Source organism: Klebsiella sp. C283 (assembly GCF_048822555.1).
Taxonomy (GTDB): domain Bacteria; phylum Pseudomonadota; class Gammaproteobacteria; order Enterobacterales; family Enterobacteriaceae; genus Klebsiella; species Klebsiella quasipneumoniae.
The window spans coordinates 335,737-391,203 of sequence record NZ_JBMEZS010000005.1; the positions used below are offsets into that span (position 1 = coordinate 335,737).

The following is a 55,467-nucleotide window of genomic DNA, read 5'->3' on the forward strand; positions in this document are numbered from 1 at the left end:
CCGATGCTCCCCGGGGCCACCGATGCCGGACTGTTCTTCAAGCCTGCGCAAATGCTGTCGATTGGCAAATCGACGAAAAACCCGCAGGCGGCGGCGAAAGTGATTAACTTCCTGCTGAACAGTAAAGAAGGGGTGGATATTCTCGGACTGGAGCGCGGCGTGCCGCTGAGTAAAGCGGCGGTTACCTACCTGACCGAAGACGGGATCATCAAAGCCGACGATCCGGCGGTGTCCGGTCTGAAGCTGGCGCAATCCCTGCCCACCACTCTGCCGGTCTCGCCGTACTTCGACGACCCGCAGATCGTCGCCCAGTTCGGCACCACCCTGCAGTACATCGACTACGGTAAAAAGTCGGTGGAAGAAGCGGCCGAGGACTTCCAGCGCCAGACCGACCGCATTCTGCGCCGCGCGATGCGCTAACCTGCCCGTCGGAAACCTCCCGCGGCGTCCGCCGCGGGAGAGCCTGCCTGAGTATCCTGTCAGAAGAAATATTTAAAGCGCACCCGGGCGCCGTAGCGTTCATCGGGATTCCCACTCTTCGCTGCCGTGGAATCGAGCCACGAGGCGTAGGCGCCAAGGTAAATATTGAAGTTCGGCATCGCCATACTATTCGGCAACTGCCAGGAAGTATGCACGGTGTGGATGTCATAGCGCCCCGGCGCGAGGATTGCGCAGTCGTCATCGCACTCGCTGCTCACCCCGGCCATGTTGAACTGGTCGATTTTGTTATGCGCGTAGATATAGCCCAGCTCCACGCGATGCCACAGGGCGTTGATCCCGGCGCTGAAGTCGGTTTCGTCCGCCGCGTCCAGCAGGGCGGTACTCAGATTGACCACCGCCCCGTCCTGCGGATCGCTTTTCAGGGTGTTCCAGCTCATGGTCATCCCGTAGCCGGTACGGTTTGACTGGTCGACCCAGCGCCCGCCCTGGTTCTGATAGCCGTAGGCGTTGTTGACGAGGTTGCTCTCTATCGCCGCCGCCGCCGACCACGCGCCGGACTGCCACACCGCCACCGGCCGCACGTACACCACGTTTTTGCGGTTTTCCAGCGCATTACCGTGATAGTTCTGATCGACAAACAGCGAACTGCCATCCTCCACCAGGGTGTTCACCTCGAAATACCAGTTATCCACCGTTTTGCTGAACAGGAGGTTGCCGCCGCTGCTGCTGCGCCCGCGCCCCTCTTTCATCATGTAAATATAGCCATAGCCGTCGGAATAGAGATCGTTGGCGGTATTTCCTGAATATTCAATAAAGGTATCCTGATTCAGGGGGAACATATCCCAGGCTTCAAAGCGGCCTATTTTTATTTTCCAGTCATCCTGCTGACCAAAGAAAAATACCGCATCATCGAGATTCATTTTGCCATCCATATCCGCCAGGGGCTGCACACTGAATCCGGCATATTTCCCGTCGGCGCCATTACGTCGGCCATCGAAACCCAGCAGAATACGGCCATTAATATCCCAACGCTCTTTATCACCGGGCGCCCAGCTTTTATTCGCGCTGGTTTTGACCGACGTCAGGCTACCGGTGCGGCTGGCGCCATCAAGATTAAATTCGACATCGCCATAAAATTTTAATTCGCCATTGTCGTTTAGCTGCAGGCGCGGCGTAGCCGGCGCCGCGCGGGCGACCGTCGTGGCCTGCTGCTGGCCTTTCAGCGTCTTAATCTCCGCCTCTGCGCTGGCGGCGCGCGCCTCCGTCGCCTTCAGCCGCTGCTCCATTTGCGCCAGCCGATCCTCCAGCGATAACGGCGCCTGCGCCATCGCCTGTGGCAGAGAGAGAGACGTGAGAAAACACCCGACCCAGATTTTATTCATCGGTAAACCCTTTTATTATGGAATGAACTCAATTTGTTATTAATGGGTAATGCACGACGATGCAGGCAATAATAACCCGCCCATCGTCAAAGACGGGTTATTAACGACAACAGCCTTATTATTATTCGAGCTGCCAGGCTCCGGCTTCAGTTAATGCCGCTGAGCCGCTCCAGGCAAATAACGCTAATTCACGGCGGGGAGCCTGCGGATAGATACGGCTGCTCAGGCAGGCTTCGCCGTCATTGACAAACACCTCCACCGAAGAGCTATCGAAAAATATCCGCAGATTGAGATCCGCCCCGGCGGTCAACGGCACGCTGCGCGTCCCGCACAGGCCATGCTGCGGATAATGCCGCTCCAGCACCAGACGCTGCTGCTGGGCATCCACGTAGAGGCGCAGGCCATCGCCAAAGCGCAGACCATACTGCTCGGCGCTGCTGCGTGCGCAGTTCCAGCGCAGGTTCACCTCCATCGCCTCGCAGTTGTCGACCATCGTGGTCTGCTGATTGTTCAGGGTGCTTACCGGCCACGGGAACCAGGCGCCGCGCAGACTCTCCACTTCTTTCGCCGGGCGCATCTGCAGGCGGTTATCCGCGCTCAGGCTCAGCTCGCGCGGCAGGGAGAGCATGCCCGCCCAGCCGTCCTGCTGCTCCGGCAGCGGTGATTCCCACATATCCAGCCAGCCAATCACGATCCGCCGGCCATCGGGGGTGGCGAAGCTTTGCGGCGCATAGAAATCGTGGCCGTGATCCATCTCTCTGAACTCGCCGTGGCGGACGAATCGCTGCCCCGGCTGCCACTCGCCGATCAGATAGCCGCTCTGGAACAGGTTGCGGTTGCGGAACCCCTCGGCCTGCATCCCCTGCGGGGAAAACATCAGAACGCGTTTGCCGTTGAGGGTGAAGAAGTCCGGGCACTCCCACATATAGCCCATGGCGCTTTCCGCTTCATCCAGCACCCCTACATCCTGCCACTGGCGCAGATCGGCTGAACGGTACAGCCGCACCTGGCCGGTATCGCCTTCGCGCGCGCCGACGATCATGTACCAGCTGTCTCCTTCCCGCCAGACCTTCGGGTCGCGGAAGTGGTGCATACCCGGCGGGGTGTCGACCACCATCCCCTGGCGCTCGAAGTGGATCCCGTCCCGGCTGGTGGCCAGACACTGAACCTGATACAGATTGGCTTCGTCGCCCGGATCGCCGTGGAATTTATGCCCGGTGTAAATCAGCGCCAGGGTATCGCCATCGACCACCGCCGAGCCGGAGAAGCAGCCGTCTTTATCCTCCGGCCCCTCCGGCGCCAGGGCCACCGGCAGATGCTCCCAGTGCACCAGATCCTTACTCCGCGCGTGCCCCCAGTGCATCGGCCCCCACTGAGTGGAGTACGGGTGATGTTGATAAAAGGCATGGTACCAGCCGTCGAACCACACCAGACCGTTTGGGTCGTTGATCCACCCGGCGCGGGCCGCCAGGTGATAGTGCGGATACCAGCGCAGATTGAGCGCCTGGCGTTGTGTCTGGAGTACCTGTTCAGCCCTGGAGATTGTGTAAGTCATCATTTTCACTCTTTTTGATTCAGACAGCGGTAGGTTGCGACACCAGCGGATCGGCGGAGGATTTGCCGGAGCGCAACAAGAAGATGGAAATAAAGGTGGTGCAGAACACCAGCAGGCCCATGATCAGATAGGACTGAGCGAAGCCATATTTTTCATAGCTGTAGCCCGCCAGCGGCGACAAAACGCTGGCGATAATCGAGCTGGTGCAAGCGAAACCCACCAGATAGAGGGTGGAGGAGAGGCGTTTATCGAAGTTGATGCTGTTGTACTTAAAGATAGCCACCAGCAGTATCGGCAGCTCCACCGCGTGCAGCAGTTTAGTGATGGAGATCAGCAGCGGCCCCTCCACCAGGCCGGAGGCCACCATGCGCATCGCCATCACCATGCCGGCGAAAATCAGACCATTTTTGGCGCCGATGCGGTTCACCAGCCACGGCGCGCAGAACATGCCGGCCGCCTCGAGGAACACCTGGAAGGAGTTGAGGTAGCCATACATCTCATTGCCTTCCTGCAGGGTCGCGAACTGCGATGAGAAATAGACCGGGAACTGCTGGTCATAGACGCCGTAGATGCAGGTGCCGATGACGAAGAAGACCAGCGCCCAGAAGCGCGGCAGCGTCAGCAGGCGCAGCGCATCTTCCAGGGTCACCTTGCCGCCCGAAACCGCCTCCTGCATCGCATGCGGCGCCGAGGAGACGCGCAGCCGCGCCAGCAGGATAAAAAACACCAGTCCGGAACAGCTGGCGACGAGGAAGTTAAGCTGCGGATTGATGTTAAACAGCAGACCGGCGAAGAAGGTGGCCACCGCCCAGCCCAGCGAGCCCCACATCCGCGCCCTGCCGAATTCAAACTGGCTCTGGCGCGCCACGCGCTCGGTATAGGATTCCAGCACGCCAATGCCGCCGTTAAAGGTCAAGCCGATGTAGATCCCGCCGAAGATGCTGCCCAGCAGGACGTTAATTTTCAGCAGATGGCCGAACAGCAGATACGCCGGACCAGAGAGGATCAGCAGCGCGGTGATATACCAGAGCAGATGTTTGCGCAGCCCCAGCTTATCCTGGATAAAGCCATAGCAAACTTGCGCAAACAGCGCGGAAACCGACAGAACGGCGTAGATGATACCGGTATCGCCGGCCTTCAGCCCGACCTCCTGGTGCAGCCAGATGGAAAGCAAGGAGCCGGATGACGACCAGGTCACGAAAAAGAAAAACAGTAAGGCACTGAGCAACGGGTAGCTGTGTGAGTGATGCGCTTTCATCATGACATTCTCGTGTTAGAGGAATGCAATTATGGTAACGTTAACAAAAAACAAAGCGCAGGGGGATTCGCTGCGATACATGATGTTAATCACAAAAGTTAACGTTAACATAATGAAGATGCGATCGCGATCAAATATTAACCGCGGCAGCGTGGAGGACGAGGCTAGCATAAAATCGTTTCACGCTTTTACATCAGCGACTTAGTTGTATAGCCTGTACTCTGCAGCTATGGCGGAGGAAAAAATGGCGTCCCTGAAAGATGTAGCAAAACTGGCGAATGTATCTCTGATGACCGTCTCTCGGGCGCTGAACACCCCGGAGCGGCTCAAGCCGGAGACGCTGGCCCGCGTGCAGGCCGCCATCGCCGAAACCAACTATGTCCCCGACCTGTCGGCGAAAAAGATCCGCGGGGCGCGGGCCACCCCCAGCACCATCGGCGTGCTGGCGCTGGATACCGTCACCACCCCCTTCTCGGTGGAGATCACCCTCTCGATCGAAGAGACCGCCCGCGCCCACGGCTGGAACAGCTTTGTGGTCAACATGTTTTCCGACGATCGGCCGGAAGCGGTGGTCGACCTGCTCCTCTCCCACCGTCCGGACGGCATTATCTTTACCACCATGGGCCTGCGCCAGGTGCCGCTGCCGGACAAACTGCTGACCCTACCCTGCGTGCTGGCCAACTGCGAAAGCCTCAGCCAGCCGGTGGCCAGCTATATCCCGGACGATGAACAGGGTCAGTACGACGCGGTAAAAGCCCTGCTTGCCGCGGGCTATCGTCGTCCGCTGTGCCTGCACTTACCCGCCAGCCAGCTGGCGACAATCCGCCGCCGTCAGGGGCTGGAGCGCGCCTGCCGGGAGGCGGGCATCGAACCGGACAGCCTGACCCACTCGTATATGGCCCAGGGCGATGAGCATTACCACGATATTCCGGGGGTGGTGATGGCGCATATCCGCGAGGGTAAACCCGGCTTTGACTCGGTGATTTGCGGCAACGATCGCATCGCCTTTATGGTCTATCAGACGCTGCTGGGCCAGGGGTTACGCATTCTACAGGACGTGGCGGTGGTGGGATACGACAATATGGTGGGCATTGGCGATCTGTTTCTGCCGCCCCTCTCCACGGTGCAGCTGCCGCACTACGACATCGGGCGCCTGAGCGCCCTGCATATCATTCACGGCGACAACCATCGGGAGACGCGCAAGGTCGCCAGCCCGTGGCTGCCGCGCGCCTCACATTAACGGTTACCGATGTTGCGCAGCTTCTCGCCCGCCATCAGGTTGCGCTCAATGTGCTCGAGGGTGACATTTTTGGTCTCCGGGATCAGCCAGAAGGTGACGCCGATAAAGGCCACGTTGAGCACCGTGTAGAGCCAGAAGGTCCCAGCGGCGCCGATCGCGTCAAGCAGCGTCAGGAAGGTGGCGCCGATGATCATGTTCGACACCCAGTTGGTGGTGGTGGAGCAGGTGATACCGAAGTCGCGGCATTTCAGCGGCTGGATCTCAGAGCAGAGGATCCACACCACCGGCGCCGCGCTCATCGCATACCCGGCAATACACATCATGGTCATGCCGACGGAAAGCCAGGAGAGGCCGCTGGAGGCGGTGCCATTGTCGAACTGCATCAGGCAGTAGCCGAGCACCAGGGTGCCCAGCGCCATCACGCTGAAACCGATTTTCAGCGCCGGCTTGCGGCCCGCTTTATCCACCGTGAACACCGCGATAAAGGTGGCAAACATAAAGGTCAGGCCCACCACCAGGGTGGCGATCATCTGCTGTTCGGTAGTGGTAAAGCCCGCCATTTTGAAAATACGCGGGGCGTAGTACATGATGATGTTCATGCCGGTGAACTGCTGCATCGCCTGCAGCAGCATGCCAAGGAACACCGCCCGGCGCACGTTACGATTGACCTTGAACAACGCCCAACCGCCCTGCTTCAGCTTCAGGCTTTCGCGGATCTCGTTAAGCTCATCGCGCGCCTTCTCCGAGGTATCGCGCAGCATCCGCAGCACCTCTTCCGCTTCGATATGGCGCCCTTTCTCCGCCAGCCAGCGAGGGCTGTTCGGCAGAAAGACGACCAGAACGATCAGGATCACCGCCGGCAGCGCCAGCACGCCCAGCATGGCGCGCCAGTTACCGCTGTAGCTAAAGGCGGTATCGGAAAGAAACGCCAGCACAATGCCGAGGGTCACCATCAGCTGATACATACTGATCATTTTTCCGCGCACGTTCTCGCTGGCCATTTCGGAGAGGTACAGCGGCGCGGTATAAGAGGCGATCCCAACGGCCACCCCCAACACCACGCGGGCCACCAGCAGCACTTCCACGCTGGCGGCAAAAGCGGAGCCGATAGAGCCGGCGACAAAAAGCACGGCCCCCGCCATCAGGCTGTATTTGCGGCCAAGGCGGAACGACAGCCAGCCGTTAAACAGCGCGCCTATCGCCGCCCCCAGCATCATGCTGCTGACCACCCACTCCTGAAGCTGGCTGGATAAGGTGAAGTGGTCGGTTATAAAGGGCAGCGCCCCGGATATCACGCCGATATCCAGGCCAAAGAGCAACCCCGCCACCGCCGCGGCGATAGAAACAAACCAGTTCATCCGCCGGGTGTCACGTTGCGCCCGCGGCGTTAATGCAGAGTCGTTACTGATTGAAGTCATTTTTATTCCTGCCACACAGAGAAAGACATAGGACGAAAGTACGTGACTGGCGGAGGAGTTTGTCAGGCTGGATACGCCAAAGATATGGACTATTTTGCTGGCAAGATGGGTTTTGTGATGGACATTAAACTTTCAAAGTAACAAAAAATTCGTTTCGCCTAGTTAATAACCCTGTCCATACAGGGCGGTAACATTCATTCTGCACTCTGGAATATGGACGATCCTCATTTTACGGTATGGACAATAATTGCTCAGACGGCCGGGGCGATGAGTGTCGCGCCGGCCGTCGCCGACGGTTAGCGCGCCAGCCAGCCGCCGTCCACCGCCACCGTGTAGCCATTGATGTAATCGGAGGCTGGGGAAGCGAGGAAGACCACCGGCCCCATCAGGTCGGACGGCAGTCCCCAGCGCCCGGCGGGAATGCGGTCGAGGATTTCGCTACTGCGCTGCTCGTCAGCGCGCAGCTGCTGGGTGTTATTGGTCGCCATATACCCCGGGGCGATGGCGTTGACATTGATATGGTGTTTAGCCCACTCGTTGGCCAGCAGGCGGGTGACGCCCATCACCGCGCTTTTGGACGCGGTATACGACGGCACACGGATCCCGCCCTGGAACGACAGCATCGAGGCGATGTTAATGATCTTCCCGCCGCTGCCCTGGGCGATAAAGTGCTTCGCCGCCGCCTGGGACATGAAAAATACGCTCTTGATGTTGAGGTTCATGACGTCGTCCCAGTCCTTTTCGCTGAACGCCAGCGCGTCCTCGCGGCGGATGAGGCCGGCATTGTTGACCAGAATATCAATATGGCCAAACTCCGCCACCGCCCGCTCCAGCAGCTGAGGGATACCGTCGATCTGGCGCAGGTCGGCGGTCAGGCTGAGAAAGCGGCGTCCCAGCGCCGTCACCCTCTCGATGGTTTCCACCGGCTCGACAATATTGATACCGACAATATCGCAGCCCGCTTCCGCCAGCCCGAGGGCCATCCCCTGACCTAAACCGGTATCGCATCCGCTCACGACGGCCACTTTTCCCTGCAGGGAGAATGCATCAAGAATCATAATGTGTTCCTTAGTCGTTCAGAGCCTGCAGTATGCAGGCAAGGTTCTCTCGGCCCGGCTCGCGCCGGCGGCGCGACTGAGCGTAGGGCGAACTCACGGGCATAGCCCATCATAAAAATAAAACAGAGTTCCGTTTTACTAATGGGTGCCATCTTAGCCCCACCCCCTGTCATTTTCAATGATATTTAAAACATCGTTTCATTTTTTATGACGCCGATTACAAAAAAAGAAAAAGCGAACGGATGCGGCAACGCGCGCCGAACAGGAAGCGATTTTAAAAGGATGGTGATTCAACCGGTTGTCTGGAGAGACGGTCGAAGTGAGGCCAGCAGGCCGTGGAAGATGCGAGAATTGCGCTGAACTGCGTGAGACATCACAAATAATGAAACATTGTTTTGATAAATTAACACCCATCTTTTAAAACAAATCACTCAGCGACACGCCTCTGGTTCAGCGGCATCGCAGGAAAGAAAGGAGCACTACATGGCTAAAGGCATGCGGGTCAAACTGAACTATCACGTCAGCCGCGATCCGGATACCGGGGCGGAAGTCACCCGCTTAACCCCCCCGGAGGTCACCTGTCATCGCAACTACTTCTATCAGAAGTGCTTTTTTAACGATGGCAGCCATTTACTGTTCGCCGGCGAGTTTGACGGCCACTGGAACTACTATCTGCTGAATATCGCCAGCGCCGAAGCCGTCCAGCTGACGGAAGGCGCCGGGGATAACACCTTCGGCGGCTTCCTCTCCCCGGACGATAAGTCGCTCTATTACGTGAAAAATGACCGTACCCTGCTGGAGGTGAACCTCACCACCCTCGCCGAGCGTGAAGTTTACCGCGTCAGCGAGGAGTGGGTCGGCTATGGCACCTGGGTGGCGAACAGCGATTGCAGCAAACTGGTAGGCATTGAGATTGCGAAAAGCGACTGGACGCCGCTCAACGACTGGCAGATTTTTCATGACTTCTTCCACAAAGGACCGCACTGCCGCCTGCTGCGCGTCGACCTGCGCAGCGGTGAGAGCCAGGTGATCCATGAGGAAAAAATCTGGCTGGGACATCCGATCTATCGTCCCTTCGACGACCATACCGTCGCCTTCTGCCATGAAGGGCCGCACGATCTGGTTGACGCCCGCATGTGGCTGGTCAATGAAGATGGCAGCAACGTGCGTAAAGTCAAAGCGCATGCCCCGGGCGAAAGCTGCACCCATGAATTCTGGGTACCGGACGGTTCAGCGCTGATCTACGTCTCCTATCTGAAAGGCCAGCAGGGGCGGACGATCTATCGCTTTGATCCGGAAAGCGGCGTCAACGAGGCCCTGATGACGATGCCCGCCTGCTCGCATCTGATGAGCAATTTCGACGGCACGCTGCTGGTGGGCGATGGATCGGGCACGCCGGTCGATGTCAAAGATACCGGCGGCTACTCCATTGATAACGATCCTTATCTCTACGTCTTTAACGTAGCGGAGAAGCGCTACTTCCGCGTCGCGCGCCATGATACCTCGTGGGCGACAGTGGCCAACAGCCGCCAGGTGACTCACCCGCACCCCTCGTTTACGCCGGATGACAGCGCCATTCTGTTCAGCTCCGATAAAGACGGCAAGCCGGCCATCTATATCGCGAAATTACCTGACCATCCGCCGATGCTGAGCGCCTGAGCCCGGCGAACGTTTTTCTGTAACTGGCCTTGCCCTCCTTCGCGGAGGGCTTTTTTTGTTCCCTCGCTTTGGCGCATAAAAAACCCCGGCTGACGGCGCCGGGGAAGAGAGACGATGAGGGTCTGGCGGAAATCAGAACGAGTAGGCCACCCCGACGCGGAAACGGGTCTGGCGATCGCTGCGGTCATTCACGCCGACGTTGCCGATTTCACCATACGGCGACCAGTTGTTATCCAGCTTATAGGCTACCTTCACGTTATATTCCTGTGAGTAGGGTTTGTTGTCGTTGCGGTTCACCCCTTCCGAACTGCGGGCATAGACATAGTTCAGCTCGGTGCGCCAGTCGCCGAGGGCAAACCCGGCCCACGCGTCGCCGCGATTCACCTTGTCATCATCTTTACCGGCATCGTTCGGATAGCGGGTGTACTCATAGCGATAGCGAGCGGCGACATAGAAGCCATTGTCGAAACTGTACTGTACGTGCAGATGCGGCTTGTAAATGGAGCGGCTGTCGTTGCTCTCTATGGTAAACCCGGGGGTGAGGAAAAGGTTCGACGTCGCTTTCCAGCGCCAGCTGATGGTGTCTTCATGGCCGTTGCCCACCACGTCCGAATAGGGTTGCGAACCGTTGTCGCCGCCTGAACGCCATTTGGCCTCCACGGTAAAGCCTAGCCCGTTGGCGAAGCGGTGGGATACCGAGACGCGGTCGGCATTGCTTTTATCGCTCTTGCCGCCATCAATAAATTCATGACGTAAATCTATCGTGACCGCAGTTGCCGCAAAAGACATACCGCAGAGGGCGGCCAGAACCAGAGATCGTTTTAACATAGGGTACCCCTTATAATAAATAAAATGACATTTCGTTTTTATGAAACGTTATTTTATTTTTTAAGCACCTCAGTTTTAGTGACCAGGATCGTAGTTATTTGTTTCAAAAAAGGTGGCACAACAAGACGTGACGGAGCTCAATAAATTGACGATGGGGAGAAGGGAAATACGGCAAAAAAGAGGAGGGTCGGCAAAGCGCGGCGCATAAAAAAGGCCTCCCGCAGGAGGCCATGGAAATCGACATTCAGCGCTACGCGCGCTCTACCGCCAGCGCCACGCCCTGACCGCCGCCGATGCACAGCGTCGCCAGCCCTTTACGCGCATCGCGCTTGATCATTTCATGCACCAGCGACACCAGAATCCGGCAGCCGGAGGCGCCGATCGGGTGGCCGAGGGCGATCGCGCCGCCGTTGACGTTGACCCGTCGCTCATCCCACTCCAGTACCCGGCCAACGGAGATAGCCTGAGCGGCAAAGGCCTCATTGGCTTCGATCAGATCGACGTCGTCCAGCCGCCAGCCGGCCCGTTCCAGACAGCGGCGGGTGGCGTGCACCGGGGCGATGCCCATCAGCGCCGGATCGACGCCGACGCTGGCGAAAGCGCGGATCCGCGCGAGGATCGGCAGCCCCAGCTCCTCGGCTTTCGCCTCGCTCATCATCATCACCGCCGCCGCGCCGTCATTGATGCTGGAAGCGTTGCCGGCGGTCACCGATCCGAGACGATCGAAGGCAGGCTGCAGGCTGGCCAACCCTTCCGCGCTGGCATCCACCCGCGGTTGTTCATCGGTATCTACGGTGCGCGGCGCGCCGTTATGCTCGGTAACGACCGGGACAATCTCATCGCGAAAGCGTCCGGAATCAATCGCCTTGCGCGCCTTATGCTGCGAGCTGAGCGCCCAGGCGTCCTGCAGTTCGCGGCTGATGCCGTATTCCCGGGCGAGGTTTTCCGCCGTGACGCCCATATGATAATCGTTGAAGGCGTCCCACAGGCCGTCATGGACCAGACTGTCAATCAGCTGGCTGTTGCCCAGCTGGGCGCCGGTGCGGCTGTCGGTGAGGACATGCGGAGCGCGGCTCATGTTCTCCTGGCCGCCGGCGATCACCACGTCCGCCTCCCCGCACTGGATGGCCTGGGTGGCGAGGTGCAGGGCTTTCAGGCCGGAACCGCAGACGTCGTTAATGGTGATAGCCGATACCGTGTTGGGCAACCCGCCGCGAATAGCGGACTGACGGGCCGGGTTTTGCCCGGTTCCCGCGGTCAGCACCTGGCCGAGGATCACCTCATCCACGCTCTGCGGATCGATTCCCGTCTTCTCCACCAGCGCCTTCACCACCACGCTACCCAGCTCAACGGCTGAATGGCGCGATAGCGCGCCCTGAAAGCAGCCAATCGGCGTTCGTAGCGCCCCGACGATCACGACATCCTTCATCCTCTACCCCTGCCCGTGCTTTTGCGCAAAGAAACAGCGATATACTAGATAATTGTTATCAAAAAACTTTGTAATTGTTTAAAAAAAGTGAGGCCAATCACAAAGAATTAGCCATTCGTTAACGTTCACGCCGCTGCAGATGCTGACGCAGCCAGCTGCCCGCCGCCCCGGGCGGCGCTTTCTTATTCCACAGCAGATCCACCGAAATCGCCCGCGGCCAGCCGGGGATATCGAGCGCCACCAGCCCGCCCTGCGGCGCAAACTCCGCCACCAGGGCGCAGGGCAGAATGCACCAGCCGAAGCCCTGCACCGCCATGCTGAGCAGCAGCAGGTAGTTTGGCGCCGACCAGACCTGCCCGGCGGCAGGCTCCGTGGCGCTGGCCAGAAAGGTGCTCAAACGCAGCTCGCGCCAGCTGCGCAGCTCATCCCAGACAACCTTGCCCTGCGCCGCCAGCGGATGGTCATGCGCCACGTAAATGCCCATCGCCGTCTGCAGCGGCAGGCGGGTGCTGCCGATATCGGTCGGGTAGCGCTCTCTCGCCTCAATCAATCCCACCTGGGCGCGGGATTTTTGCAGGAGATCGATCACGTCCTCATCTTCGCCAATCAAACACTCAAACTCGGTATGAGGGAAGCGGCGGTCAAACTGCACCAGCAGATCTTCCAGCACGTCCGGGTGCAGGGTGTCCGAGAGCACAAAGGTCAATCGCGGCTCCGTCTCGCCGGACAGCGACACCGCCAGCTCATCCAGCCGCTCGCTGGCGGCGAGGATCGCTTTGACATAGCTCAGCACCTGCTCCCCCTGCGGCGTCAGCGTCGGCTGCCGCGTTGCCCGATCGAAGAGGGTCACCCCGAGGTCAGCCTCCAGGTTGGCGATAGCGGTACTGATCGTCGACTGGCTTTTCCGCAGGCGACGGGCGGCGGCGGAGAACGACCCGCTGTCAACGGCCTCGACAAAGGCGGTTAACGCTTCCGGTGAATAACGCATGATGTATCTACTTTATCGATGGTTTCTATCTTTTGTTTATCATATTTTTCCATAAACTGCCGGGTAATTTCCTGTTCAGGCTAAAACTGGAGGTAGCTCGCCATGCAACAGACCCCGCATCAGCGCAAGACGCTCACCGAACGCGTTATCCACGCCATCACCTTCGAAGGACTGGCGACGCTGATCCTCGCCCCCACCGCCGCCTGGCTGATGCAGCGTTCGGTGGTGGAGATGGGCGGGCTGAGCATTCTGCTCGCCACCCTGGCGATGGTATGGAACATCATTTATAACGCGGCTTTCGATCGCCTGTGGCCGGTCTCCCGCGTCCCCCGCCGGCTGAAAGTGCGGGCGCTGCACGCGATCGGCTTCGAGACCGGCTTTGTTATCATCGGCGTCACCATGGTGGCTATCGTGCTGGGGGTATCGCTGCTGCAGGCGTTTATGCTGGAGATCGGCTTCATGCTCTTCTTCCTGCCCTACACCATGGCGTTTAACTGGGTCTGGGACACCCTGCGCGAGCGCGTGATCCGTCACCGCCGCCCGCGCCAGACGGCACGCGGCTAGCCCCGCGGCGGATCCTTCGCGATCCGCCGCGACTTTATCACCAAAAACTATCGCAACAGATGAACCATAAATATGGTAAATTGCACTCCTTTTTTTTGGTTTGACGGTTGATAAAGTCGCATAATGTCTAAAATTTGGTCTAAAGAAGAAACTCTATGGAGTTTTGCCTTATATGGCACTGCAGTAGGCGCTGGGACGCTATTTCTACCGATCCAGCTGGGTTCGGCTGGCGCCATCGTCCTTTTCATCACCGCGCTGGTCGCCTGGCCGCTCACCTACTGGCCTCACAAAGCGCTGAGCCAGTTTATTCTCTCGGCCAATATCGCGCCGGGAACCGGGATCACCGGCGCAGTCAATCACTACTATGGTAAGAAAATTGGCAACCTGATCACCGGCCTCTATTTCCTCGCCTTCTTTGTGGTCGTGCTGATCTACGCCGTGGCCATCACCAACTCGCTGGCCGAGCAGGTGGCGCATCACACGCCGATGACGCCTGCGCTACGCGCGCTGCTGAGTCTTGGCGTGGTGCTGGTCCTTAACCTGATCTTTCTCATGGGCCGGCAGATCACCATCAAGGTGATGGGCTTTCTGGTCTTCCCGCTCATCGCCTGCTTTCTGTTTCTCTCCCTCTATTTAATCCGCGACTGGCATCCGGAACATCTCACCAGCCAGATGCAGTTCAGCTCGCAGACGCTCCACCAGGTCTGGATCTCCATACCCGTGATGGTTTTCGCTTTTAGCCATACGCCGATCATCTCGACTTTTGCTATCGACCAGCAGGAGAAACACGGCGACCTGGCCATGGGTAAATGCAAAAAAATCATGAAGGTGGCCTACACCATCATCTGCGCCAGCGTGCTGTTTTTCGTCTTCAGCTGCCTGCTGGCTATCCCGGCGACCTATATTGAGACCGCCCGCGATCAGGGGGTGACTATCCTCTCCGCCCTGTCGATGGTGCCGGGCGCGCCGGGCTGGCTGGCGGTGACCGGCATTATCGTCGCCGTGGTCGCCATGTCGAAATCCTTTCTCGGCACCTACTTCGGGGTCATTGAAGGCGCCAGCGAAATCGTCAAAAGCTCGCTGGGCCTGATGGGCGTGCGCAAGAGCCGCGCCTTCAACCGCGCGATGTCGATCATGCTGGTCTCCGCCTTCACCTTTGCGGTGTGCTTTATCAACCCGAATGCGATCTCGATGATCTACGCCATCAGCGGACCGCTTATCGCCATGATCCTGTTTATCATGCCCACGCTGTCAACCTGGCTTATCCCGGCGCTGAAGCCGTATCGCTCGGTGGGGAACGCCATCACTCTGGTGGTCGGCCTGCTCTGCGTCTCCGTGATGTTCTTCGGCTAATCCGCCTCCGGCGACAGCGGCTTGCCTGAGCCGCTGTCGCACATTCTGACAACATTCTCGCCCTTCCCTTCCTTGTGAGCGCATTACACTTACGGCTTAGCCACCGTGAGGAGAGTTCCTATGTCCAGTGTCACCTTATCCGGTCGCGGCACGCTCGGCGATCGCCAGGTCTATCGGTTGGGTTACGGGGCCATGCAGCTGGCCGGCCCCGGCGTCTTCGGCCCGCCGAAAGATCCTGAAGAAGCGGTGCGCGTGCTGCAGGCCGCCGTCGAAGCTGGGGTAAACCATATCGATACTTCGGATTTCTATGGCCCCCATGTGACCAATCAGCTGATCCGCAAAGCGCTTCACCCCTACCCCGACGATCTGTGCATTGTCACCAAGGTCAGCGCCCGCCGTGACGAAAAAGGCAACTGGCTGCCGGCCATGTCGCCTGCTGAACTGACCCAGGCCGTCGAGGACAATTTGCGTCACCTGGGGCTCGACGTGCTGGAGGTGGTGAACCTGCGCAGTATGCTGAGCCCCCACGGCCCGGTGGAGGGGTCGCTGGAGGCGCCGCTCGCCACCCTGCTGGAGCTGAAGGAGCGAGGGTTGATCCGCCATATTGGCCTTAGCAACGTGACGGCAAAGCAGGTGGCGGATGCGCAGAAAATGACGCCTATCGTCTGCGTGCAAAACCTCTATAACATTGCCCATCGCGCCGACGACGCGCTGGTGGATGCGCTGGCCGCCCAGCACATCGCCTGGGTCCCCTTCTTCCCGCTGGGCGGTTTTACCCCGCTGCAGGCGCAGGAGCTGAACGAGGTCGCGGCCTCGCTTGAGGCGACGCCGATGCAGGTCGCCCTCGCCTGGCTACTCCAGCGCGCGCCCAATATTCTGCTGATCCCCGGCACCTCATCCCGCACGCACCTGGCGGAAAATATTGCCGCCGCCGGACTGGTTCTGCCAGCGGATGCGCTACGCATCCTGGATAATATCGCCAATCGCACGCATCCCTGACCCCTCAGGCCAAATGGAGGGAACGACTTCCCTCCTCAATATTTGCCTGGAAAAACCTCAATACTGCTGGCACTATAGATCCTACAAATGGGGCATGATCGACGATCGTTTTCTCATTATCCCCGTTAATTAAACTTAAGTTTTTTTCCTTCGACCGGTCTCCAGCTTGGAGGCCGTTGTCGTTTTTGTCATGACCAAAATTTGAAACTCTTGATTACAGGAAACACAATATCGAATTCCAAGTTTATACATATCAATCTGGCTGCAAAGATAGTCAATAACATCAAACGCTCATAAAAACATCTGATTAACCCAATCAGAATGTTGCTATTGCTATAAGAAAAATCAAACGCCTCACGACAACTATTTACAAGGGAAGCCTATGACAGAGGGAACGATAAAGACCAGTAAGTATGAAATTATTGCTATTTTCAGAGAGGAGTTGCGCAAACGTACTGAAATTGAAATATTTTTTAACAACACCAGTATCATAACCCAACTGACGCGCGTGGACTTTGCCGAGTTCCATATTCAGACCCATCGCAAAATCCCAACGGGTCATAAAATTCGTTTTCTACTGCATAGCGATTCAGGGAAAATAGAGTTTAATGCAGCCCTGACAAAACATGACAATAGCGGTGTCGATAAAGGTATCCGCTACGCCTTTTCCTTGCCTGAATGCCTGCAGGTCGTGCAGCGTCGCCGCGATCCCCGCTTTCGTTTACGCCACGAGCATGACTTTTATTGCCGCGGGCGCCATAAAAATGGCGAAAACTATCTTTTCGACATCAAAGACATTTCGGACGGCGGTTGCGCGCTGATGACCAAAACGCCGAACCTGAAATTTCTCAGTCATAACGCATTGCTGAAAAATGCCGTACTGATGCTGGCGGAATATGGCGAGATCACCATCGACCTGGTGGTAAAAAATGTCATTATTATCACCCTCGACAACCCCAATGAAGAGAACGAAAGCTACTATCAGATATCCTGCCAGTTTAAGTTCCGTCATCTCGACGACCAGCGCAGAATAGAGAAGATTCTGCTGGACCTGATCTTAGAAGCCAAGCGCAAAAAGAGAATCTGATACCCTTGGAAAGTATATTGCTGTACACCAATGATAATCTCATTGGTCACTCAATCTATCACTACCTTATTGATAGTCATGAAAATGCCACCCGTTTTGGCTATGACGATGTTATCCAGAGAAAACATCTGCCTGTGGCCCAAACGGTTATTTTCAATTTAATTAATAAGGATATTTCTGCCATCAGAATCCTTGATCTGCTGAATGCGCTCCGCCTTTCCCTGCAGCGCTGCCAGCAGCCGGTGCTGATGGTAAAAAGCGACATTGCCGGGCTATGCCGAGAGTTGATAACTGTCGATAATGCCATGATTATTAGCGAAAACTCACCGCTATCTATGTTTACTTCCATTATCCAGCGCGCGAAGGGCGCCAGCGAACCGCCGCCGCGACGATTGCGCAAACAGCTGTCGCCGCGGGAGTGCCAGATCCTCGAGCTGCTGATTGCCAACAATAATAATAAGCGTATTGCCGCCCTGCTCGGCATTGCCCATAAAACGGTCCACAGCCATCGTATCCATATCATGCAAAAGCTGGGCATTGATAATTCCCGCACGATGAACCAGCGTATTGCCGCCCTTCATCAATGTTAAATTTTACAGCGGTAAATCAATAGCGGATAAAGCGTACTTATTCGCTGTTGATTTACATTTCCTGCCATTCCCATTAACCATCAGGTAGCCTATAATTAGACTCTCCTCTGCTTATTGTCTGACTAACCTCGTGAAGAGGGATAATGAACACTAAAATATTCGAAGACAACATTTTATCTCGTAATGATATCGCTGTACGCTACGTCTTTCAGAAAATGTTTTCCCCACAAGGTACCTTAGTCGCAGTTGAATGCTTAAGCCGCTTCGATAATCTTCCCGTTTCGCCAGAATATTTTTTCCGCCATGCCACCGCGGCGGTTCGTGAACGTATTTTTCTCGAGCAACTGGCGTTGATTGAACAGCATAAAGCATGGTTTTTACGTAACCATATTTCCGCCACCATTAACGTCGATGACCATATCCTGAATCTGCTACGCCAGAAGGAAATAAAAGAGAAAATTGCCGCCCTGACCTGCGTCCATTTTGAAGTGACCGAAAACGCCGAGAAACTTCTGAATAATTCCCTCGCCGCCTGGCAAAGCCCGCAGGATACCTCGCTGTGGCTCGACGACTTCGGCTCTGGCTACGCGGGGATAAACGCCATCAGCGGTTATCATTTTGACTATGTCAAAATTGATAAAGATTTTTTCTGGCATCTGATGCGCAAAGAGTCCGGCCGTCAGCTGATGGATGCGCTGGTCACCTTTTTATCCCGCAATCATCACAACGTGATTATTGAAGGCGTGGAAAGCGAAGCCCATAAAAAATGGCTGCAGGGTATGGAGTGGTTTGCTATTCAGGGGCATTACTGGCAGGAAGTCAGCATTGAACAGCTGGTTGCCGACGATATTGTCATATAAAAAAGCCGGGCTTGCCCGGCTTTTTCGTCTCGCTTAATTATAAACTAATTCCCACGTTGCCCAGCTGGTAATTGGCCCGCTGGTGGCGCTTTTCGGCGTCGGCGAAACGTAGCCCACATAATAGGTGAACAGACCGCCGCTGACCGCGCTTTCCTGCAAATGCACCTGATTTTGCTGCGGGTCCGCAGGGACAATTTTATTACTCTTATCCAGCGTATTATTATCATTGGTCGACAGCGCCAGATAAATATTCTGCGCTCCGTCTGGCAAGGTATTGGCCAGATAGCCCGCGTTCTCATTGCCGACCGCCGTCAGTAAAAAACCGTCGACCCAGCGAACGCTGACCCGCCGCACCTCGTCCTGCGAGGCGGCGCCGCCGTCATGACGCAGCTGGCAGTTTGACAGCGCCAGGGTAAAAGGCTGCGGCTTCATAAACGCGCCGGCCCCGCGAACGTGCACTTCCGCCAGGCTGACCGGCGCCAGCCAGACGTTGCCGCTGCCGGCATGCTGGCCGCCATTGAGCGCGACGCTGCAGGAAATATCCGTCACCCGCCCGGCAAAATCGACCCGTCCGCGATCATAATTGGTCTCGAAACCCCACGCCGAGGGGGCGGCGAGGCTGCCGCAGAGCAGCAGCCACGCGATAGTATGTTTCGGCAATCCCTTCATTCCCCCTCCCGTATTAATCGTACGTCAGGTTAAAGATCATATGCGACTCCACCTCGCCGGTGCTGGTCGTCGGGCCATACTGATAAAAGCGCGCGTGCAGCGGGATGGTGATGTAGCGAGTCTCCTGATTATTCAAGCGGCCAACGGTATATTTCTTATTAAACTGCAGCGGGGATCCATCCTTCAGCACCTGGATGCCGACGCCTTTCGCCATCCCGCTGCCGGCCTTTTCATTCAGCAAGGCGCCCATGGTGGCGGTGGTGCTGGTCGCCAGGGTGCCGGAAAAAGAGGTGCTGATGTTGGCATATCCCGTTTCACTCAGGCCGCCGCTGCACTGCAGATCGATATTAAAATCCTTCCCGCCCGCGGTGGTGCCCACCCCTTTCAGGTCAGTGCGTCTGATGGCGCCCACATCAACATTCATATTTTTCCCGCTCAGTACCGAACAGGAGGGCGAGACCACGGTGATCGCATTGGCGCTCAGATAGGTTTCGAGGATCGGGTTGCCGCCGCTCTCCCAGTCATAGGAGGTGTATTTTCCCGCCGCGAGGGTGCCGCTGCCGGTGGTTGCCGCGGTTTTGATAATCTCCAGCGTAAAACGTGACCCTTCAAGGGAATAGTTGGTGGTGTTATACACCCGGGACGAATAGACGTCGGGATAGACGATATTCACCGTCGCGCCGCCGCGGCTGAAACGCATACCAATCCCCGGCACGTTGGTGGAATAAATTTTATTCCCAAGATCGGTGGCCCCTGGCGAGACGATCTTCGCCGCGAAGCGGTTGGTGCCGGAGGTACAGCGATAGCTCGCCCCGCCCGGGGCGCTCATCGTCCAGTCGCGGGTGAGGATCACCGAGCCCACCGGCAGATCCGGGGGCACCACCACCCTGCCCACCACCATGTCCAGCATCACCGTTGGCGAAGAGAGACGCGTACAGACGGCCCAGGACGAGGTGGTGCCCAGCGCCATTAAGACGATAAAAAGCGTCAGTAATTTCCTCAGCGACATACGCTATCCTTTGTTGTTTGCTGTCCCAGATCCACCGAACACTGCCCGCCGCTCCACTTCACAATCGCGCGTTTGGCGTTCGCATCGCTGATGAACATCATGCTGCCCTGACCGACGACGCCGATCTCCTTGCCGTCGGGGGAGAAAATACTCGCCGCGAACGGCAGAGGCTCATGGTTCGCCTGGCGCGCCTGCAGGGTGAGGTTGTTCTGCACCGTGGTGCCGAACGCCACCTTAACCACGCTGCCTTCCCACGGCACAACCTGCGCCACGGTGCGATCGAAGGCCACGTCGTCATGGCTGCCTTTCGGGTCGATCTCGACGGCGTTGATCCGGTACGGGCGCAGATACGGCAGGATGGCGTAACCGTTGCTGTCCACGCGGGTGCCCGGCGATCCCGGGAGCATGGCGCCGGCCGCGTCTTTGGCTTCAATCAGCGCCATCGTCGAGCCGCTTTCCGGCGAGAGCACCACGCCGCCGCTGTGGGCGATCATCGTCCCGCTGGCGCCAATGCCGCTCTGACGATACCCTTCGCCCTGGCTATAGCTGCCGTTGAGGGTGGTCCATGGCGTACGGTAGCTGCCGTTGAGCGCCACATCGTGCTGACCGCCGGTGGCGGTGGTGGTCGACACGCCGTAGTTAAGGTTGTTTTCACTGTCCAGCGAGCCATTGATACCAATCTGCGAGCTGGCAAAGCGCGAGTTGTTGAACGAGGTGTTCGACGTCAGGTTGGCGGTGCGGTTATCGCCAAACCACAGCGGGTAGCTGAAGTTGAGTGAAATGCGATCGTCGCGGCGATGGCCGGAGCTGTCCGGGGTATAGACGCGCTGGGCGCTGGCCGACCAGGAGAGACGACCAAACGAATTGTTGTAGCTGACCTGATACTGCTTCTCGGTCCCGGAGCGGTTCCAGTAATCGGAAATACGACCGCTGAGATAAAACCCGCCCCAGCCTTCCGGCAGGTTCTGGTTCACCGTGAAGGTCATGCCGTTTTTTTGCCGCCACAGCGTATAGTTGCTGCGGCTGTTTTTTTCCTGATCGACGGCGTACAGCGCATCGTTGAGGTTGTAATAACCTTTCGTCGAGTAGCGATACGCCGCCAGCACGATGCTGGTCTGGGTATCGGTGAACATGCGGTTAAAGGTGGCGCGATAGCTCTGCCCCGAGTCATCATGGGTATCGCTCTTCAGCCGCGAATGGGTGACGTCAAAAGAGAGCGCGCCGATCCCGGTGTTCATCCCGGTGCCCACCAGGAAGGCCTGATAGTCGTCAAAGCCGGTGACCCCGGTGTAGCCGGTCAGCAGGTTATTGATCCCGTGCTGCCAGGTCGCCTGATAGAGCATCGGCTTGTTGCGTAGCCCGCTGTCGTCCACTTTACCGGCGGAGAGCGCGTAGCGGGTCATACCCGGACGCAGCAGCTGAGCAACGGAGGCGTAAGGCACGCTGAACACTTCCACCGAGCCATCCGCCTCTTTTACCGAGACTTCAAGATCGCTGCCATAACCGGATGGATAGACATCCTGCAGGGTAAACGGCCCCGGCGGAACGGTGGTCTGATAGATAATGTTGCTGCCCTGACGCACGGTGACGAGGGCGTTGCTCTGCGCCACGCCGCGAATTTCCGGGGCATAGGAGCGCATGCCGTCCGGGAACATATTGTCATCAGTGGCGAGGTTGACCCCACGCAGACCGATGGTGTCGAAAAATTCGCCATTGGTAAAGATCTGCCCACCGCTGACGATGGAGTTGATCTGCGGGATCGGCCGCTGGAGATAGGTCTGGTTGCTGTTCCAGTGCGCTTTACCCTGCTGCTGCTGCCAGTTCAGGTTACCGATATGCTTCAGCAGCCAGCCGTCCCACGACAGACCGGCGTTGACGCCAAGGTAGGCGCTGCTGTTATCCGACCCGCCGACCGAAGAGGTGTGGCTGTTCCAGGCGTTGGCCATCCAGCCAAGATTAAGCGCGGTAATGCCTTTGTCCCAGAACTCCGGGCTGACATAGTTTTTCAGGCGTTGATCTTCATAGATCTGCGGCACTGAAATGTTCAACCGCAGGGAGGACTGGACCAGGTTGTCTTTGACGTTGTCTTCGTTGCGCCAGGATTTGAGGCTACCGCAATAGCCTTCCTGTTCGCTCAGCTGCGGATTGAGCTTTTCCGCCGCGATGCCGTACTGGGTCAGCATCGCTTTGGTGTAGCAGACCCCAAGGTTACCGTCTTTGTCGCGCGCGATGCGCAGATCGTAGCGCCCTTTCCATTCGTCGTTGGTGTAGACGTCAAGGGAGTAAGTGCCTTCGGTAATCGCGCTGGTCGAGAAGCGTGACAGGTCGACCTTTTCGCGACTGCCGACAATAAAGCCGTCGTTAAATTGATATACCGTTCCCGGGTTTTCCTGTCCGCTGGAAAATGGCGGAAAGCAGCACAGCGCGATGGCGATCGCGGTGCTTAATCTTCCCGGGCAGAATGACCTCTGCTTCATTAGCTTTTCCCTTATTTAACGGCCACTTTCACTGCGACATCGGCGCCATAGTCATTAATGTTGTTAACGGTCAGGGTTTCGCCGCGGTTGACGGCGGAGGAGAGCGCCACCGTCTGGCTGGACTGCGGCGCCAGCATCACGGTTTTGCTGTTCAGGGCTTTACCGCCGTCGCGGGAAATACGGCTGACGGTAATGTAGAACGGCGTCGGGTTGTTGATGGCGAGACTGCTGCCGCTGGCGGTCAGGGTCAGCTTCTCGGCCGCCGCATCGCGGTTGCCCAGCCCGGCAGGGCGGTAAATAAATTTAAAGCGGGAACGGATCGCCAGCTGCAGCACGTTCTGGCCTTCATTTTTCTGATCAGCCACCACCGGCGGAATTTCCAGCAGATTCAGCCACCACAGCGACTCTTTATCTTTCGCCAGACCGGCGCTGCTGCCGAGCTTAATACGCAGCGTCTGGCCGCTCTTGGCGTCAACGCGCGAAATCGGCGGGGTGATAATAAACGGGGTGGTAATGGTATCCGGTGTGGCATCGGCATCGCCGTTATCCAGCCAGGCCTGCGCCAGCGCCGGACGGTCGGCGTTATTTGAAAGCTGTACCGTTATTTCTTTTTCATTTCCTGGATAAATAAAGCGGGTACCGTTAACAATAATATTGTTGGCATGGGCCGCAAAACTAAAAATGAAACAGAAAAAAAGGGCAATACGCTTCATGCTGACCTCAGAATAAAAATACAAGCGGCGGACATTGCCGCTTTATTATTGTTATTAACTGCCCCATCGCGGGGCAGTTTTATTTTCTGACGGAATTACTGGTAAGTAATTTCGTAAGTCGCGTAGCTGTTTACCACACCGGTGGTCACAGTGGTCGGCGCGCTGGTGGCGTAGCCTACGTAGTAGGTGAAACGCGCGCCATCGGCTACAGCGGAAGCATCGCCTTTCGCTTTCGGCTGAGTGCTGTCACCCGGGATGATTTTGTTGGTCAGCGCGGTAGCGTTGTCAGTAGACAGCACCAGCTGGATGTTCTGAGCACCGGAAGCTTCGGTGTTCGCCAGGTAGCCCTGTTGTTTGCTGGTTGCGCCAGCCAGCAGGTTACCGCCGGTCCAGTTTACGCCCAGTTTGCTTACGTCATCCTGTTTGGTGCCGTCAGCCGCCTGGCAGTTAGAGACGTCAATGGTGAAAGATTTCGGTTTCAGGTAAGTATCCGCTGCTGCCGCTTTAACTTCAGTCAGGGTTACCGGAGACAGGTAAACGTTCGCATCGCTGCCCTGGCCGTTAACAGAAACAGTACAGGATACATCGGTAACTTTACCGAAGAAATTAACCTGGCCGCCGCCAACATTGGTATCAGCTGCATGGGCAGCAGTCATGCCAAAAAACGCGGTTGCCATTGCTGCAGAGAGAAGAACCTTTTTCATTGCCATTTCCTTGTCAGAGTGAATTACGAATCAATGAGCACACTGTGAATTCGCATAGAACCAGAAACATCAGGCGATGCTGATTTATGCCACTGCTAATAGAATCTTCGACTGACCGGGAGCCGCAATATTTAAGGCGTCAGGTAACGAACCAAAAAATATAAGTTCGCTGGTGCTATCGGCGTCAAAGAATGCTATTTATTCGCCGACAAATATACATTTGTTCACGTTTCATTAAGTTATATAACATATACCTAATGGCTATTAATAAATAATTATTGATAGGTGAAAACGGGGTGGTGGTTGTTTACAGCACGGAAAGCCTGACGCCAGGGCGCGAGAGAAAGGGCCGCCTCAGCATGCCGAAATGGCCGCCAGAGGGCTATTGCGAATCGTCCGAATCCGCCATGACGGCGGTTAAAAACCGCCCAAACAATTCACACAATGAATGGTAACCGCGTAAATGAGGCGCATTCCACACTCTGAGCACAGGCAGTCCGCGTGATATCCCCTGCAGAAATAAATCTATAATGCGTTGTTTTTAAATTAAAAAATAAAGAAAGGTTCATTTCCCCATCATCAAACCGCCATAAAAATGTGATCTAAATCGCACTTTTTGCCACGCGCGTTATAGTTAGCAGGCTTATTATAAGTCCATCGAAAGCAAACACGCTTTCCACCATAAAAGTTAAAAGGACAAACACCATGAAAAACGTAAAATTACTCGCCGCTGCCGGTATGCTCTCCCTGGTCTCTTTCGCTAGCTTCGCTCATCCGGTGAGCGTAACAGCAGATACCCTGGACAGCGCAGAAGCGAAAATCGCGACCATTGCGAAAGAACAAGGCGCTTCCTACCACATCACCGAAGCGTACACCGGCAACCAGGTCCATATGACCGCCGAGCTCTCTAAATAAGCGAATGGTTGCAGAGGGAGCTGCCGGACAGGCCGCCTGCGGGCGGCTGGTCTGGCTCCCGCCGCCTACCCCGCACACAGCAATGTCGAGCCCCGTTATGGGGCTTTTTTCGTTTTTGCCCCCGCCGCCTGGCGCGCCAGCGCGCGCTGAATAGACAATACGCTCGCCAGCACCACGATCAGCCCGACCAGCGCCATCCCCTGGATCGTTTGTCCAAGGAAAATCCACCCCAGCACCACGGCGGTCACCGGGCTCAGCAGGCTCATTGCCGATACCGCCACCGGCGAGAGGCGGCCAATCCCCCGGAACCACAGGCCATAGGCCAGCATGGCGCCCGCCACGCACAGCCACAGATAGCCGGCCGCCTGCAGCGCAGTCACCTGATGCAAAGGGGGGTCAACGATCAGCGCCACTGGCGCCAGCACCACCCCGCCGATCGCCAGCTGCCAGCCGGTTAACGCGACGATCGGCAGGGAGAGCGCCCAGCGGCGGGAGAGCCAGGTGCCCAGCGCCATACTGATCGCCCCGAGAAACGCCGCGCCGATGCCCAGCGGGTCGAGGACGGTGCGCGGCGACAGCAGCAGCATGGCCATACCGAGTATGCCGGCAAGGGCTGAGAATACCGCCAGCCAGGGCGAGCGCTGCCGGTCTACGCACCAGGCGAGAAGCATCACCAGCAGCGGCTGGATCGCGCCAATCACTGCCGCCAGCCCGCCGGGTAAGCGATAGGCGGCGATAAACAACAGCGCCTGAAACGCGCCAATATTTAAGATGCCGGTAACGATAAGCTTTAGCCATTCGCCGCGCTGCGGAAAGCGGCGGCTCCAGATCAGCAGGGCGATACCTGCCGGCAACACCCTCAGCAGTGCGGCAATAAACGGCCGGTCAGGGGGAAGAAACTGGGAGGTGACGATGTAGGTCGTCCCCCAGATAGCGGGCGCCAGCGCCGTGAGCAGCAGGTCGAGCATCAGACTACGCGAGAGAAAAGCCATGATTTTATCTTCACTTCAAGTTAAATTGGTGCCTCAAGTATGTACCCGCAATTATCTTGATATCAAGACAAGTGAGCACTCATGGACAAATCACTGCCGATCGACGCCGTTGATCGGATTCTCGCCCAGTGGCAACGGGAGCGACCGGACCTCGACTGCAGCCCAATGGGGCCGATTGGCCGTCTGAAACGGTGCGCCATGCTGCTGGAGCCGCAGGTGGAAGTGGCTTTTACGCGCCACGAACTGGTGCGCTGGGAGTTTGACATGCTGGCGACGCTGCGCCGCGCCGGGGCGCCGTTCATTCTTTCGCCGACCCAGCTCTTCTCCACGCTGATGATCACCTCCGGCACCATGACTCATCGCCTGAAGGCGCTGGAAAAACGCGGGTTTATTACCCGCCTGCCCAATCCGGAAGACGCCCGCAGTATGCTGGTCGCCCTGACGCCCGCCGGACGTGAGCGCATCGATGAGGCGGTGGAGACCCATGTCGATAATGAACGGCAGTTGCTGGCGGGGCTCAGCGATGGCGAGCGCCAGCAGCTGGATCAGGCGCTGCGGATATTGATGCGCCTTCTGGAAAGCCGTTAACAGCCCGCGGCGATAAAGTCGCCGTTAGCGCTGATCGGCACCACGGTGAAAAACAACCCGGCGGCAAAGAGGATCAGCGCCAGCCCGCCGAGGATCTTCACCAGCGGCACCAGCCAGGGCCGCGGACGTCTGGTCGCCGTCAGCCGGTTGACGGTACGGTGACGGGCATAGTGCACCGCCAGCGACAGACCGAGGATCGAGAGCGCGGTGCCCAGCGCCATGGTCATCACCGCGGCGATGCCCCAGCTGACGATCCCCAGCGCGTTGGCGAACAGCAGGATCATAATCGCCCCGCTGCAGGGCCGGGCGCCGATAGCCAGCACCACGCCCAGACGTGTCTTCCAGTCGGCGCCCTGCAGGTCCTGCCCCACGCCGTGGTGCCCGCAGCCGCACGCGGCATCATGCTGATGCGCCGGCCTCAGGGCGCGTATCCTTGTTTTACCCGGCCGCAGGCTTTGCAGCGCGCGACAGATAACGTAAACCCCAAAGGCGGCGATGGTCAGGGCGCTGATCTTCTCGACGTACCAGCGGCTGGCGCTGAGATCGCCGGCGGCCAGATTCAGCCCCACCGCGAGAATATAGACAAACAGGATGGCGCTCACGCCCTGCAGCAGGCTGCCGAGAAAAGGCACCACCCGCGCCGCGGTCAGGCTCTCCTGGTTGGTGCTCAGGTAAGTGGTGACGATAAACTTACCGTGGCCCGGTCCGATAGCGTGCAGCACGCCGTAAAGAAATGCGCCCACCAGCAGCCAGACGCCGCCGCTGTACTGATGGTTGTTCAGCAGCAAAAGGTACATCACCAGATAGCGATGCAGGGTAATTTGCGTGGCGAGGCACCACTGGAGAAAGTCGCTCCAGTGGCTGTGCAAGGTGACGCCGGCGGCCAGCAGAAGAAGGCCGCCGCTCCCGGCGACCAGCAGGCGCCAGTCGCGTTGCGCAATCGGAATCATCATCGTTATGCCATGGTGAAAAGAGATGAACCACCGGACGACAATCTCATACCCGGCGAACAATAGTGCCTGTTTTCAAGGATGGATGATTTGTCGGCGTTTTTCTCGTCAATGCTCTTGGTCACAAGGCTCCGCATTATCAGCATCAGCGGGCTCCTGTACCTACCCTCTGCCCTATCTTTGCACAAAGCACTTTACTCTCTTCAGCATACCACAGACGTTTGTTTTTAATGCTGGCACCCTGAATAACATATAAGAGCAGTCGTAACACGCCTAAAAACAGATAAAAATAAATCAGTTATCGCTATCCTGGCACTTTATGTACTTTATCATCCTGCGCATCAGGCACGAATATTTATTAACTGCTATTTATTTAATATATGCATTAACAGGACCACTCCGATGAAAAGAAACTTACTCGCCCTGGCGTGCGTCGCGCTGCTGACGCCCTCGCTTTCAGCGCAGGCGACCTGGCGCAGCGACCAGCGCCAGGACGCCCGCGATATCCGCCAGGATAGCCGCGAGCAGGGCCGTGAAACCAAGCAAGAGTGCGTCAGCAACAACAATCAAAGCAACGCCAGCTGCCGTCACGATAAGCGGGAAAACCGCCGCGAAGGTCGTCAGGAAGCCCGCGACGAAAAATGGTAAGTCAGCCTGCTCCGGCGAATGACAGATCGAGGTCTTCTGCCACCGGAGCCTTTCACTCCGCCTGTGACGCCGGACCGTCGCGTCCAGCCCTGCCTGCTCTTTATTCTTAGCTTGCTGCAGAATATTACCCGCAACCGGTCCGCAGTCCATGGCTACTAATACCCACAGCCTGATATCACCGCTACCGCCGATTACCGCCCGCTGCTACCCCTGCACTATTAAGATTAAGCTCAACCCTTTAAATAAGACGTAAAGTGCCCTTACAGAGACAATGGCTATTATCCCCAGGCTTTTTGCAGTATGGTTTAATCACTGTTGTAGTTTTGCAGTGAATGCTATCCAGACGGTTCAGGGTTGTATTCTGTCTGAGAAATTACTCATGCCATTCCCGTCGCTGAGATACGGGCGGCCGGCTGGCTGACGCCGTGCCGCCCCAACAGCCGGGAAATAAATCATGACGGCATTGATGGCCGCCTTGCCGTGGCCGGAAGCCAGTGCCTTCATCATCACGTGGGCATCATCAAGAGGATCAGGGATGTACAGGACGTGGAAACCTCCAGGAAAGATTCGCCAGTTCAACCAGCTAACCCTTTCTTTACCCTTCAGCATGCGGCGTCTTATCGCAGGGGATGACGATAGCCCATGATACTGCGTACACCCGTAGCAAATAAAAACGTTATCAGCACGCTGTTTAAAAATAAAAAGGCAGTCGCATTTAACAATGACCTGACGCAGGCCTGGAAAGCGTAATATTTGCCTGCCATAAAAGGGAACACTATGACGAATAACGCCGATATTAAAAAAAGGAACTTCCTGACTCAGAATGAAATCGAGTCGCTACTTAAAGCCGCCGATAGCGGTCCCTACGCCGCACGTAATTATTGCCTGACGCTGCTGTGCTTCATCCATGGTCTGCGCGCCAGCGAGATCTGTCGCCTGCGAATATCCGATATCGACCTTGCTTCCCGCTGCGTTTATATCCATCGGCTAAAAAAGGGGTTCTCGACCACCCACCCTTTGCTGAATAAAGAGATCCACGCCCTAAAGCGCTGGCTGGCCATTCGCAACACCTGGCCGCAGGCCGCCAGCGAGTGGCTGTTTCTCTCCCGCAAAGGCAATCCCCTTTCCCGCCAGCAGTTCTATCAGATTATCGCCTCTTCTGGCGACCAGGCGGGATTGCCGCTGGAGATCCACCCGCATATGCTGCGTCACTCGTGTGGCTTTGCGTTGGCCAATATGGGTATCGATACCCGCCTGATCCAGGACTATCTCGGACACCGCAATATTCGCCATACCGTCTGGTATACCGCCAGCAACGCGGGACGCTTCTATGGTATCTGGGACAATACGCGCGACAAACAGCGCCTGTCGCTGCTTCAGTAAGCCTGACGCCACGGATGGCGTTGTACCGCGTTGCGGGGAAATTAAATATCAATAAATTAACCCTCGGTTAATTATGATTACTGTTCCCGCAAGTTCTTATTTAATCCTGCGGTCACCTCGTTCAATTAACCCTGCATAAATTCCGGTTTTGCCGTGACTATTTATTGTTGGCTAAAATCCATCCCGCTATTTTTAAAATCTATCGTTTGAAAAAAACCTTTTATTTTATGCACATGCTATGAAACCCGAGCAGATCTATTGTGGCCTTGCTTAAAATCTCTAAAATTAAGAATTATCGCCAGGCGATATTTTGACTGGCTGTAAATATAATATGCTATCTATGCGTGGTTAATCGCCTTCACCTTGTACCGTTCTCGCATTACGGATCTTTTCCGTCATGGCGTATGGTTTCGCCATGACGACCCCTCACATCTTTTTCAGGAGCAACTATTGTGAACCGACGTCGTTTTCTTACCGCCAAAGAAGTTCAGGCTATGATGCAGGCCGCGCGTCAGGGCGTCACCGGCGAGCGGGACTACTGTCTCATCCTGCTCGCCTTTCGCCACGGGATGCGCATCAGCGAACTGCTGGATCTGCACTATCACGATCTGGATCTACGGGAAGGCCGGGTCAATGTGCGGCGGTTGAAGAACGGTTTTTCGACTATTCACCCGCTGCGCTTTGATGAACGTGAGGCCATTGAGCGCTGGAGTCAGGTCCGCGCCGGCTGGAAAGCGGCGGCCAAAACCGACGCGCTGTTTATCTCCCGTCGCGGTACCCCGCTCTCACGCCAGCAGGCATATCGTATTATTCGCGCCGCCGGGGAAAAGGCAGGTACCGTAACGCAGACCCACCCCCATATGCTGCGTCACGCCTGCGGCTACGAACTGGCGGAAAGAGGGACAGATACCCGTTTGATCCAGGATTATCTCGGTCATCGTAATATTCGACACACGGTACGCTACACCGCCAGCAATGCGGCGCGTTTTGCCGGAATATGGGAAAGAAATAATCTTATTGGAGAAAGCAATGCAGAAGCGGGAATTGATACAACCGATTGAATTTGATTAAAAAAATAAACCGTGAACAGGTCAATTGGGGCCAAACTGTTTATATCATAAAAATGTTTTGACATATTTTGCAACTCACCACGCCATATTTCTGCAAAAAAATTCATAATCATCTGATTTTAAATCATTTTTAAAACATCAATTACGCACTTTTCTCACCCTAACCTCCCGGGGCATCGACGCGCCTTCGCCAGCGGCATCGCTCTTCCTTTCGCACTCCGCCAACAACCACAGATTAAATATCCATATAAACAACATTTCTCAGAACTTAACACCATAAAACAAGCGTAATTAAACGAAAATCAGATCATTTATCTCAACGAGTCAAAATGGCCCCAATTGTCTCATCGGTTGGGCGAAAACTGTGCAGAGCCGGCAGCCGGACCACTCGGCTGAAATCTGAAATGCCTGGAAGGCACAACGGCTGCCAATCCGGTTCGTTATTTCGACATCGTTCAAAGGAAAACAGTATGAAAATCAAAACACTGGCAATGATTGTTGTGTCAGCCCTGTCTCTGAGCTCCGCAGCGGCCCTGGCCGATACCACCACGGTTAACGGCGGGACCGTCCATTTTAAAGGGGAAGTCGTTAACGCGGCCTGTGCGGTGGATGCCGGCTCTATCGATCAAACCGTCCAGTTGGGCCAGGTGCGTTCCGCGAAGCTGGCCACGGCGGGGAGCACCAGTTCGTCCGTCGGTTTCAACATTCAGCTGGATGATTGCGACACCACGGTAGCAACCAAAGCGTCCGTCGCCTTCGCCGGTACGGCTATCGACAGCAGCAATACCACCGTTCTGGCGCTGCAAAACTCTGCCGCCGGCAGCGCGACCAACGTCGGCGTGCAGATCCTCGACAACACCGGCACGCCGCTGGCGCTGGACGGCGCCACCTTCAGCGCAGCCACCACCCTGAATGACGGCACCAACATCATTCCGTTCCAGGCGCGTTACTACGCCACTGGCGCCGCGACCGCCGGTATCGCGAACGCGGACGCCACCTTCAAAGTGCAGTACGAGTAAGGCAACCATCAGGCAAGGAAGCCATCCGGGCCAGGAGGGCCCGCGCTTAATTTTGCAACCGGGGTGAAACGATGCAGGGAATGAAATCGGGTCTGCTACTGCTGCTGCCTCCGCTGGCGCTGGCCGGTAATCAGTGGAACGTCACGCTGCCGGGAGGGAGCATGCGCTTTCAGGGCCTGATCATGGCCAGTTCCTGCCGCGTTGAAGCCGGCGATCGGCAGATGACGGTCAATCTGGGACAGATCAGCAGTAACCGATTTCACGACGTGGGCGAAGACAGCAATCCGATCCCTTTCGCGATTCATTTACAGGATTGCAGTACGGCGGTCAGCCAGCATGTCGGGGTGGCATTTCACGGCGTGGCTGACGGCAAAAACCCCGATGTGCTGTCGGTGGGCGAAGGCCCGGGGATCGCCAGCGGGATCGGCATTGCGCTGTTCGACAGTCAGGGCCAGCAGCTGCCCCTCAACCGTCCGCCGGATCGCTGGGTGCCGCTCTACCGCGGACCGACGACGCTAAATTTCGTCGCCAAATATCGGGCGACCGGACGCCAGGTCATCGGCGGCGCGGCCAACGCCCAGGCCTGGTTCTCATTAACTTATCAGTAATCAACCCGCAGACCAGCAGGACAACACCGTGAGCAGACAAGGAGATAATGTGAGAAAAACAGCAACGACGATACGCGGCATACTGACGGGATGTGTGCTTTTCGCCGCCGGCGCGTTGAGCGCCAGCGCGCACGCGGGCGTCGCGCTGGGCGCGACCCGGGTCATCTACCCGGCGGGTCAGAAACAGGTCCAGCTGGCGGTGACCAATAACGACGACAACAGCACCTGGCTTATTCAGTCATGGGTGGAAAATGCCGATGGGCAGCGAGACGGCCGGTTTGTTATCACTCCCCCGCTGTTTGCCATGCAGGGCAAAAAAGAGAACACCCTGCGCATTATCGACGCGACCAATAACCAGCTGCCGCAGGATCGGGAAAGCCTGTTCTGGATGAACGTGAAGGCTATTCCCTCAATGGATAAATCGAAGCTCAGCGACAACACCCTCCAGTTGGCGATTATCAGCCGCATCAAGCTCTACTACCGACCGGCAAAACTGGCCCTGCCCCCGGATCAGGCGCCGGACAAGCTGACCTTTAGCCGCAATGGATCGTCGCTAACGCTGACTAATCCCACCCCCTATTACCTGACGGTGACCGAACTGAACGCCGGAACGCGCATTCTGGAAAACGCCCTGGTGCCGCCGATGGGCAAAACCAGCGTCAAGCTGCCCGCGGATGCCGGCAGCACCATCACCTATCGCACCATTAACGATTACGGCGCGCTGACGCCGAAAATGAATGGCGTACTGCGTTAACTCTGGTGTGCCCCGCCGCGCGGGCCACGCTGCGCATGACCAGAAGCACTGACTGCCGGGCAACGTCGGACCGGAGGGATTATGTCACATCGAAAATATGGACTGGACCATGGGGGTCGCCCAAGCGCCCGGCGCCTGATTACGCCGGCGCTGACGCTGTGGCTCTGCTCGCAGCCGTTTGCCGCGCAGGCGGATCTCTATTTTAACCCCCGCTTTTTAGCTGACGATCCGGCGGCGGTGGCAGACCTGTCGGGATTTGAAAAAGGCCAGGAGGTCCCGCCGGGCACCTATCGCGTCGATATTTACCTCAATAACGGCTATATGACTACCCGGGACGTTACTTTCCAGGCCGACGCGCAGGGCCATGGCCTGTCGCCCTGCCTGACCCGCGGCCAGCTGGCGAGCATGGGGGTGGATACCGGACGGGTGACGGGCATGGCGGCCCTGGACAGTAAGGCCTGCGTGCCGCTAACGACGCTCATCAGCGAAGCCACCACCCGCTTCGATGTCGGCCAGCAGCGCCTGTATCTCACCGTACCCCAGGCGTTTATGGGCAGCCACGCCCGCGGCTATATTCCGCCGGAGCTATGGGATAACGGCATCACCGCCGGGCTGATTAACTATAACTTCACCGGCAATAACGTTCATAACGCCACCGGGGGGAACAGCCGTTACGCCTATCTGAATCTGCAGAGCGGGCTGAACCTCGGCGCCTGGCGCCTGCGCGATAACAGCACCTGGAGTTACAGCAGCGGCGGCAGCGCCTCATCCAATGAGAACCGCTGGCAGCACGTCAACAGCTGGCTTGAGCGGGATATCATTCCCCTGCGGTCGCGGCTTACCCTCGGGGATAGCTACACCAACGGCGATGTCTTCGACGGGATCAACTTCCGCGGCGCGCAGCTGGCCTCCGATGACAATATGCTGCCGGACAGCCAGAAAGGCTTCGCGCCGGTGATCCACGGGATCGCCCGCGGTACCGCGCAGGTGTCAGTCAAACAAAACGGCTACGAAATCTACCAGAGCACGGTGCCGCCGGGGCCGTTTACCATCGACGATCTCTACGCCGCGGGCAACGGCGGCGATCTGCAGGTCACCATTAAAGAAGCGGATGGCACCCGCCAGGTCTTCAGCGTGCCCTGGTCAACGGTGCCGGTGCTGCAGCGCGAAGGCCATACCCGCTTCGCCCTCTCCGCCGGGGAGTACCGCAGCGGCAACAGCCAGCAGGAAACGCCCGATTTTTTCCAGAGCACGGCCATGCATGGCCTGCCGGCCGGCTGGACCCTGTACGGCGGCGCCCAGCTGGCGGACCGCTATCGCGCCTTTAACCTCGGGGTGGGGAAAAACATGGGCTATTTCGGCGCCTTGTCGCTGGATATCACCCAGGCCAACGCCACCCTGCCTGACGACAGCGAGCATCAGGGACAGTCAGTGCGTTTTCTCTATAACAAGTCACTGGATGAGACCGGCACCAACCTGCAGCTGGTGGGCTACCGCTACTCCACCCGCGGCTACTATAACTTTGCCGATACCACCTACCGCCGGATGAGCGGCTACAGCGTGGAAACTCAGGACGGGGTTATCCAGGTGAAACCCAAATTTACCGACTACTACAATCTGGCTTACAGCAAACGCGGCAAGGTGCAGCTGAGCGTGACCCAACAGCTGGGGCGTACCGCCACCCTCTATCTGAGCGGCAGCCACCAGACTTACTGGGGCACCGACGATGCCGATGAGCAACTGCAGGCCGGCCTCAACGCCGCCGTAGACGATATCAACTGGTCGCTAAGCTACAGCCTGACGAAAAACGCCTGGCAGCAGGGACGCGATCAGATGCTGGCGGTTAACGTCAATATCCCCTTCAGCCACTGGCTGCGTTCCGATAGCCGTTCGGTCTGGCGGCACGCCAGCGCCAGCTACAGCCTGTCGCACGATCTCAATGGCCGCATGACCAATCTGGCGGGCCTGTACGGCACCCTGCTGGATGACAACAACCTCAGCTATAGCGTGCAAACCGGCTATGCCGGCGGCGGCAACGGCGACAACGGGAGCACCGGCTATACCGCGCTCAACTACCGCGGCGGCTACGGCAACGCCAACGTCGGCTACAGCCGCAGCGATGGCTTTAAACAGCTCTACTACGGGGTCAGCGGCGGCGTGCTGGCGCACGCCAACGGCATCACCTTGAGCCAGCCGCTGAACGATACCGTGGTGCTGGTGAAAGCCCCCGGCGCTGGCGGCGTGAAGGTGGAAAACCAGACCGGGGTACGCACCGACTGGCGCGGATATGCCGTCCTGCCGTATGCCACCGAGTATCGCGAAAACCGGGTCGCGCTGGACACCAATACCCTGGCGGACAATGTCGACCTTGACGATGCGGTGGTCAGCGTGGTGCCTACCCATGGGGCGATCGTCCGCGCCAGCTTTAACGCCCAGGTGGGGATGAAGATCCTGATGACGCTGACCCATCGCGGCAAACCGGTGCCGTTTGGCGCCCTCGCCACCAGCGATAGCAACCAGAGCGGCAGCATCGTCGCGGATAACGGTCAGGTCTACCTCAGCGGGATGCCGCTGGCGGGTAAGGTGCGGGTGAAATGGGGCGATGGCCCCGACGCCCAGTGCGTGGCCGATTATCGTCTGCCGCCGGAGAGCCGGCAGCAGGCGCTCAGCCAGCTGTCCATCGCGTGTCGCTAAGGAGATGATGATGAGAACACCGCAGTATCTGCTGGGCGCCCTGCTCACCCTGGCCGCGCCGCTGGCCTTCGCTGCCGACAGCACGATCGCCATCAGCGGCTATGTGCGCGACAACGCCTGCGCGGTGGCCGGAGAGTCGAAGGAGTTCACCGTCGATTTACAGGACAACGCCGCGAAGCAGTTTTACGCCGTCGGGGCGACGACCCCGCCGGTGCCGTTCCGTATCGTGCTGTCGCCCTGCGGCACTTCCGTCACCGCGGTGAAGGTCGGCTTCACCGGCGTGGCGGACAGCGTCAATACCAGCCTGTTAAAACTCGACGCCGGCGCCTCGGCGGCGGCGGGAATGGGGGTAGAGATTCTTGACCAGCAGCAGTCCCGGCTGCCCGTCAATGCCCCGTCGTCAGCCATCGCCTGGACCACGCTGACGCCGGGCCAGACCAACATCCTGAACTTTTACGCCCGTCTGATGGCCACCCAGGTGCCCGTCACCGCCGGGCATGTCAATGCGACAGCGACATTCACCCTGGAATTTCAGTAAGCGGAGGCTGCAATGAAATGGACCCACGTGGGCTGGCTGCTGGCCGGCCTGTTAACCGCGAGCCCTTCCCTGCGGGCGGCCGATGTCACCCTCACCGTCAACGGGAAGGTGGTGGCCAGACCCTGCACGGTCTCCACCGTCAATGCCACCGTCGAGCTGGGCGATCTTTACACCTTCAGCCTGATCGGCGCGGGCTCGGCATCGGCCTGGCACAGCGTGGCGCTGGATCTCAGCAACTGCCCCGTCGGTACCTCACGGGTGAAGGCCACCTTCAGCGGGACCGCGGACAGCACCGGCTATTACAAAAACCAGGGGACGGCAGGCAATATTCAGCTCGAACTGCAGAGCGAGGACGGCGCCACGCTGAACAACGGCAGCAGCCAGTCGGTACAGGTGGATGAGGCCAGCCAGTCCGCCCGCTTCCCGCTGCAGGTCAGGGCCCTGTCGGTCAACGGCGGCGCCACGCAAGGCACCATTCAGGCGGTGATTAACGTCACCTATACCTACGCCTGAGCCAGGAGAGCATCATGATGAAAAAAATTATTCCCCTGTTCACCACCCTGCTGCTGCTGGGCTGGTCGATAAACGCCTGGTCCTTCGCCTGCAAAACGGCCACCGGCGCGACGATCCCCATCGGCGGCGGTTCAGCCAACGTCTACGTTAACCTGACCCCGGCGGTCAACGTCGGGCAAAACCTGGTGGTCGACCTCTCCACGCAGATTTTTTGCCATAACGATTATCCGGAAACGATCACTGACTACGTGACCCTGCAGCGCGGATCCGCCTATGGCGGCGTGCTGTCGAGTTTCTCTGGCACCGTGAAATATAACGGCACCTCTTACCCCTTCCCGACCACCACGGAAACGGCGCGGGTGATTTACGATTCACGGACCGATAAGCCCTGGCCCGCCGTCCTGTATCTGACGCCGGTCAGCACCGCCGGCGGGGTGGCGATCGCCGCAGGATCGTTAATCGCGGTGCTAATCCTGCATCAGACCAACAACTACAATAGCGACTCCTTCCAGTTCATCTGGAACATCTACGCCAATAACGACGTGGTGGTCCCCACCGGCGGCTGCGATGTCTCTGCCCGCGATGTCACCGTCACCCTCCCCGACTACCCGGGCTCCATGGCCGTGCCGCTCACCGTGCACTGCGCGCAGAGCCAGCAGCTGGGGTATTACCTCTCCGGCGCCACCGCGGACAGCGCCCACGCGATCTTCACGAACACCGCCTCCGCCTCGCCGGCGCAGGGGATAGGCGTCCAGCTTACCCGCAACGGCAGCGCCGTGCCGGCGAACAGCACGGTCTCGCTGGGCACCGTCGGAACCTCGCCGGTCAATCTCGGCCTGACGGCGACCTACGCCCGGACCACAGGCCAGGTCACCGCCGGTAATGTGCAGTCGATCATCGGCATTACCTTTGTCTATCAATGATGACCGATGACATCCTCTCTTCCTGCTCGCTGGCCGCCCGGGGGTTGAACCAGCGGTTGCTGAACGCGGCGAAGCGGCTGGCGGGGGTAAAAAAGCGGGTGGAATATCACCCGCATATGGCCCCTCGCTTTCCGCACAGGTAGCCGCCTCGTTCATCAGCAAACTCACGGTCGGCGTTTGAACAGGCATGGGAGGAAGCGATGAGTGACTAATGGCGCGGATGCGCTGGCGAGTGAAAAGCGCACCGGTTTACACCGGTGCCGGTACGTCAGGCGCGAATATCGTCGTATTCGCGGGTGTTATCGAATTCATGTTTGGCAAACGGGCAGAGTGGAATAATCTTCCGCTGCTCCTGGCGCATTTTTTCCACCACCTTCGCCACCAGCTGTTTCCCCACGCCCTGGCCTTTCAGGCTGGGATCGACATCGGTATGTTCGATAATGCTGAGGTGTTCGCCGGTGGGAACAAAAACAATCTCCGCGACCTGGTTACCCTGCGCGTCGTTAACATAAAATTTGTTGTGCCCTTCCAGTATTTCCATCTTCTCCTCGCTTATTTATGACGATATTGCAGGGCGCCGCTCGGGCAGGTATCGATCACCTTCACCACCGTCGCGACATCCACTTCATCCGGGATGATCCACGGCTTACGCTTGAGATTGAACAGCTTCGCGCTGCCGCGCACGCAGTTCCCGGAATGCTGACAGATCGCCGTATTAAAGTAGACGTCGATTTTCTCCCCGGTATAGGCCCGGTAGCCGGCTTCCAGTAATTCCTTATCCATGACATTGCCTCGGTCTTGTTTTATGACTTTCAGGCTAAGCATAGTCCTCCCCGTGACGGCTGACTATGCGCAAGTCGGTAATGGGCGTCAGGAGAGGGATTTGGCGCATCCTCCCGCTCTTCCGGCGCGCACGGATCCCGCAGTCAACGAACGGTTGACTTTCATTCCCGCAACGAGGCGATTACACTCATGACACACTGGTAAGAGCACTCAGGGATGTTCCATTGAATCATATTGCCACCATAGCCCGCCCGGCGCGGCTACTGCTCGTCTTGCCGCTCACCGGCTGCTCACTCTCACCAGCGATCCCGGTATTGGGCGCCGCGTTCCCCGGCTGGTTTTTCTGCTTGTTGGGCGGCGCGTTTTTACTCATCCCCTGCCATATCCTGATTACACGTAACGGCTGGCAGCCGCGCTTTTCTCCCCTGGTCTTCAGCTATGTCGCGCTGATGTTCCTGTTCGCCACGCTGCTGTGGTTTCTGTTTTTTGTTCACTGATCGCTTATGACTACTTCCCGCACTCCCCTGTTACGCAAGAAATGGCCTCTGCTGGCGCTGGTCCTCGCCGCCATCCTGGCGCTGATCCTGGTTATCTGGCAGTTGCAAACGTCGCCGGAGACCAATGACGCCTATGTCTATGCCGATACCATCGATGTGGTGCCCGAGGTCAGCGGACGCATCGTGGAGATGCCCATCCGCGATAACCAGCGGGTGAAAAAAGGCGATCTGCTGTTCCGCATCGACCCCCGTCCCTATCAGGCGATGCTCGATGACGCGAAAGCCCGGCTGACGACCCTCGACGCGCAGATTATGCTGACCCAGCGCACCATCAAAGCGCAGGAGTATAACGCCCAGTCGGTAGCGGCCGCCGTCGAGCGCGCCAGAGCGCTGGTCAAGCAGACCACCTCCACGCGCATCCGCCTTGAACCGCTGGTGCCGCAGGGGTTTGCCTCGCAGGAAGATCTCGATCAGGCGCGCACCGCCGAGAAAGCGGCGCGGGCGGAGCTGGAAGCCACGCTGCTGCAGGCCAGACAGGCCTCGGCGGCCGTGACCGGCGTGGATGCCATGGTGGCGCAACGCGCCGGGATCCTGGCGCAAATCGCCCTCGCCGAACTGCATCTGGAATTTACCGAAGTGCGCGCGCCGTTCAACGGCGTGGTGGTGGCGCTGAAAACCACCGTCGGCCAGTACGCCTCGGCGCTGAAGCCGGTCTTCACCCTGCTGGATGACGACCGCTGGTATGTGATCGCGAACTTCCGCGAGACCGATCTGAACAACGTGCGCCCCGGCGTGGCGGCGCGGATCACCGTGATGACCAACCACAACCGGACCTTTAACGGGGTGGTCGATTCGGTCGGCTCCGGGGTCCTGCCCGAAGGCGGGAGCGTCATCGAAGGCCTGCCGCTGATCCAGAAAAGCATTAACTGGGTCCACGTCTCGCAGCGCTTCCCGGTGAAAATCGCCGTCAGCGATCCCGATCCGGCTCTGTTCCGCATGGGCGCCTCGGCCAGCGCCGTGCTGCAGCCGTAGCCGGGCGACGCAATGTTTCCTCTCGCCCATTTTTTACGCCAGGAACTGCGCGACGCGCCGGGACGCGCCAGCTACACGCTGCGCCTGACGCTGAGCTGTGCGGTGCTCATCACCCTGTTCATGACCCTGCAGATCCCCTTCCTGGCCGTCGCGCTGATCGTCGTGTTCTACGTCAGCCAGCCTAACGTGTTGATGATTAAGTTAGTCAGCGTGGTCTTTTTTGTCACCGTCAGCGTGGCGCTCGGCGGCGTGCTGCTGATCATCAAGTGGACCTATGACTACCCGCTGATCCGCCTGGCGGCCTCCGTGGCGCTCTTTTTCTGCGCCATCTATCTGATGCGGGTGCTGGGCAAGCTGGGACTGGCCTTTTTCGTGGTGGCGCTGGCGGTGATTTACGCCCAAACCTTCCCGTCGATGACCAGCCAGAGCGAGATCCTGGTGCGGCTGCTGCTCTGGCTGTGGGTGGCGATTAACACCGCGATCCTTGTCACCCTGCTGGTCAACGCCTGTTTTCAGCAGGCCTTTCCCGGCAACCAGTTTAAGGCGCGTCTGGCGGAGATGCTGCAGTCGGTCGCCAGCCGGCTGGCGACCCCGGGCGGAGAAACGCCACCGACCTTCGGCGAGACCGCCGCGCAATTCAACCAGCTGCAGTCGCTGTTCGCCCAGGCCTGCCGGGCGACGCCGGAGATCGCCGCCGATCCGCAGGCCTGGCGCTCGCGGCTGGCCGCCACCCTGCGCTGCTACCAGCTGGCGGCGCTGCTGCAAGCGGACGAGGCCGATAGCGACGATCGCCTGCTGCTGTCGCAGGCGGTACTGCAGCTGAAGAGCGCCCTTAGCGAGGGGCCGTTTGACGGCGCCATTCCCCCCCTGGCGCTCAGCGGCCGCGGCGCCAATCGCGCCGTTCTGCAGGAGATGGCTGCCCTTCTGCAGCAGCTGGCCCAGGGTGAGCCGGTGGCCCTGCCGCAGGGCGAGGTGGAAAAACCGCCTCTGCTGGCGCCGGACGCCTGGCGCAACCCGGCTTATCTCCATTTTGCGCTCAAGACCCTGCTGGCGACGCTAATCTGCTATGTCTTCTATACCGCTGCCGACTGGCAGGGGCTGCACACCATTATGCTGAGCTGCGTGATCGTCGCCCAGCCCGGGCTGGGCGCCACGATGCAGAAGACGTGGCTGCGCATCGGCGGCGCGCTGCTCGCCACTCTGCTGGCGCTGCTGTTAATCGTCTTTGTCCAGCCCTGGACCGACTCGCTGTCGGGGCTGCTGGCGATGTCCCTGCCGGTGCTGGCGCTGGCGGCCTGGATTGCCGCCGGCTCGGAGCGTATCGCCTACGCCGGGATCCAGATTGGTTTCACTTTTGCGCTGGCCTTCCTCAGCTGGTTTGGTCCGCTGACAAATCTCACCGAGCTGCGGGACCGGGTGCTGGGCATCCTGCTTGGGGTGCTGGTCTCCTCCATTGTCCATTTGTATCTCTGGCCGGACAGCGAAGCGCCGCAGCTGAAATCGCGCCTCGCCGGACTCTATCGCCGGCTGGCGGACTGCCTCGCCGCCCCGCACGATGCGGTGCCGCTGGCCCCTCTGTTTGTCGCCTTCACCGACAGCGAAGCGCTGATCCATCGGGTTCGCGCCGAACCGCTGGGTACGTATGCCCACCCCTGGCCCCAGGCGAAAGACTGGCCGATGCGCGCCACCCTCGCCCGGGCCGAGGAGATCGCCCGCCTCAGCGAAGGGTACCGGCTCAACGCCGCGCCGGGAGACCCGACCCTGACCCGCTGCGCCGAACAGCTGCGGCGCTACGCCGAACGTATCGAACAGGAGGCGACAGCGCCTGCCGAGCAGCTGGCCGCCGACCTGACTAACCCCTTTGGCCCGGCGCTGGCCGCCGCGCTGGCCGCCCTTCCCGACTGGGGCCCGACACCGATAGCGACTGAGCAACAGGCTAAAACGTCATGATGATCCTTCCTTTCTCCCCGCGGCTGCGCGGCACTCTCCTTACCCTGACGCTGACGCTGCTCAGCGGCTGCGCGCTGATCCAGGACGAGCCAGCCCAGGTCGCCATCGTCAATCCGCAGCAGGCCCAGCTGGCGCAGGTGATCCACCTGGCGAATAGCGACTGGCCGGCAGCCCGCTGGTGGGAGGCCTATAAGGATCCTCAGCTCAATATGCTGATCAACCGGGCGCTGCAGAACTCGCCGACCATGCAGGCCGCCCGGCTGCGCATCTCTCAGTCGCAGTCCACGGTGGAACTCGCTCAGTCGGCGATGGGCCTGCAGGCCACCGCCGTCGCGGCGCAAAATCGCCTGCGGATCACCGACAAATCCTTTAGCTGGCCCTACTCCTACTCCCTGCCGGTGGATAAGAACGGTCCCTGGTATACGCTGAACACCGTTGGCGTCGGGGCGCAGCTGAATATCGATCTCTGGGGAGCCGATCGCGCCCGGGTCGCCGCCGCCATTGGCGAGAAAAACGCCCGGCTGGCGGAGACCGCCGGCATTGAGCTCGACATCGCCAGCAGCGTGGCGCAGCTCTATTTCGCCATGCAGGCGACGTTCCAGAAAATCGCGCTGCTGCAGGACCTGGAAGATATTGCCCAGTTCTCGGTGGCGGCCCACGAGCATCGGACCCAACGCGGCGTGGAAGACAGCGTGGATGTGGCCAACGCCCAGGCCGAGCAGCTCGCCGCCCGCCAGCAGATCATCAGCGCCGAGGGGACGCTGACCCAGTATCGTGAAACCCTGCGGGCGCTGATCGGCGCCGATGCGCAAAGCATGCCGGCGATCCATCCGGTGGCGCTGCCTGCGCTCCAGGAGACGCTGCCGCCGTCGCTCTCTTTCGAGCTGCTGGCCCGCCGCCCGGACCTGCAGGCGCTGCGCGGGTATGTGACCGCCTCCCTGAGCCAGGTCGATGCGGCGAAAGCGGCGTTTTATCCCCATTTTGATATCAAAGCGTTCTGGGGTTATAACGCCCTGAGCGTCGGGGATCTGTTTAAGTCCTCTTTCCAGCAGATCAACCTGCTGCCTGGGCTCTATCTGCCGATCTTCGACGGCGGTCGTCTGAACGCCAATCTGCAGTCGGTGCGCACCGCCAGCAATATACTGATCAAACAGTACAACCAGGCGGTGCTGGACGCGGTTCGCGATGTCGCCATCAGCTCCAGCCAGCTTAACGACCTGAATCAGCAGCGCGCGCTGCAGCAGCTGAAGGTCACCGCGGCGCAGACCACCACCGACAGCGCTCGCGCCCATTATCAGCGCGGCCTGCTCAGCCGCTACGCCGCCGAAGAGGCCCGGCGGGCGGTCCTTGCCCAGCAGCTGTTGCTGCTGGATATTGAGGCCCAGCGGTTGAGCACCGACATTACCCTGATCAAAGCCCTGGGCGGCGGCTACCGCGGCCAGTAACAAAAATGCCTTCCCCGGTGGGGAAGGCATTAAACAGAAGACGCGGGGTTGCTGCGCGGCGATTACACCAGGGCGCGCAGCTCTTCCCGCATGTAGGTGGAAAAGAATTCCGGATGCTTAATCACCAGCCGTTCGCCGGCGGCGACCCGTTCAGCCCACTCCGCCACTTTGTCGGTAAACCCGGCGCTCCAGCCTTGCTGCTGACCGCGCTCAGCGACGTCGGCCGGGCTGGCTGGCACGCCCAGTTCTTTCAAATATTTGAGAATTCCCTTCGCGGTACTTTCATCCATAGACTGTGGTACTGGCTCAGACGTATTCATACCACCAATAAAATCCAATGCTTTATCAATGACTGCTGGCATAGGTGTGTCCTTATATTAACCACATAGTAAACCTGACTACACTATGGACCGGAAAGCGACGTGATTTCAAAGAACACGCTCACGTTATGGGACATCGCGCATTCAGAAAAGGGGATTTTGCACTGCCGGGGCGGGGGTTGGACAAAAAACAAGCCGGTCCCGCGGGACCGGCCTGGGGATCGCGTCAGGCGTTGCTGACGGATTTTTGCGCGCCGCTGGACTGACTGTTCTCCAGCATCCGACGGACCGGGACAATCAGCACGGCCAGCACGGCGGCGCAGATCAGCAGCGCGATGGAGCAGCGGGCGAAGAGATCCGGCAGCAGCGACAGCTGATCGGCCTTCACGTGACCGCCAATCAGGCCCGCCGCCAGGTTACCCAGCGCGCTGGCGCAGAACCACAGCCCCATCATCTGGCCGCGCATTCTCTCCGGCGCCAGCAGGGTCATGGTCGCCAGACCAATCGGGCTCAGGCACAGTTCGCCGAGCGTCAGCATCAGGATGCTGCCCACCAGCCACAGCGGCGACACACCGGCCCCGCCGTTGTTCAGGACGTTCTGCGCCGCCAGCATCATCAGGCCAAAGCCCGCCGCCGCGCACAGGATGCCAATGACGAATTTGGTCATGCTGCCCGGACGAACGTTTTTACGCGCCAGCGCTGGCCACGCCCAGCTGAATACCGGGGCGAGGAGAATGATAAATAAGGCGTTAATCGACTGGAACCAGACCGCGGGGATCTCAAAATCGCCGATCATCCGGTTGGTATAGTCGTTAGCAAACAGGTTGAATGAGGTCGGTTTCTGTTCAAATGCCGACCAGAAAAAGGCCGCCGAGACCAGCAAAATAAAGCACACCAGCAGGCGCGCCCGCTCTTTACGGTTCAGGCCGGCGAAGACGAACAGCCAGATGAAATAGAGCGCTACGGAAGCGGCAATCACATAGACCAGCACGCTGGCCACCGCCACCGGGTTAATCACGATCGTGCCCAGGCTAATGAGCGTGACCACCACAGCCACTCCCAGCGCCAGCGCCAGCAGCCACGCCCCAACGCCATTCTTTTTCGCCACCGGGCTGTTCCAGGTGGAATCGAGGCCGACCTCTGCGTCATAGCGCTTCATCGACGGCACGGCAAAGACACGGAAAATGATCAGCGCCACCAGCATCCCGATCCCCCCGATGCCGAAGCCCCAGTGCCAGCCATGGGATTTAATCAGCCAGCCGGAGATCAAAGGCGCGATAAACGAGCCGATGTTGATCCCCATGTAGAACAGCGAGAAACCGCCGTCGCGGCGCGCGTCGCCTTTTTTATACAGAGTGCCGACCATCACCGAGATACAGGTTTTAAACAACCCGGAACCGAGGACGATAAACATCAGGCCGATAAAGAACAGGTCGTTGCCCAGCCATGCCGACAGGGCGATCGACAGGTGCCCGAGGGCGATCAGAATCGAGCCGTACCAGACAGCGCGCTGCTGGCCAAGCCAGTTATCCGCCAGCCAGCCGCCCGGCAGCGCGGCCAGATACATACTGCCGGCAAAAATCCCGACGATCGCCGAGGCGTTCTCCCGCGCCAGCCCCATTCCGCCGTCGTAAACCGTCGCCGCCATAAACAGGATCAGTAAGGGGCGGATGCCGTAAAACGAGAAGCGCTCCCACATTTCGGTGAAGAACAGGGAGCCCAGCGGATAAGGATGGCCGAAAAAGGTACGGCTTTCGTTTTTATTAACAGAGGAATGCATAAATTCTCCAGATAAGGTGCACCGCAGCGCAAGTTAACCGTATAAAGCGGGCTGACGATTTATAATTTGTTTGTCTTAACATCAGGAACGAGCATTTTTAACCATTTGATAACCATGCAGTGGTTTTGTCCAGCCCCTTGCCTTCCCTTTTTAGATGAAAAGTCGACAAACATCTAGTTTTATAGATTTAATGTTCGCAAAAGCGCAAACGGCGTTGACATTATGCCATTGTAAAGAATACATAATTTTATTTATTAAAAACAGTAAGTTGATTGAGTAACAAAGGTCATAAACCGTCGGTGCAGGCAGGGCATATAACGACAGGAAAAGTAAGGGAAACGGGCCTGAGGAGGCAGAAATAGCGCTAAGGGAGAATATTGTTCAGCCATCCAGGTGCTTCACACCCGGAGAGCCTCCCGCGAGGCAGGATGCACATGGCTTGCCGGCTGCTACAGCCGGCGCCATTTTGCGCGCTATTTCACACGCTGCCCCGTCCGATCAATGACGCGCTCACCGTCTTCCTTCACGAAGGCGCCTTTTTGCGGCGCCGTCAGGATCTCCAGCACCACCTCTGACGGGCGGCAGAGCCGGGTGCCCCGCGGCGTCACCACGATCGGACGGTTGATCAGGATCGGATGCTGGAGCATAAAGTCGATTAACTGGTCATCTGTAAACCGCTCTTCCGCCAGGCCCAGCGCATCGTAGGGTTCGACGTTTTGCCGCAGCAGCGCCCGCACCGGGATCGCCATCGCGGCGATCAGCTGGCGCAGCTCATCGCGCGACGGCGGCGTCTCCAGATAATAAATAATGGTGGGCTCAGCGCCGCTGTTGCGGATCAGCGCCAGGGTATTACGCGAGGTGCCGCATTCAGGGTTATGGTAAATGGTGATGCTCATAGCACGTTCTCATGGCTGATTGAAGGAGAGACGCAGCGCCAGCGCGGCCAGCGTTACCAGCAGCACCGGCAGGGTCATGATGATGCCGCAGCGGAAATAATACCCCCAACCGATGGTAATGTGCTTCTGCGTCAGCACATGCAGCCAGAGCAGCGTGGCCAGGCTACCAATCGGCGTGATTTTGGGCCCCAGATCGCAGCCGATGACGTTGGCATATATCATGGCCTCTTTGATCGTCCCTGTTGCCGCGCTGCCATCAATCGACAAGGCGCCGACCAGCACGCTGGGCATATTATTCATGATCGAAGAGAGGAAGGCCGACAGGATACCGGTGCCCAGCGTTGCGGCCCAGAGCCCGCGCTCCGCCAGCATGTTCAGCACCGTGGTCAGATAATCCGTTAATCCGGCGTTTCGCAGGCCATACACCACCAGATACATCCCCAGCGAGAAGATCACAATCTGCCATGGGGCGCCGCGCAGCACCTTGCCGGTGTTTATCACCCGCCCGCGCTTCGCGACAGCAAACAGGATCCCCGCTCCCGGCGCCGCGATGGCGCTGACCGGGATCCCCAGCGGGTCAAGAACGAAAAAGCCGACCAGCAACAGCAGCAGCACGCCCCAGCCGGTGCGGAACGTCGCCGTATCTTTTATCGCCGTGGCCGGCGCTTTCAGTAACGCCATATCCCAGGCCGGCGGGATATCCTTGCGAAAGAACAGGTGCAGCATCGCCAGGGTGGAGAGGATCGCCGCGAAATCGACCGGCACCATCACCGAAGCGTACTCCCTGAAGCCAATGGCAAAGAAATCTGCCGAAACGATATTCACCAGATTCGACACCACCAGCGGCAGGCTGGCGGTATCGGCAATAAACCCGGCTGCCATGACAAAGGCCAGCATCGTTCCCTTACTGAAACCCAGCGCCCGCAGCATAGCAATTACGATGGGCGTGAGGATCAGCGCCGCGCCGTCGTTGGCAAACAGCGCCGCCACCGCCGCGCCGAGCAGGATAATCCAGGTAAACAGCAGACGACCCCGCCCTCTTCCCCAGCGGGAAACGTGTAGCGCGGCCCATTCAAAAAAGCCGGACTCGTCGAGCAGCAGGCTGATAATGATCACGGCGATAAACGTGGCGGTGGCATTCCAGACGATATGCCACACCACCGGGATATCGGCTATCTGTACTCCACCGGTGACCAGCGCCAGCGCCGCGCCAAAGGCCGCGCTCCAGCCGATCCCTAACCCCCGCGGCTGCCAGATCACCAGCACCAGGGTCAGGACAAAAATCGCACCTGCCAGCAACATCGTTCCCCCACCAATCACATTCGAAAAATCATATATATTAAGATAAATTTTTTACCGACAACCCGGCCCGTCAGTCAGTCTGCTGACCATCAGCCGCACATCGTCCTGCTGACTTAGCCAGGCCTGCTCAATCACCTGCGCCGCCCAGGCCGGCATCTGCGGAGAGAGGCGATAATGGACCCACTTACCCTGTTTTCGATCCCGCAGCAGCCCGCTCTCCCGCAGCATTGCCAGATGGCGGGAGATCTTGGGCTGGGACTGGGCGAGCGCCGTACAGAGATCGCACACGCACAGCTCTCCCCGCGCCTTGAGCAACAGCACGATCCCCAGCCGGGTTTCATCGGCGAGGTTTTTGAACAGTTGCAGGGGCAATAAAGACATGGTTTCTCCTCAAGCGTGACGGACAGCATACGGGACCACGAACAAAGATCAATATGCATTCGAAAAAACATATGTGTTTTCACAACCGCGATAAATCTCCATACCGTTGCAACATGTGCCTCCTGCTCAATAGCACGCAAAAATGCCGCGTTTTCTTTTAACCATCATCGAAATATGTCAGGCTGAAGATCCCATCGGATTGACAGGGTTTTCAGGATGAGTACGATTTATGTGGTTGTTTTAACGTATATAAAACCGCTCGAAGAGATTGACAGCGCGATCCCCGCCCACGTCGAATGGCTCAAAAAAGGCTATGCTGACGGCCTCTTTCTCACCTCCGGCCGCCGTATTCCCCGCACCGGCGGGGTGATTCTGGCGACATGCGACAGCCGGGAAATTCTGGAAGCGCGTCTGAGCCAGGATCCCTTCCAGCAGCTGGGTCTCGCCCATACGGAGATTATCCCCTTTGAGGCCAGCATGGCGTCCCCCGCACTGCAGTCGCTGTTATAAGCCTGTCCCGGAGGAAACATGCAGCCATCCTTTCACTGGATCAATGAACCTGCCGAGTGGCGCCGCGATGCCGACGGCCTGACGGTGGTCACCGATAAGCATACCGATTTCTGGCGTCATACCTGGTATGGCTTCAAGCGCTTCTCCGGCCATCTTTATGCCGCTGAGGTGGAGGGCGATTTTACCCTGCAGGCAAAAATCTGTGCGGATTTCACCACGCTTTACGGCCAGGCCGGGCTGATGATGATGGCGGACGAGCAGACCTGGCTGAAGGCGGGGATTGAGTTTAATGACGATGCCCCGGCCATCGGCAGCGTGCTGACGCTAACCCACTCCGACTGGGCCACCGGGCTTTTCCCCGGCGACCCGCGCACCTTCTGGCTGCGGCTGACCCGCAAGGGCGATGCGTTAAGGCTGCAGTATTCGACCGACGGCGAGCGATGGCCGCTGCTGCGGCTCGGCTACTTTCCACCAGGCCCGGTGAAAGCCGGCGTCATGTGCTGCTCACCGGAGCGCGGCGGACTGGCGGTTGCCTTTTTGGATATTCAACTTTCCCCACCGCTGGACAAAGCGCTGCACGATCTGAGCTGAACGCTAGTGGGAAGACCCGACTTTCTCTGCATCCTGGGGGCCAGGATTGCAGGGTTCGCGGGTGCCGGGCAGGTAAAAATGGCCGTGCTTATCGGGATCGGTGCCGCCCGGGCACCCTGCCCGACCCGAGGAATTATCGCTACTGCCGCCGTCCGAACCGTTGCCGCCGTCGGCGCCCGATATTACCGACTGGCCGTGATGACCATGCGCTGCAGTGGCTGAAAACGCCACCAGCGCGAACACACAGACCATTAAGCGTCTGCCCATTGCTGCCTCTCCCTTAGTGAAATTCCCCACCCATCGCGTTGACGATGGGATAAGCCGTTGCACCGCGATAAAAAACCGCCTTATCCGCATGGAGTATAGGGTTAAGGCAGAGGGAAAGACAGGGCCGGCGCCTTCAGACATTTCGCACGCAAAATAGCCTTTATGCCGCGGTATGCGCTATCAGAAAATCAATCAGGGCTTTCACTCTTTCGGACGCTGACATTCACGCGGTCTCCCCGGCGCTGGCACGCTTTGGCCGTGAAGCGATTACCAACGACCTCTGGCAACGTGACGCCCTGTCTGCCCGCGACCGCAGCATCGTGACTGTGGCCATGCTGATTGCCCGCAACCAGCCAGGCGAGCTAAAGCACTATATTGAAGTCGCTCTCGATAGCGGCGTGACGCCAGCGGAAGTATCAGAGATCATTACCCATCTGGCGTTCTACTCAGGTTGGCCCAATGCGATGTCAGCCGTCAGGGTGACCAAAGCGATCTTTGCAGCCCGCGGCATCACGACAGAGGCCCTGCCCGCCGCCTCGCCAACGCTGCTGCCTCTCAATGAACAGGTAGAGAAACAGCGTGCAGAGACCGTGGAGAAAAATGTCGGTCCCATTTCGCCTGGCCTGGTTAAATTTACCGCCGACCCGCTGTTTCTCGACCTCTGGCAACGGCCCGTGCTTACGCCCCGCGACAGAAGTCTGGTGACGGTCAGCGCGTTAATCGCCGCCGGACAGAGCGCGCAGATTGGCTACCACCTAAACAGGGCCATGGATAATGGGCTTTCGGCTGAAGAGGCCGGAGAAGTGGTCGCCCAGGCAGCGTTCTACGCGGGATGGCCAAATGCGTTTACCGCCGCCCCGGTGGTCGGTGAAGTGTTGCGATCGCGCGAGAGCAAAGCTGAATAAAAAAGGATAAAGGACAGGAAAGCTGTCCTTTATTTATCGTTAATAGTTAGCTTAAAGGTAGCACGAGGGCTTTCGATTAAATCTCGCGGAAAGGACATAAACGGTCTATCGACGCGTGGAGACTTCGATCGTGAGTCTGTTCACATCGCTCATTGAGAAAATTTCCGTTCCATATGCCGTCATGAGTCTCATCCTTTGAAAGCAGCGATCGCTGTGGTGAGACGGTAGCGCGGACATGTCTATTTGGTCAGAGATGGACATCTCAATTTAGCTTCTACACCGCTACTTCGCTTAATGTTTTATCTTAAATATCAATTAATTGTATTATTAATTTAACATAGGTTGATGTTATAGCAATCGCTATACAGGCTCCTTAGTCATGACTGACCTGGCCACACCGCATATGGCAAGAATTTGCGCTCTCAGCCAGCGGTGACCGGGATCGCGTTCCATTCTTGGGTGCCACATCTGCGATATCGTAATACGACGGCTTTTGAACGGCAGCTCGAAAACGTGTACCTGGCCCGTTACCTGCTGATTGAGTAAATAGAGTGCGGGTATCATGGCGATAAGATCCGATTCCAGCGCCACGGACAGTGCTGTCGGAAATCCCGGTACAACGCTCGCAATTTTACGTTTTGTCCCCAGTTCGGCCAGCGCATCGTCAACGGATCCGTGCAACGCGCCCTCGGGTGACGCTACCACATGACCCCAGGCGACATAATCACCCACGCCTATTTCTGCCTGCTTAGCCAGCGGGTGCCCTTTACGCACGACGCCAACAAACCGATCCTCAAACAGTCGTTGCAGCCGTATTTCTGGCCCCATATTACTCTGAACTCCAATCTCCAGATCAACCAGCCCTTCCCGAAGATAGCGCGACGTTTTTTCCGGCTTAGGCGCGAAGCGTATACAGACATCCGGCGCGGCGTCGGCAACCGCTGCGATGAGCGCAGGCCCAAACGCCACCACAAAACCATCGTTTGCCCTGATGGTAAAAAGACGCGCCAGACTTTGCGCGCAGAACGTTTCAGTTGAGGGCTGCAATACCGCCCTGGCATCGTGCACTGCACGCCTGGCGCGATCCCGGGTCGCTTCGGCCCACGGGGTCAGTACCATGTTACGCCCGGCGCGCACCAGGATCGGGTCTCCTGTGACATCGCGTAACCTGCTTAATGTCCGGCTCATGGCTGAGGTGCTGAGGTTCAGACGACGTGCCGCACCTGCGACACTCGCTTCACTCAGCAATATGTCGAGTGCTACCAGCAAATTAAAATCAGGATCAGACATTCCCCTTTCTCCCAGCACATTAAGATAAGGCGTTTGATGCAACAATAAAGTGAAAATAGTGCGCCTTCCGCCCGGTAAAAGCCATCTTTATAGTTTGGTCATCCATACACTCTTCTCAGAGGACAAATGATGACGCTCTTTTCCAGCCAACCCGGCGACGAAGGACTGCCTGGCCCGGCGCGCGCACGGGTGATGGCCGCAATAATGACCACCACCTTAATGGGCGTGTTTGATGGCACCATGATCAACATTGCCCTGCCCTCAATGGCTCAGGATTTGCAGGTACCTGCCGGTATTGCCGTCTGGTTCGCCAACGGGTATCTGCTGGCGGCTGCGATGACGCTGGCGATATTCGCGGCGCTTGCGGCCCGTCTGGGTTATCGCCCCGTATTTCTGGCGGGCCTGACGACCTTTACCCTGACATCACTGGGTTGCGCGCTGGCGAATAAGCCCGAAGTGCTTATCGGTATGCGCGTGCTTCAGGGGATCGGCGGCGCGGCGACGCTGAGTATTGCCCCCGCAATACTCAGGTCCGTATTTCCCGGACGCTTACTTGGCCGCATTCTGGGGTTCCATGCCCTGCTCATTGCCTCCAGCTCCGCTATCGGCCCGGTATTGGGCGGTACGATCCTTCACACCCTGAGCTGGCAATGGCTGTTTGCGATAAACGTTCTTCCCGGCACCCTCGCCTTACTGCTGGCGGTCAGAGCGCTGCCGCGGGATGCGATCCGTATGCAGGCGCCCTTCGACACCGTGGGCGCCATATTGTCGGCGCTGCTGTTGGGTTCGACGATCATGGCGGCGAACAGCCTACAGAACGCTACTTCTCAATTCGGCAGCCTTTGCTGGATGGCTCTCGCTGCGCTGAGCGGCATGGCTTTTATCTGGCAAATCCGCCGTACGGGTCATCCCTTACTGCCGCCGAGCATGTTTAAAAATGAACGTTTTACCCTCGCGGCTTTCACGTCAATGGTTGCTTTTGTCAGCCAGGGGATCACCTTTATTGCGCTACCCTTCCTGTTTCAGAGCGAATACGGCTACAGTCCGGTAGTGTCTGCCCTGCTGTTTACGCCGTGGCCGTTAGGGATCGTGCTGATTGCGCCGCATGCAGGCCGTTGGGCGGACACGATATCAGCCCCGGCGATATCCACCCTGGGGCTGGTGATATTTGTCGTCGGTTTGATCCTGCTGGCGACGTTACCCGCCAGCCCTCCAATGTGGGATATCTGCCTGCGAAGTCTGGTGTGCGGAATAGGGTTTGGTTGCTTTCAGAGTCCCAATAACCGGGAAATGCTCTCAAACGTTATTCGTGAGTACGCGAGTTATGCGTCCGGAGTTTTATCCATTATGCGCACTTTCGGACAGTGCCTGGGAGCCGCCGCCGTAGGCGTTCTGCTGGCAGCAGATGAAAGGTCAATTCATGTTGCGCTGTGGAGCGCCGCCGCGGCCTCTGCGGTATCGGTCGTCGTCAGCGCGAGCCGGTTGCGTAAAATCACTCATCCTGCGGAAACAGGATAAGTGCGAAAATATCACTAAACGCTACTACTCCAGCGCCAGCAGCGCAAAACGCCGATCCCGCAACCAAAGAGGAGTCCTCCGTCGGAGTTCAATAGACTAACAGAATGCTATAACTGCTGATTTATCAAGGGAAGATTGAGTTGGGTAGACTTCAGAAGACTTGAGTTTGGAGCGGGCGAAGGGAATCGAACCCTCGTATAGAGCTTGGGAAGCTCTCGTTCTACCATTGAACTACGCCCGCGAAGAGGTGCGAGAAGCATTATAGCCCTTACGCACCCTGTGACAAGCCCGCCGGATGCTGACTGGCGATAAAATAACCTTTTAGCACTTAGGCTTACTGCCCTGCGGCGGCAGATAGCGCAGCGGATCGATGGCCGTCGCCCGGTAGCGGATCTGGAAATGCAGACGCACTGAGTCGGCATCCGTACTGCCCATGGTGGCGATTTGCTGGCCGGCCTTCACGCTCTGGCCGTTATTCACCATCAGCTTATCGTTGTGGGCATAGGCGGTGATGTAATCCTCGCTGTGCTTAATCATGATCAGGTTGCCGTAGCCGCGCAGCTGGTTGCCGACGTAGACCACCTTGCCCGCCCCGGCGGCGTAGACCGGCTGGCCGCGAGTTCCGGCGATATCAATGCCTTTATTGCCGCCATCGGCGGTGGAATAAGGCAGGACCACTTTGCCGCTGGTCGGCCAACGCCAGCAGCGCTGTCCCACCGGCGGCCAGGAGGACTGAGGTACCGCGGACGAAGGCGTGACCGCCGCCGTGCGCGTGGAGGCAGATTTTTTCTTCGTTGTCTTCGTTGAACTGCTGCCGTTAAGCTTCAGCTTCTGCCCCACCTCAATGGTGTAAGGCGGGGAGATGTTATTCAGGCGGGCCAGATCGCGAACGCTGGTGCCGGTGGTGCGGGAGATGCCATACAGGGTATCGCCACGTTTGACGGTGTAGGTCGTACCGGAATCGGAGTTGCTGGAGCAGCCGGCCAGCGCCAGGCTTACCACCAGCATCAGTGTCATAAAAACGCGTTTCATCATCAGGCATCCTGCACTTAACACAACCACTTACCTCGCAACCAGGGCGAATATCATACCAGTCCGCGGCGCAGGGCGTCATCCCTGATGGCGAAACCAATAGCCCCCCGCCATCGCATACGGCCCGCGACGGACAGCAATTGCTGCTGGATCCGCACGTCGTGGTGGACTTACCCGCCATGACGCGTTGCCGCTCACAGAGCGGACTCCAGGGCTTGTTTTGGTAATGCCTTTCTCCCATTTATGGGCTACCCTAGAGGCCTGAGTACATGACCCGGCGGGTTTGTGCCGGGTCATTTTTTATTTTCAGGAGTCGTCATGGCCGGGGAACACGTCATTTTACTGGATGAGCAGGATCAACCTGCCGGTATGCTGGAGAAGTATGCCGCCCACACGCTTGATACCCCTTTACATCTCGCGTTTTCCTGCTGGTTGTTTAATCAGCAGGGGCAGTTGCTGGTCACCCGCCGTTCGCTGGGCAAAAAAGCCTGGCCCGGGGTGTGGACCAACTCCGTCTGCGGACACCCCCAGCAGGGCGAGACCTTCGAGCAGGCCGTCACGCGCCGCTGTCGCTTCGAACTCGGCGTGGAGATCGCCGACATCGTGCCGGTTCACCCGGCCTTCCGCTACCGGGCGGTCGCCCCGAACGGCATCGTTGAGAACGAAGTATGCCCGGTGTATGCCGCGCGCGTGGTGAGCGAAGTGCTGCCTAACGACGATGAAGTCATGGATTATCAGTGGGTTGACCTGGCAACGATGTTAAGCGCGCTGGCCGCCACGCCGTGGGCGTTTAGCCCGTGGATGGTGCTGGAAGCGGAAAATCGGGACGCTCGCCAGGCGCTGACCGACTTTGTTGCGCGTGTGCGCGGGTAAGCTGACTATTCTCCAGGCCAGGCGCAGCCCTGTGCCTGTCATTAATGCCTGGCGGCGCTACGCTTGCACAGGCCTACGGTTCTGCGCTGTTGCGTAGCCCGGATAAGGCATTTACGCCGCCAGCCGAGCTACGCCAGACTTCAGGCCTCACGTCAGACATAAAAAAACCCGGCAAGCCGGGTTTTTGCATTTCACAAGACGCGATTATTTCTGCGGACG

Annotated in this window: 57 protein-coding genes, 1 tRNA gene and 1 pseudogene (2 of these 59 cut by a window edge); 30 read left to right on the forward strand and 29 right to left on the reverse strand. The window is 58.2% G+C overall.

From position 1 onward, the window contains the following. Positions 1-420, forward strand: partial view of an ABC transporter substrate-binding protein gene (locus ACOI7Z_RS12275; RefSeq protein WP_087849662.1) — the 3' end only. The gene continues 867 nt to the left of window position 1, outside the view; 420 of the gene's 1,287 nt are visible here — the last part of the coding sequence; the start codon falls outside the window, past its left edge; it ends in the stop codon at positions 418-420. A gap of 59 nt (positions 421-479) precedes the next feature. Here ACOI7Z_RS12275 and ACOI7Z_RS12280 read toward each other — a convergent pair whose 3' ends face one another. From ACOI7Z_RS12280 to ACOI7Z_RS12295, 4 genes are all read right to left on the reverse strand, one after another. After that, complete coding sequence (locus ACOI7Z_RS12280; protein WP_087849663.1) at positions 480-1,823, reverse strand: carbohydrate porin; 1,344 nt, start codon at positions 1,821-1,823, stop codon at positions 480-482. Between the two features lie 121 nt (positions 1,824-1,944). Continuing rightward, on the reverse strand, positions 1,945-3,378 hold the full coding sequence (locus ACOI7Z_RS12285) for a glycoside hydrolase family 32 protein (protein WP_032429209.1): 1,434 nt from the start codon (positions 3,376-3,378) through the stop codon (positions 1,945-1,947). 19 nt (positions 3,379-3,397) lie between these two features. Next, complete coding sequence (locus tag ACOI7Z_RS12290) at positions 3,398-4,639, reverse strand: MFS transporter (RefSeq protein ID WP_023290917.1); 1,242 nt, start codon at positions 4,637-4,639, stop codon at positions 3,398-3,400. Positions 4,640-4,651: 12 nt separating this feature from the next. After that, positions 4,652-4,786 (reverse strand): hypothetical protein, encoded by a 135-nt coding sequence (locus tag ACOI7Z_RS12295; RefSeq protein WP_032429210.1) that lies wholly within the window; start codon positions 4,784-4,786, stop codon positions 4,652-4,654. 94 nt (positions 4,787-4,880) lie between these two features. Here ACOI7Z_RS12295 and ACOI7Z_RS12300 point away from each other — a divergent pair, with 94 nt between their 5' ends. Next, entirely contained in the window at positions 4,881-5,876 is a 996-nt protein-coding gene (locus ACOI7Z_RS12300) for a LacI family DNA-binding transcriptional regulator (protein WP_420702267.1), read from the forward strand. Here the strand turns inward: ACOI7Z_RS12300 and ACOI7Z_RS12305 are convergent. Together ACOI7Z_RS12305 and kduD are read right to left on the reverse strand one after the other, a co-directional pair. Then, positions 5,873-7,294: a sugar porter family MFS transporter gene (locus tag ACOI7Z_RS12305; protein WP_004205402.1), complete on the reverse strand. Its 1,422-nt coding sequence runs from the start codon at positions 7,292-7,294 to the stop codon at positions 5,873-5,875. The two genes, ACOI7Z_RS12300 and ACOI7Z_RS12305, sit on opposite strands and share 4 nt — an antisense overlap. A gap of 296 nt (positions 7,295-7,590) precedes the next feature. Further along, positions 7,591-8,352, reverse strand: coding sequence for a 2-dehydro-3-deoxy-D-gluconate 5-dehydrogenase KduD (gene kduD, locus ACOI7Z_RS12310; protein ID WP_023290920.1), 762 nt, complete (start codon positions 8,350-8,352; stop codon positions 7,591-7,593). A 483-nt stretch (positions 8,353-8,835) separates the two neighbouring features. Here kduD and ACOI7Z_RS12315 point away from each other — a divergent pair, with 483 nt between their 5' ends. After that, positions 8,836-10,011 carry an oligogalacturonate lyase family protein gene (locus tag ACOI7Z_RS12315; protein WP_032453989.1) on the forward strand — a complete coding sequence of 392 codons (1,176 nt, stop codon included), beginning with the start codon at positions 8,836-8,838 and terminating at the stop codon, positions 10,009-10,011. A gap of 132 nt (positions 10,012-10,143) precedes the next feature. Here ACOI7Z_RS12315 and ompK26 read toward each other — a convergent pair whose 3' ends face one another. The 3 genes from ompK26 to ACOI7Z_RS12330 all read right to left on the reverse strand — a co-directional run bounded on the left by ompK26 (position 10,144) and on the right by ACOI7Z_RS12330 (position 13,256). After that, positions 10,144-10,839, reverse strand: a complete 696-nt coding sequence (gene ompK26, locus ACOI7Z_RS12320; protein WP_004205398.1) for a KdgM family porin OmpK26 — start codon at positions 10,837-10,839, stop codon at positions 10,144-10,146. Positions 10,840-11,089: 250 nt separating this feature from the next. Continuing rightward, positions 11,090-12,268: an acetyl-CoA C-acetyltransferase gene (locus ACOI7Z_RS12325; RefSeq protein ID WP_023290922.1), complete on the reverse strand. Its 1,179-nt coding sequence runs from the start codon at positions 12,266-12,268 to the stop codon at positions 11,090-11,092. A 118-nt stretch (positions 12,269-12,386) separates the two neighbouring features. Next, positions 12,387-13,256 (reverse strand): LysR family transcriptional regulator, encoded by an 870-nt coding sequence (locus ACOI7Z_RS12330; protein ID WP_023290923.1) that lies wholly within the window; start codon positions 13,254-13,256, stop codon positions 12,387-12,389. Positions 13,257-13,358: 102 nt separating this feature from the next. On the opposite strand from ACOI7Z_RS12330, the gene ACOI7Z_RS12335 reads away from it, so the two are divergent. From ACOI7Z_RS12335 to mkrJ, 6 genes are all read left to right on the forward strand, one after another. Next, on the forward strand, positions 13,359-13,820 hold the full coding sequence (locus ACOI7Z_RS12335; protein ID WP_087849664.1) for a multidrug/biocide efflux PACE transporter: 462 nt from the start codon (positions 13,359-13,361) through the stop codon (positions 13,818-13,820). Between the two features lie 123 nt (positions 13,821-13,943). Beyond that, the gene (locus ACOI7Z_RS12340; protein ID WP_023290924.1) at positions 13,944-15,173 is read left to right on the forward strand and encodes an amino acid permease; all 1,230 of its coding nucleotides are present in this window, start codon (positions 13,944-13,946) and stop codon (positions 15,171-15,173) included. 120 nt (positions 15,174-15,293) lie between these two features. Further along, on the forward strand, positions 15,294-16,172 hold the full coding sequence (locus ACOI7Z_RS12345) for an aldo/keto reductase family oxidoreductase (RefSeq protein ID WP_065805369.1): 879 nt from the start codon (positions 15,294-15,296) through the stop codon (positions 16,170-16,172). Positions 16,173-16,554: 382 nt separating this feature from the next. Next, positions 16,555-17,259: a transcriptional activator MrkH gene (mrkH, locus tag ACOI7Z_RS12350; RefSeq protein WP_137916154.1), complete on the forward strand. Its 705-nt coding sequence runs from the start codon at positions 16,555-16,557 to the stop codon at positions 17,257-17,259. 17 nt (positions 17,260-17,276) lie between these two features. Beyond that, positions 17,277-17,849 carry a LuxR C-terminal-related transcriptional regulator gene (locus ACOI7Z_RS12355; protein WP_023290927.1) on the forward strand — a complete coding sequence of 191 codons (573 nt, stop codon included), beginning with the start codon at positions 17,277-17,279 and terminating at the stop codon, positions 17,847-17,849. A 143-nt stretch (positions 17,850-17,992) separates the two neighbouring features. Next, positions 17,993-18,709 (forward strand): phosphodiesterase MrkJ, encoded by a 717-nt coding sequence (gene mkrJ / locus ACOI7Z_RS12360; RefSeq protein ID WP_023290928.1) that lies wholly within the window; start codon positions 17,993-17,995, stop codon positions 18,707-18,709. A gap of 33 nt (positions 18,710-18,742) precedes the next feature. On the opposite strand, the gene mrkF is transcribed toward mkrJ, so the two are convergent. From mrkF to mrkA, 5 genes are all read right to left on the reverse strand, one after another. Continuing rightward, positions 18,743-19,378, reverse strand: coding sequence for a type 3 fimbria minor subunit MrkF (gene mrkF, locus ACOI7Z_RS12365; RefSeq protein WP_087849753.1), 636 nt, complete (start codon positions 19,376-19,378; stop codon positions 18,743-18,745). A gap of 13 nt (positions 19,379-19,391) precedes the next feature. Further along, the gene (gene mrkD / locus ACOI7Z_RS12370; protein WP_023290930.1) at positions 19,392-20,387 is read right to left on the reverse strand and encodes a type 3 fimbria adhesin subunit MrkD; all 996 of its coding nucleotides are present in this window, start codon (positions 20,385-20,387) and stop codon (positions 19,392-19,394) included. Beyond that, complete coding sequence (gene mrkC, locus ACOI7Z_RS12375; RefSeq protein WP_044524639.1) at positions 20,378-22,864, reverse strand: type 3 fimbria usher protein MrkC; 2,487 nt, start codon at positions 22,862-22,864, stop codon at positions 20,378-20,380. The genes mrkD and mrkC overlap by 10 nt, the downstream gene beginning before the upstream one ends. A gap of 11 nt (positions 22,865-22,875) precedes the next feature. Then, positions 22,876-23,577 (reverse strand): type 3 fimbria chaperone MrkB, encoded by a 702-nt coding sequence (gene mrkB, locus ACOI7Z_RS12380; RefSeq protein ID WP_023290932.1) that lies wholly within the window; start codon positions 23,575-23,577, stop codon positions 22,876-22,878. 95 nt (positions 23,578-23,672) lie between these two features. Further along, the gene (gene mrkA / locus ACOI7Z_RS12385; RefSeq protein ID WP_000756959.1) at positions 23,673-24,281 is read right to left on the reverse strand and encodes a type 3 fimbria major subunit MrkA; all 609 of its coding nucleotides are present in this window, start codon (positions 24,279-24,281) and stop codon (positions 23,673-23,675) included. A 705-nt stretch (positions 24,282-24,986) separates the two neighbouring features. On the opposite strand from mrkA, the gene ACOI7Z_RS12390 reads away from it, so the two are divergent. After that, on the forward strand, positions 24,987-25,196 hold the full coding sequence (locus tag ACOI7Z_RS12390; protein WP_002916131.1) for a DUF1471 domain-containing protein: 210 nt from the start codon (positions 24,987-24,989) through the stop codon (positions 25,194-25,196). 95 nt (positions 25,197-25,291) lie between these two features. Here the strand turns inward: ACOI7Z_RS12390 and ACOI7Z_RS12395 are convergent, their stop codons facing one another. Beyond that, entirely contained in the window at positions 25,292-26,188 is an 897-nt protein-coding gene (locus ACOI7Z_RS12395) for an EamA family transporter (protein ID WP_023290933.1), read from the reverse strand. A gap of 81 nt (positions 26,189-26,269) precedes the next feature. Here ACOI7Z_RS12395 and ACOI7Z_RS12400 point away from each other — a divergent pair, with 81 nt between their 5' ends. Further along, positions 26,270-26,776, forward strand: a complete 507-nt coding sequence (locus tag ACOI7Z_RS12400; RefSeq protein WP_087848610.1) for a MarR family winged helix-turn-helix transcriptional regulator — start codon at positions 26,270-26,272, stop codon at positions 26,774-26,776. On the opposite strand, the gene ACOI7Z_RS12405 is transcribed toward ACOI7Z_RS12400, so the two are convergent. Continuing rightward, positions 26,773-27,729, reverse strand: coding sequence for a nickel/cobalt transporter (locus ACOI7Z_RS12405; protein ID WP_087848609.1), 957 nt, complete (start codon positions 27,727-27,729; stop codon positions 26,773-26,775). The genes ACOI7Z_RS12400 and ACOI7Z_RS12405 overlap by 4 nt on opposite strands. Positions 27,730-28,128: 399 nt before the next feature. On the opposite strand from ACOI7Z_RS12405, the gene ACOI7Z_RS12410 reads away from it, so the two are divergent. Next, positions 28,129-28,374 (forward strand): hypothetical protein, encoded by a 246-nt coding sequence (locus ACOI7Z_RS12410; RefSeq protein WP_086074991.1) that lies wholly within the window; start codon positions 28,129-28,131, stop codon positions 28,372-28,374. Between the two features lie 348 nt (positions 28,375-28,722). On the opposite strand, the gene ACOI7Z_RS12415 is transcribed toward ACOI7Z_RS12410, so the two are convergent. Next, entirely contained in the window at positions 28,723-28,983 is a 261-nt protein-coding gene (locus tag ACOI7Z_RS12415; protein ID WP_032428979.1) for a hypothetical protein, read from the reverse strand. A 168-nt stretch (positions 28,984-29,151) separates the two neighbouring features. Here ACOI7Z_RS12415 and fimB point away from each other — a divergent pair, with 168 nt between their 5' ends. From fimB to ACOI7Z_RS12460, 9 genes are all read left to right on the forward strand, one after another. Beyond that, complete coding sequence (fimB, locus tag ACOI7Z_RS12420; RefSeq protein ID WP_023290937.1) at positions 29,152-29,757, forward strand: type 1 fimbria switch DNA invertase FimB; 606 nt, start codon at positions 29,152-29,154, stop codon at positions 29,755-29,757. A gap of 452 nt (positions 29,758-30,209) precedes the next feature. Then, complete coding sequence (fimE, locus tag ACOI7Z_RS12425; RefSeq protein ID WP_087848607.1) at positions 30,210-30,818, forward strand: type 1 fimbria switch DNA invertase FimE; 609 nt, start codon at positions 30,210-30,212, stop codon at positions 30,816-30,818. Between the two features lie 479 nt (positions 30,819-31,297). After that, positions 31,298-31,846, forward strand: coding sequence for a type 1 fimbrial major subunit FimA (gene fimA, locus ACOI7Z_RS12430; protein WP_004205364.1), 549 nt, complete (start codon positions 31,298-31,300; stop codon positions 31,844-31,846). A gap of 71 nt (positions 31,847-31,917) precedes the next feature. After that, the gene (locus ACOI7Z_RS12435) at positions 31,918-32,454 is read left to right on the forward strand and encodes a fimbrial protein (RefSeq protein ID WP_087848606.1); all 537 of its coding nucleotides are present in this window, start codon (positions 31,918-31,920) and stop codon (positions 32,452-32,454) included. Positions 32,455-32,524: 70 nt separating this feature from the next. Further along, a complete protein-coding gene (locus ACOI7Z_RS12440) occupies positions 32,525-33,208 on the forward strand; it encodes a fimbria/pilus periplasmic chaperone (RefSeq protein ID WP_369818083.1) in 684 nt (227 codons plus the stop codon). 81 nt (positions 33,209-33,289) lie between these two features. Beyond that, complete coding sequence (locus ACOI7Z_RS12445) at positions 33,290-35,902, forward strand: fimbrial biogenesis usher protein (RefSeq protein WP_087848605.1); 2,613 nt, start codon at positions 33,290-33,292, stop codon at positions 35,900-35,902. Positions 35,903-35,912: 10 nt separating this feature from the next. Next, on the forward strand, positions 35,913-36,440 hold the full coding sequence (locus ACOI7Z_RS12450) for a fimbrial protein (RefSeq protein WP_023290941.1): 528 nt from the start codon (positions 35,913-35,915) through the stop codon (positions 36,438-36,440). A gap of 27 nt (positions 36,441-36,467) precedes the next feature. Continuing rightward, positions 36,468-36,953 (forward strand): fimbrial protein, encoded by a 486-nt coding sequence (locus tag ACOI7Z_RS12455; protein WP_072199039.1) that lies wholly within the window; start codon positions 36,468-36,470, stop codon positions 36,951-36,953. A 17-nt stretch (positions 36,954-36,970) separates the two neighbouring features. Beyond that, positions 36,971-37,876: a fimbrial protein gene (locus ACOI7Z_RS12460; protein ID WP_032429212.1), complete on the forward strand. Its 906-nt coding sequence runs from the start codon at positions 36,971-36,973 to the stop codon at positions 37,874-37,876. Between the two features lie 268 nt (positions 37,877-38,144). Here ACOI7Z_RS12460 and ACOI7Z_RS12465 read toward each other — a convergent pair whose 3' ends face one another. Continuing rightward, positions 38,145-38,417 carry a GNAT family N-acetyltransferase gene (locus ACOI7Z_RS12465; protein WP_002916201.1) on the reverse strand — a complete coding sequence of 91 codons (273 nt, stop codon included), beginning with the start codon at positions 38,415-38,417 and terminating at the stop codon, positions 38,145-38,147. A gap of 11 nt (positions 38,418-38,428) precedes the next feature. Further along, a complete protein-coding gene (gene yjdI, locus ACOI7Z_RS12470) occupies positions 38,429-38,659 on the reverse strand; it encodes a 4Fe-4S mono-cluster protein YjdI (protein WP_004205354.1) in 231 nt (76 codons plus the stop codon). A gap of 224 nt (positions 38,660-38,883) precedes the next feature. Here yjdI and ACOI7Z_RS12475 point away from each other — a divergent pair, with 224 nt between their 5' ends. From ACOI7Z_RS12475 to ACOI7Z_RS12490, 4 genes are read left to right on the forward strand one after another with little or no spacing between them, the layout of a single operon-like run. Further along, positions 38,884-39,156 carry a YtcA family lipoprotein gene (locus ACOI7Z_RS12475; protein ID WP_032454006.1) on the forward strand — a complete coding sequence of 91 codons (273 nt, stop codon included), beginning with the start codon at positions 38,884-38,886 and terminating at the stop codon, positions 39,154-39,156. A 6-nt stretch (positions 39,157-39,162) separates the two neighbouring features. Further along, positions 39,163-40,188 carry a multidrug transporter subunit MdtN gene (mdtN, locus tag ACOI7Z_RS12480; RefSeq protein WP_023290946.1) on the forward strand — a complete coding sequence of 342 codons (1,026 nt, stop codon included), beginning with the start codon at positions 39,163-39,165 and terminating at the stop codon, positions 40,186-40,188. Positions 40,189-40,200: 12 nt separating this feature from the next. Continuing rightward, a complete protein-coding gene (mdtO, locus tag ACOI7Z_RS12485; RefSeq protein WP_048298233.1) occupies positions 40,201-42,138 on the forward strand; it encodes a multidrug efflux transporter permease subunit MdtO in 1,938 nt (645 codons plus the stop codon). Continuing rightward, complete coding sequence (locus ACOI7Z_RS12490; RefSeq protein ID WP_087848604.1) at positions 42,135-43,583, forward strand: MdtP family multidrug efflux transporter outer membrane subunit; 1,449 nt, start codon at positions 42,135-42,137, stop codon at positions 43,581-43,583. The genes mdtO and ACOI7Z_RS12490 overlap by 4 nt, the downstream gene beginning before the upstream one ends. Positions 43,584-43,645: 62 nt before the next feature. Here ACOI7Z_RS12490 and ACOI7Z_RS12495 read toward each other — a convergent pair whose 3' ends face one another. The 5 genes from ACOI7Z_RS12495 to ACOI7Z_RS12515 all read right to left on the reverse strand — a co-directional run bounded on the left by ACOI7Z_RS12495 (position 43,646) and on the right by ACOI7Z_RS12515 (position 48,262). Further along, positions 43,646-43,945: a DUF1889 family protein gene (locus ACOI7Z_RS12495; RefSeq protein ID WP_004205347.1), complete on the reverse strand. Its 300-nt coding sequence runs from the start codon at positions 43,943-43,945 to the stop codon at positions 43,646-43,648. A 184-nt stretch (positions 43,946-44,129) separates the two neighbouring features. Beyond that, positions 44,130-45,683 carry a peptide MFS transporter gene (locus tag ACOI7Z_RS12500; protein ID WP_086074982.1) on the reverse strand — a complete coding sequence of 518 codons (1,554 nt, stop codon included), beginning with the start codon at positions 45,681-45,683 and terminating at the stop codon, positions 44,130-44,132. Between the two features lie 473 nt (positions 45,684-46,156). Next, entirely contained in the window at positions 46,157-46,579 is a 423-nt protein-coding gene (gene arsC, locus ACOI7Z_RS12505) for a glutaredoxin-dependent arsenate reductase (protein WP_086074981.1), read from the reverse strand. 9 nt (positions 46,580-46,588) lie between these two features. Then, a complete protein-coding gene (locus tag ACOI7Z_RS12510; RefSeq protein ID WP_087848603.1) occupies positions 46,589-47,881 on the reverse strand; it encodes an arsenic transporter in 1,293 nt (430 codons plus the stop codon). Between the two features lie 51 nt (positions 47,882-47,932). Continuing rightward, the gene (locus tag ACOI7Z_RS12515; RefSeq protein ID WP_087848602.1) at positions 47,933-48,262 is read right to left on the reverse strand and encodes a metalloregulator ArsR/SmtB family transcription factor; all 330 of its coding nucleotides are present in this window, start codon (positions 48,260-48,262) and stop codon (positions 47,933-47,935) included. 216 nt (positions 48,263-48,478) lie between these two features. On the opposite strand from ACOI7Z_RS12515, the gene ACOI7Z_RS12520 reads away from it, so the two are divergent. Together ACOI7Z_RS12520 and ACOI7Z_RS12525 are read left to right on the forward strand one after the other, a co-directional pair. After that, positions 48,479-48,772: a YciI family protein gene (locus ACOI7Z_RS12520; RefSeq protein ID WP_065883802.1), complete on the forward strand. Its 294-nt coding sequence runs from the start codon at positions 48,479-48,481 to the stop codon at positions 48,770-48,772. An 18-nt stretch (positions 48,773-48,790) separates the two neighbouring features. Next, positions 48,791-49,363 carry a DUF1349 domain-containing protein gene (locus ACOI7Z_RS12525; protein WP_087848601.1) on the forward strand — a complete coding sequence of 191 codons (573 nt, stop codon included), beginning with the start codon at positions 48,791-48,793 and terminating at the stop codon, positions 49,361-49,363. 3 nt (positions 49,364-49,366) lie between these two features. On the opposite strand, the gene ACOI7Z_RS12530 is transcribed toward ACOI7Z_RS12525, so the two are convergent. Then, complete coding sequence (locus ACOI7Z_RS12530) at positions 49,367-49,630, reverse strand: hypothetical protein (RefSeq protein WP_023290955.1); 264 nt, start codon at positions 49,628-49,630, stop codon at positions 49,367-49,369. Between the two features lie 203 nt (positions 49,631-49,833). Here ACOI7Z_RS12530 and ACOI7Z_RS12535 point away from each other — a divergent pair. Next, positions 49,834-50,535: pseudogene (locus ACOI7Z_RS12535) on the forward strand (carboxymuconolactone decarboxylase family protein); the annotation flags it as partial. 360 nt (positions 50,536-50,895) lie between these two features. Here the strand turns inward: ACOI7Z_RS12535 and ACOI7Z_RS12540 are convergent. Continuing rightward, positions 50,896-51,825: a LysR family transcriptional regulator gene (locus ACOI7Z_RS12540; RefSeq protein WP_086074979.1), complete on the reverse strand. Its 930-nt coding sequence runs from the start codon at positions 51,823-51,825 to the stop codon at positions 50,896-50,898. A gap of 129 nt (positions 51,826-51,954) precedes the next feature. Here ACOI7Z_RS12540 and ACOI7Z_RS12545 point away from each other — a divergent pair, with 129 nt between their 5' ends. Next, positions 51,955-53,343 carry an MFS transporter gene (locus ACOI7Z_RS12545; protein ID WP_087848600.1) on the forward strand — a complete coding sequence of 463 codons (1,389 nt, stop codon included), beginning with the start codon at positions 51,955-51,957 and terminating at the stop codon, positions 53,341-53,343. A 167-nt stretch (positions 53,344-53,510) separates the two neighbouring features. On the opposite strand, the gene ACOI7Z_RS12550 is transcribed toward ACOI7Z_RS12545, so the two are convergent. Beyond that, positions 53,511-53,584 (reverse strand) — tRNA-Gly (locus ACOI7Z_RS12550). Positions 53,585-53,664: 80 nt separating this feature from the next. Beyond that, positions 53,665-54,378, reverse strand: coding sequence for an amidase activator ActS (actS, locus tag ACOI7Z_RS12555; protein WP_050533763.1), 714 nt, complete (start codon positions 54,376-54,378; stop codon positions 53,665-53,667). Positions 54,379-54,693: 315 nt separating this feature from the next. On the opposite strand from actS, the gene idi reads away from it, so the two are divergent. Continuing rightward, positions 54,694-55,248 carry an isopentenyl-diphosphate Delta-isomerase gene (gene idi, locus ACOI7Z_RS12560; protein ID WP_032454025.1) on the forward strand — a complete coding sequence of 185 codons (555 nt, stop codon included), beginning with the start codon at positions 54,694-54,696 and terminating at the stop codon, positions 55,246-55,248. A gap of 204 nt (positions 55,249-55,452) precedes the next feature. On the opposite strand, the gene lysS is transcribed toward idi, so the two are convergent. Next, positions 55,453-55,467: the end of a lysine--tRNA ligase gene (gene lysS / locus ACOI7Z_RS12565; RefSeq protein WP_008806422.1), read on the reverse strand. Its footprint extends 1,503 nt past the window's final position; 15 of the gene's 1,518 nt are visible here — the last part of the coding sequence; its start codon lies beyond the right edge, outside the window; it ends in the stop codon at positions 55,453-55,455.

Bases quoted from the DNA above. Each gene is read 5' to 3' on its own strand.
- ACOI7Z_RS12390 (WP_002916131.1), top strand. From the start codon at position 24,987: ATGAAAAACGTAAAATTACTCGCCGCTGCCGGTATGCTCTCCCTGGTC.
- ACOI7Z_RS12530 (WP_023290955.1), bottom strand. From the start codon at position 49,630: ATGGGCAGACGCTTAATGGTCTGTGTGTTCGCGCTGGTGGCGTTTTCA.
- mrkH (WP_137916154.1), top strand. From the start codon at position 16,555: ATGACAGAGGGAACGATAAAGACCAGTAAGTATGAAATTATTGCTATT.
- yjdI (WP_004205354.1), bottom strand. From the start codon at position 38,659: ATGGATAAGGAATTACTGGAAGCCGGCTACCGGGCCTATACCGGGGAG.
- mrkC (WP_044524639.1), bottom strand. From the start codon at position 22,864: ATGAAGCAGAGGTCATTCTGCCCGGGAAGATTAAGCACCGCGATCGCC.
- ACOI7Z_RS12495 (WP_004205347.1), bottom strand. From the start codon at position 43,945: ATGCCAGCAGTCATTGATAAAGCATTGGATTTTATTGGTGGTATGAAT.
- ACOI7Z_RS12300 (WP_420702267.1), top strand. From the start codon at position 4,881: ATGGCGTCCCTGAAAGATGTAGCAAAACTGGCGAATGTATCTCTGATG.
- ACOI7Z_RS12545 (WP_087848600.1), top strand. From the start codon at position 51,955: ATGACGCTCTTTTCCAGCCAACCCGGCGACGAAGGACTGCCTGGCCCG.
- ACOI7Z_RS12410 (WP_086074991.1), top strand. From the start codon at position 28,129: ATGAAAAGAAACTTACTCGCCCTGGCGTGCGTCGCGCTGCTGACGCCC.
- ACOI7Z_RS12305 (WP_004205402.1), bottom strand. From the start codon at position 7,294: ATGACTTCAATCAGTAACGACTCTGCATTAACGCCGCGGGCGCAACGT.
- ompK26 (WP_004205398.1), bottom strand. From the start codon at position 10,839: ATGTTAAAACGATCTCTGGTTCTGGCCGCCCTCTGCGGTATGTCTTTT.
- ACOI7Z_RS12285 (WP_032429209.1), bottom strand. From the start codon at position 3,378: ATGACTTACACAATCTCCAGGGCTGAACAGGTACTCCAGACACAACGC.
- ACOI7Z_RS12325 (WP_023290922.1), bottom strand. From the start codon at position 12,268: ATGAAGGATGTCGTGATCGTCGGGGCGCTACGAACGCCGATTGGCTGC.
- ACOI7Z_RS12515 (WP_087848602.1), bottom strand. From the start codon at position 48,262: ATGTCTTTATTGCCCCTGCAACTGTTCAAAAACCTCGCCGATGAAACC.
- actS (WP_050533763.1), bottom strand. From the start codon at position 54,378: ATGATGAAACGCGTTTTTATGACACTGATGCTGGTGGTAAGCCTGGCG.
- ACOI7Z_RS12345 (WP_065805369.1), top strand. From the start codon at position 15,294: ATGTCCAGTGTCACCTTATCCGGTCGCGGCACGCTCGGCGATCGCCAG.
- ACOI7Z_RS12280 (WP_087849663.1), bottom strand. From the start codon at position 1,823: ATGAATAAAATCTGGGTCGGGTGTTTTCTCACGTCTCTCTCTCTGCCA.
- ACOI7Z_RS12465 (WP_002916201.1), bottom strand. From the start codon at position 38,417: ATGGAAATACTGGAAGGGCACAACAAATTTTATGTTAACGACGCGCAG.
- ACOI7Z_RS12415 (WP_032428979.1), bottom strand. From the start codon at position 28,983: ATGCTGAAGGGTAAAGAAAGGGTTAGCTGGTTGAACTGGCGAATCTTT.
- ACOI7Z_RS12330 (WP_023290923.1), bottom strand. From the start codon at position 13,256: ATGCGTTATTCACCGGAAGCGTTAACCGCCTTTGTCGAGGCCGTTGAC.
- mrkD (WP_023290930.1), bottom strand. From the start codon at position 20,387: ATGTCGCTGAGGAAATTACTGACGCTTTTTATCGTCTTAATGGCGCTG.
- ACOI7Z_RS12520 (WP_065883802.1), top strand. From the start codon at position 48,479: ATGAGTACGATTTATGTGGTTGTTTTAACGTATATAAAACCGCTCGAA.
- ACOI7Z_RS12335 (WP_087849664.1), top strand. From the start codon at position 13,359: ATGCAACAGACCCCGCATCAGCGCAAGACGCTCACCGAACGCGTTATC.
- ACOI7Z_RS12290 (WP_023290917.1), bottom strand. From the start codon at position 4,639: ATGATGAAAGCGCATCACTCACACAGCTACCCGTTGCTCAGTGCCTTA.
- ACOI7Z_RS12525 (WP_087848601.1), top strand. From the start codon at position 48,791: ATGCAGCCATCCTTTCACTGGATCAATGAACCTGCCGAGTGGCGCCGC.
- ACOI7Z_RS12460 (WP_032429212.1), top strand. From the start codon at position 36,971: ATGAAAAAAATTATTCCCCTGTTCACCACCCTGCTGCTGCTGGGCTGG.
- ACOI7Z_RS12340 (WP_023290924.1), top strand. From the start codon at position 13,944: ATGTCTAAAATTTGGTCTAAAGAAGAAACTCTATGGAGTTTTGCCTTA.
- ACOI7Z_RS12540 (WP_086074979.1), bottom strand. From the start codon at position 51,825: ATGTCTGATCCTGATTTTAATTTGCTGGTAGCACTCGACATATTGCTG.
- ACOI7Z_RS12405 (WP_087848609.1), bottom strand. From the start codon at position 27,729: ATGATGATTCCGATTGCGCAACGCGACTGGCGCCTGCTGGTCGCCGGG.
- mkrJ (WP_023290928.1), top strand. From the start codon at position 17,993: ATGAACACTAAAATATTCGAAGACAACATTTTATCTCGTAATGATATC.
- ACOI7Z_RS12490 (WP_087848604.1), top strand. From the start codon at position 42,135: ATGATGATCCTTCCTTTCTCCCCGCGGCTGCGCGGCACTCTCCTTACC.
- mdtN (WP_023290946.1), top strand. From the start codon at position 39,163: ATGACTACTTCCCGCACTCCCCTGTTACGCAAGAAATGGCCTCTGCTG.
- mrkB (WP_023290932.1), bottom strand. From the start codon at position 23,577: ATGAAGCGTATTGCCCTTTTTTTCTGTTTCATTTTTAGTTTTGCGGCC.
- ACOI7Z_RS12435 (WP_087848606.1), top strand. From the start codon at position 31,918: ATGCAGGGAATGAAATCGGGTCTGCTACTGCTGCTGCCTCCGCTGGCG.
- fimA (WP_004205364.1), top strand. From the start codon at position 31,298: ATGAAAATCAAAACACTGGCAATGATTGTTGTGTCAGCCCTGTCTCTG.
- mdtO (WP_048298233.1), top strand. From the start codon at position 40,201: ATGTTTCCTCTCGCCCATTTTTTACGCCAGGAACTGCGCGACGCGCCG.
- ACOI7Z_RS12510 (WP_087848603.1), bottom strand. From the start codon at position 47,881: ATGTTGCTGGCAGGTGCGATTTTTGTCCTGACCCTGGTGCTGGTGATC.
- ACOI7Z_RS12500 (WP_086074982.1), bottom strand. From the start codon at position 45,683: ATGCATTCCTCTGTTAATAAAAACGAAAGCCGTACCTTTTTCGGCCAT.
- idi (WP_032454025.1), top strand. From the start codon at position 54,694: ATGGCCGGGGAACACGTCATTTTACTGGATGAGCAGGATCAACCTGCC.
- mrkF (WP_087849753.1), bottom strand. From the start codon at position 19,378: ATGAAGGGATTGCCGAAACATACTATCGCGTGGCTGCTGCTCTGCGGC.
- arsC (WP_086074981.1), bottom strand. From the start codon at position 46,579: ATGAGCATCACCATTTACCATAACCCTGAATGCGGCACCTCGCGTAAT.
- ACOI7Z_RS12315 (WP_032453989.1), top strand. From the start codon at position 8,836: ATGGCTAAAGGCATGCGGGTCAAACTGAACTATCACGTCAGCCGCGAT.
- fimB (WP_023290937.1), top strand. From the start codon at position 29,152: ATGACGAATAACGCCGATATTAAAAAAAGGAACTTCCTGACTCAGAAT.
- kduD (WP_023290920.1), bottom strand. From the start codon at position 8,352: ATGATTCTTGATGCATTCTCCCTGCAGGGAAAAGTGGCCGTCGTGAGC.
- ACOI7Z_RS12400 (WP_087848610.1), top strand. From the start codon at position 26,270: ATGGACAAATCACTGCCGATCGACGCCGTTGATCGGATTCTCGCCCAG.
- ACOI7Z_RS12395 (WP_023290933.1), bottom strand. From the start codon at position 26,188: ATGGCTTTTCTCTCGCGTAGTCTGATGCTCGACCTGCTGCTCACGGCG.
- mrkA (WP_000756959.1), bottom strand. From the start codon at position 24,281: ATGAAAAAGGTTCTTCTCTCTGCAGCAATGGCAACCGCGTTTTTTGGC.
- ACOI7Z_RS12450 (WP_023290941.1), top strand. From the start codon at position 35,913: ATGAGAACACCGCAGTATCTGCTGGGCGCCCTGCTCACCCTGGCCGCG.
- ACOI7Z_RS12445 (WP_087848605.1), top strand. From the start codon at position 33,290: ATGTCACATCGAAAATATGGACTGGACCATGGGGGTCGCCCAAGCGCC.